General features: G+C 63.5%; 51 protein-coding genes (1 of these 51 only partly in view). 25 read left to right on the top strand and 26 right to left on the bottom strand.

The features are described 5' to 3' along the window. Positions 1-217 carry the 3' portion of an MFS transporter gene (locus tag L858_RS0112420; RefSeq protein WP_152639818.1) on the top strand. The gene continues 1256 nt to the left of window position 1, outside the view, so the window shows 217 of its 1473 coding nt (coding positions 1257-1473); its start codon lies beyond the left edge, outside the window; the stop codon is at positions 215-217. Between the two features lie 345 nt (positions 218-562). Here L858_RS0112420 and L858_RS0112415 read toward each other — a convergent pair whose 3' ends face one another. Continuing rightward, positions 563-1669, bottom strand: a complete 1107-nt coding sequence (locus tag L858_RS0112415; RefSeq protein WP_022683474.1) for a Gfo/Idh/MocA family protein — start codon at positions 1667-1669, stop codon at positions 563-565. 121 nt (positions 1670-1790) lie between these two features. Further along, positions 1791-4295 carry a TonB-dependent receptor gene (locus L858_RS0112410; RefSeq protein ID WP_022683473.1) on the bottom strand — a complete coding sequence of 835 codons (2505 nt, stop codon included), beginning with the start codon at positions 4293-4295 and terminating at the stop codon, positions 1791-1793. A 252-nt stretch (positions 4296-4547) separates the two neighbouring features. On the opposite strand from L858_RS0112410, the gene L858_RS0112405 reads away from it, so the two are divergent. Then, entirely contained in the window at positions 4548-5072 is a 525-nt protein-coding gene (locus tag L858_RS0112405; protein ID WP_022683472.1) for a glycine cleavage system transcriptional repressor, read from the top strand. 120 nt (positions 5073-5192) lie between these two features. Here the strand turns inward: L858_RS0112405 and L858_RS0112400 are convergent, their stop codons facing one another. Continuing rightward, positions 5193-6515: an Hsp70 family protein gene (locus tag L858_RS0112400; protein WP_022683471.1), complete on the bottom strand. Its 1323-nt coding sequence runs from the start codon at positions 6513-6515 to the stop codon at positions 5193-5195. A gap of 444 nt (positions 6516-6959) precedes the next feature. Between L858_RS0112400 and L858_RS0112390 the strand changes: the two genes are divergently transcribed. The 3 genes from L858_RS0112390 to L858_RS0112380 all read left to right on the top strand — a co-directional run bounded on the left by L858_RS0112390 (position 6960) and on the right by L858_RS0112380 (position 9781). After that, entirely contained in the window at positions 6960-7838 is an 879-nt protein-coding gene (locus tag L858_RS0112390; RefSeq protein WP_022683469.1) for a Rossmann-like and DUF2520 domain-containing protein, read from the top strand. Continuing rightward, a complete protein-coding gene (locus L858_RS0112385) occupies positions 7835-8497 on the top strand; it encodes a Rossmann-fold NAD(P)-binding domain-containing protein (protein ID WP_022683468.1) in 663 nt (220 codons plus the stop codon). Before L858_RS0112390 ends, L858_RS0112385 begins: the two co-directional genes overlap by 4 nt. 807 nt (positions 8498-9304) lie before the next feature. Continuing rightward, on the top strand, positions 9305-9781 hold the full coding sequence (locus L858_RS0112380; RefSeq protein ID WP_274518607.1) for a S8 family serine peptidase: 477 nt from the start codon (positions 9305-9307) through the stop codon (positions 9779-9781). A gap of 181 nt (positions 9782-9962) precedes the next feature. On the opposite strand, the gene L858_RS0112375 is transcribed toward L858_RS0112380, so the two are convergent. Continuing rightward, entirely contained in the window at positions 9963-10298 is a 336-nt protein-coding gene (locus tag L858_RS0112375; protein WP_022683466.1) for a UrcA family protein, read from the bottom strand. Between the two features lie 26 nt (positions 10299-10324). Beyond that, on the bottom strand, positions 10325-10549 hold the full coding sequence (locus L858_RS0112370) for a tautomerase family protein (protein WP_022683465.1): 225 nt from the start codon (positions 10547-10549) through the stop codon (positions 10325-10327). A 134-nt stretch (positions 10550-10683) separates the two neighbouring features. Here L858_RS0112370 and L858_RS0112365 point away from each other — a divergent pair, with 134 nt between their 5' ends. Further along, on the top strand, positions 10684-12234 hold the full coding sequence (locus L858_RS0112365) for a winged helix-turn-helix domain-containing tetratricopeptide repeat protein (protein WP_022683464.1): 1551 nt from the start codon (positions 10684-10686) through the stop codon (positions 12232-12234). An 89-nt stretch (positions 12235-12323) separates the two neighbouring features. Here the strand turns inward: L858_RS0112365 and L858_RS0112360 are convergent, their stop codons facing one another. After that, positions 12324-14102: a tetratricopeptide repeat protein gene (locus L858_RS0112360; protein ID WP_022683463.1), complete on the bottom strand. Its 1779-nt coding sequence runs from the start codon at positions 14100-14102 to the stop codon at positions 12324-12326. A gap of 528 nt (positions 14103-14630) precedes the next feature. Here L858_RS0112360 and L858_RS21685 point away from each other — a divergent pair. The 3 genes from L858_RS21685 to L858_RS0112345 all read left to right on the top strand — a co-directional run bounded on the left by L858_RS21685 (position 14631) and on the right by L858_RS0112345 (position 17554). Continuing rightward, positions 14631-15110, top strand: a complete 480-nt coding sequence (locus tag L858_RS21685) for a hypothetical protein (protein ID WP_022683462.1) — start codon at positions 14631-14633, stop codon at positions 15108-15110. 631 nt (positions 15111-15741) lie between these two features. Further along, on the top strand, positions 15742-16482 hold the full coding sequence (locus L858_RS0112350) for a 3-oxoacyl-ACP reductase family protein (protein ID WP_022683461.1): 741 nt from the start codon (positions 15742-15744) through the stop codon (positions 16480-16482). A gap of 31 nt (positions 16483-16513) precedes the next feature. Then, entirely contained in the window at positions 16514-17554 is a 1041-nt protein-coding gene (locus L858_RS0112345) for an aldo/keto reductase (protein WP_022683460.1), read from the top strand. A gap of 377 nt (positions 17555-17931) precedes the next feature. Here the strand turns inward: L858_RS0112345 and L858_RS0112340 are convergent, their stop codons facing one another. Further along, a complete protein-coding gene (locus tag L858_RS0112340) occupies positions 17932-19203 on the bottom strand; it encodes an MFS transporter (protein ID WP_022683459.1) in 1272 nt (423 codons plus the stop codon). 277 nt (positions 19204-19480) lie between these two features. After that, complete coding sequence (locus L858_RS22270) at positions 19481-20872, bottom strand: sugar transferase (protein ID WP_028056071.1); 1392 nt, start codon at positions 20870-20872, stop codon at positions 19481-19483. A 220-nt stretch (positions 20873-21092) separates the two neighbouring features. Between L858_RS22270 and L858_RS0112330 the strand changes: the two genes are divergently transcribed. Further along, positions 21093-21473, top strand: a complete 381-nt coding sequence (locus L858_RS0112330) for a hypothetical protein (protein ID WP_152639816.1) — start codon at positions 21093-21095, stop codon at positions 21471-21473. Here L858_RS0112330 and L858_RS0112325 read toward each other — a convergent pair. The 12 genes from L858_RS0112325 to L858_RS0112270 form a co-directional block, all read right to left on the bottom strand. Then, positions 21460-21789 (bottom strand): PleD family two-component system response regulator, encoded by a 330-nt coding sequence (locus L858_RS0112325; RefSeq protein WP_022683456.1) that lies wholly within the window; start codon positions 21787-21789, stop codon positions 21460-21462. The two genes, L858_RS0112330 and L858_RS0112325, sit on opposite strands and share 14 nt — an antisense overlap. Positions 21790-21836: 47 nt before the next feature. After that, a complete protein-coding gene (locus L858_RS0112320) occupies positions 21837-22466 on the bottom strand; it encodes a response regulator transcription factor (protein ID WP_022683455.1) in 630 nt (209 codons plus the stop codon). A 2-nt stretch (positions 22467-22468) separates the two neighbouring features. Further along, the gene (locus L858_RS0112315; protein WP_022683454.1) at positions 22469-24379 is read right to left on the bottom strand and encodes a PAS domain-containing sensor histidine kinase; all 1911 of its coding nucleotides are present in this window, start codon (positions 24377-24379) and stop codon (positions 22469-22471) included. A 342-nt stretch (positions 24380-24721) separates the two neighbouring features. Further along, positions 24722-25252: an acyltransferase gene (locus L858_RS0112310; RefSeq protein ID WP_022683453.1), complete on the bottom strand. Its 531-nt coding sequence runs from the start codon at positions 25250-25252 to the stop codon at positions 24722-24724. Continuing rightward, entirely contained in the window at positions 25249-25491 is a 243-nt protein-coding gene (locus tag L858_RS0112305) for an acyl carrier protein (RefSeq protein ID WP_022683452.1), read from the bottom strand. Before L858_RS0112305 ends, L858_RS0112310 begins: the two co-directional genes overlap by 4 nt. Next, on the bottom strand, positions 25488-27284 hold the full coding sequence (locus tag L858_RS0112300; RefSeq protein WP_022683451.1) for an HAD-IIIC family phosphatase: 1797 nt from the start codon (positions 27282-27284) through the stop codon (positions 25488-25490). Before L858_RS0112300 ends, L858_RS0112305 begins: the two co-directional genes overlap by 4 nt. Before the next feature lie 3 nt (positions 27285-27287). Next, positions 27288-28514 (bottom strand): lipopolysaccharide biosynthesis protein, encoded by a 1227-nt coding sequence (locus L858_RS0112295; RefSeq protein WP_022683450.1) that lies wholly within the window; start codon positions 28512-28514, stop codon positions 27288-27290. Beyond that, entirely contained in the window at positions 28511-29704 is a 1194-nt protein-coding gene (locus L858_RS0112290; protein ID WP_022683449.1) for a glycosyltransferase family 4 protein, read from the bottom strand. Before L858_RS0112290 ends, L858_RS0112295 begins: the two co-directional genes overlap by 4 nt. Further along, positions 29701-30435, bottom strand: a complete 735-nt coding sequence (locus L858_RS0112285) for a hypothetical protein (protein ID WP_022683448.1) — start codon at positions 30433-30435, stop codon at positions 29701-29703. Before L858_RS0112285 ends, L858_RS0112290 begins: the two co-directional genes overlap by 4 nt. Continuing rightward, complete coding sequence (locus L858_RS20020; protein WP_238564966.1) at positions 30428-31609, bottom strand: FAD-dependent oxidoreductase; 1182 nt, start codon at positions 31607-31609, stop codon at positions 30428-30430. The genes L858_RS0112285 and L858_RS20020 overlap by 8 nt, the downstream gene beginning before the upstream one ends. Then, positions 31590-32567, bottom strand: coding sequence for a glycosyltransferase (locus tag L858_RS0112275; protein WP_022683446.1), 978 nt, complete (start codon positions 32565-32567; stop codon positions 31590-31592). Before L858_RS0112275 ends, L858_RS20020 begins: the two co-directional genes overlap by 20 nt. Further along, complete coding sequence (locus tag L858_RS0112270) at positions 32564-33508, bottom strand: glycosyltransferase family 2 protein (protein WP_022683445.1); 945 nt, start codon at positions 33506-33508, stop codon at positions 32564-32566. Before L858_RS0112270 ends, L858_RS0112275 begins: the two co-directional genes overlap by 4 nt. 241 nt (positions 33509-33749) lie before the next feature. Here L858_RS0112270 and L858_RS0112265 point away from each other — a divergent pair, with 241 nt between their 5' ends. From L858_RS0112265 to L858_RS0112255, 3 genes are read left to right on the top strand one after another with little or no spacing between them, the layout of a single operon-like run. Then, positions 33750-35501 (top strand): hypothetical protein, encoded by a 1752-nt coding sequence (locus tag L858_RS0112265; protein WP_028056069.1) that lies wholly within the window; start codon positions 33750-33752, stop codon positions 35499-35501. Next, positions 35498-36220 carry a class I SAM-dependent methyltransferase gene (locus L858_RS0112260; RefSeq protein WP_022683443.1) on the top strand — a complete coding sequence of 241 codons (723 nt, stop codon included), beginning with the start codon at positions 35498-35500 and terminating at the stop codon, positions 36218-36220. Before L858_RS0112265 ends, L858_RS0112260 begins: the two co-directional genes overlap by 4 nt. Continuing rightward, on the top strand, positions 36217-37215 hold the full coding sequence (locus L858_RS0112255; protein ID WP_022683442.1) for an NAD-dependent epimerase/dehydratase family protein: 999 nt from the start codon (positions 36217-36219) through the stop codon (positions 37213-37215). The genes L858_RS0112260 and L858_RS0112255 overlap by 4 nt, the downstream gene beginning before the upstream one ends. 5 nt (positions 37216-37220) lie before the next feature. On the opposite strand, the gene L858_RS20015 is transcribed toward L858_RS0112255, so the two are convergent. Further along, positions 37221-37844 carry a hypothetical protein gene (locus tag L858_RS20015; protein WP_022683441.1) on the bottom strand — a complete coding sequence of 208 codons (624 nt, stop codon included), beginning with the start codon at positions 37842-37844 and terminating at the stop codon, positions 37221-37223. A gap of 17 nt (positions 37845-37861) precedes the next feature. Here L858_RS20015 and L858_RS0112245 point away from each other — a divergent pair, with 17 nt between their 5' ends. Genes L858_RS0112245 through L858_RS0112215 form a run of 7 tightly spaced genes read left to right on the top strand, consistent with a single transcriptional unit; the run spans position 37862 to position 46219 of the window. Continuing rightward, complete coding sequence (locus L858_RS0112245) at positions 37862-38887, top strand: glycoside hydrolase family 5 protein (protein ID WP_022683440.1); 1026 nt, start codon at positions 37862-37864, stop codon at positions 38885-38887. Beyond that, positions 38884-40071 (top strand): outer membrane beta-barrel protein, encoded by a 1188-nt coding sequence (locus L858_RS0112240; RefSeq protein WP_022683439.1) that lies wholly within the window; start codon positions 38884-38886, stop codon positions 40069-40071. Before L858_RS0112245 ends, L858_RS0112240 begins: the two co-directional genes overlap by 4 nt. An 11-nt stretch (positions 40072-40082) precedes the next feature. After that, positions 40083-40880, top strand: coding sequence for a polysaccharide biosynthesis/export family protein (locus L858_RS0112235; protein WP_022683438.1), 798 nt, complete (start codon positions 40083-40085; stop codon positions 40878-40880). A gap of 30 nt (positions 40881-40910) precedes the next feature. Next, on the top strand, positions 40911-42215 hold the full coding sequence (locus L858_RS0112230; protein WP_022683437.1) for an AAA family ATPase: 1305 nt from the start codon (positions 40911-40913) through the stop codon (positions 42213-42215). A gap of 11 nt (positions 42216-42226) precedes the next feature. Next, positions 42227-43600, top strand: coding sequence for a Wzz/FepE/Etk N-terminal domain-containing protein (locus L858_RS0112225; RefSeq protein ID WP_022683436.1), 1374 nt, complete (start codon positions 42227-42229; stop codon positions 43598-43600). After that, entirely contained in the window at positions 43597-44307 is a 711-nt protein-coding gene (locus tag L858_RS0112220; protein ID WP_022683435.1) for a P-loop NTPase family protein, read from the top strand. The genes L858_RS0112225 and L858_RS0112220 overlap by 4 nt, the downstream gene beginning before the upstream one ends. A 25-nt stretch (positions 44308-44332) precedes the next feature. Further along, the gene (locus tag L858_RS0112215) at positions 44333-46219 is read left to right on the top strand and encodes a WecB/TagA/CpsF family glycosyltransferase (RefSeq protein ID WP_022683434.1); all 1887 of its coding nucleotides are present in this window, start codon (positions 44333-44335) and stop codon (positions 46217-46219) included. 17 nt (positions 46220-46236) lie between these two features. Here the strand turns inward: L858_RS0112215 and L858_RS0112210 are convergent, their stop codons facing one another. Further along, positions 46237-47220: a glycosyltransferase gene (locus L858_RS0112210; RefSeq protein WP_022683433.1), complete on the bottom strand. Its 984-nt coding sequence runs from the start codon at positions 47218-47220 to the stop codon at positions 46237-46239. 173 nt (positions 47221-47393) lie between these two features. Between L858_RS0112210 and L858_RS0112205 the strand changes: the two genes are divergently transcribed. The 4 genes from L858_RS0112205 to L858_RS20010 are packed head-to-tail and all read left to right on the top strand — an operon-like array spanning position 47394 to position 51946. Beyond that, complete coding sequence (locus L858_RS0112205; RefSeq protein WP_022683432.1) at positions 47394-48443, top strand: glycosyltransferase; 1050 nt, start codon at positions 47394-47396, stop codon at positions 48441-48443. Next, on the top strand, positions 48440-49564 hold the full coding sequence (locus L858_RS0112200) for a GumK N-terminal domain-containing glycosyltransferase (RefSeq protein WP_022683431.1): 1125 nt from the start codon (positions 48440-48442) through the stop codon (positions 49562-49564). The genes L858_RS0112205 and L858_RS0112200 overlap by 4 nt, the downstream gene beginning before the upstream one ends. Continuing rightward, positions 49557-50840: a polysaccharide biosynthesis protein GumE gene (locus tag L858_RS0112195; protein ID WP_238564965.1), complete on the top strand. Its 1284-nt coding sequence runs from the start codon at positions 49557-49559 to the stop codon at positions 50838-50840. Before L858_RS0112200 ends, L858_RS0112195 begins: the two co-directional genes overlap by 8 nt. Further along, complete coding sequence (locus tag L858_RS20010; protein ID WP_022683429.1) at positions 50837-51946, top strand: acyltransferase family protein; 1110 nt, start codon at positions 50837-50839, stop codon at positions 51944-51946. Before L858_RS0112195 ends, L858_RS20010 begins: the two co-directional genes overlap by 4 nt. Here the strand turns inward: L858_RS20010 and L858_RS0112185 are convergent. From L858_RS0112185 to L858_RS19995, 4 genes are read right to left on the bottom strand one after another with little or no spacing between them, the layout of a single operon-like run. Then, complete coding sequence (locus L858_RS0112185) at positions 51941-52330, bottom strand: hypothetical protein (RefSeq protein ID WP_022683428.1); 390 nt, start codon at positions 52328-52330, stop codon at positions 51941-51943. The genes L858_RS20010 and L858_RS0112185 overlap by 6 nt on opposite strands. Beyond that, positions 52279-53322, bottom strand: coding sequence for a polysaccharide pyruvyl transferase family protein (locus tag L858_RS20005; protein WP_022683427.1), 1044 nt, complete (start codon positions 53320-53322; stop codon positions 52279-52281). Before L858_RS20005 ends, L858_RS0112185 begins: the two co-directional genes overlap by 52 nt. Further along, positions 53312-54121: a glycosyltransferase family 25 protein gene (locus L858_RS20000; protein ID WP_022683426.1), complete on the bottom strand. Its 810-nt coding sequence runs from the start codon at positions 54119-54121 to the stop codon at positions 53312-53314. Before L858_RS20000 ends, L858_RS20005 begins: the two co-directional genes overlap by 11 nt. Continuing rightward, entirely contained in the window at positions 54118-55617 is a 1500-nt protein-coding gene (locus tag L858_RS19995; protein ID WP_274518608.1) for a lipopolysaccharide biosynthesis protein, read from the bottom strand. The genes L858_RS20000 and L858_RS19995 overlap by 4 nt, the downstream gene beginning before the upstream one ends. Positions 55618-55886: 269 nt before the next feature. On the opposite strand from L858_RS19995, the gene L858_RS0112165 reads away from it, so the two are divergent. Further along, positions 55887-57086, top strand: a complete 1200-nt coding sequence (locus tag L858_RS0112165) for a hypothetical protein (protein ID WP_152639814.1) — start codon at positions 55887-55889, stop codon at positions 57084-57086. Positions 57087-57135 lie beyond the last annotated feature (49 nt).

The following is a 57135-nucleotide window of genomic DNA, read 5'->3' as shown; positions in this document are numbered from 1 at the left end:
AATCGGCGCCATGTTGATAACCATCTTGCTGGCGACCGACGTCGTCCTGGACCCAGCCAGCAAGGCACTCTATCCCTCGGCGGCCGCGTTCGAGCTGACATTCTTAGTCATCATTGTCCTCAACATATGCGCGACCTTGTCTGCCTTTACTTTGCCGGCCAGGTCCAAGGAAACCGTCTTTGTTGAAAAGGGTGCCACCGGCTCGCTTGCGAAATAATGTTTCGCTGCAATGGCAGGCAATCGCCTGGCGCCCGTAGCCTCGGTCGGGAGGATTGGAAGGAAGGCGAGCATCAGTAGGTCTGCACGCTCAGCGTCACCGTCATACCCCTGTCGGCATTTCGCGCTACGGCACCCGGCACGCAGCACATGAATCGTCCCATTGGGAAATCACCGATTGTCGTGGGCAGCCCGCGAACTTGCGCCCCGCTCGGCAGGCCGCAGCGTCTCGAGCCCCCATTCCCCGCCCGTCAGATCACCAGGCGCACTGCCGCTCCCCGCGATGGGCAGCTTTGAAGCGATGATCAGCCGGTTTGGGAAGCCACTTTGTCGACACGAGCTAGGTTCAGCCGCCGGTCTGCACATCCCAGCCATCAAGCGCGTCCCAAACGCCGCATTCCGAGGCGAAAGTCGCGAACCTGCCAATTCCGCCATCAATTGCCTGCGCCGCATCGACAAGTTCCGCGGCAACGAGCGAGCTCATATAGCGGGCCATCCCGTCGCTGGGGACAATCTCGGGAGGGGTGGGAATTGTGCTCAGGCTTTCACCGGCGCGCGCGCCCTGGATCTTCCCGTTCCAGAGGCCGGTGATTTCATCGCCTGACTGGTAGACCAACACCCCCTCATCGCCCTGGATCAGCCAGTTCGATCCCGTTGAGACCGGCACGGACCAGGTCGCGACAATCGATGCCGGAGCGCCGTTCGGCAGCCGCCCGCTCAGCACGATGGAGTCGTCCGCATCGACGGCCTTCTTGGGTCCTTCGCTGAAAACTCGCACGCCGTCGGCGCCGACCGTGTCGATGCGTTCGGGCTTCTCCTTGAGCATCGTCGCGGCATAACCGCCGCGCGGCTCGATCCCGCCGAGCAAGTAGACGTAGAGATCGATGAAATGATTCAGATAAGCATGAAGGATGCCGCCCGCGCCAGAGCGCATTGATCCAGTGCCCCAGTAATAGGCCGACGTGAACAGCGGGTTCCTCGCATAATCCGAGATCACTGTCGTCGACGCGACGACGGGCTGGCCGATATACCCAGCCGAGATGCGCTCTTTCATCTCGAGATATATCGACGAATAGCGCATCTCGTGGTCGATCACGTTCACCAGTCCGGCCTTGGCCGCTAGGTCCGCAAGGTAACGCGCGTCCGAACTGTTCGTAGTAAAGGGCTTTTCGCACACGATGTTGCGCTTCGCCGCGATCACCTGCTCCACCAGTTCCTTATGCCCGGGAGGCCGCGTGGCGACATAGACCAGGTCAAGGTCGCGCCGCTGGATCAGTTCCGAGGCCGACGCGCAGACAACCCCCTCGGGCAACGTGGCGGCGACGTCAGCTATCGCTTCTGGGACTTCATCGTAAACGGCGGCCAGTTCCACCTCCGGCGTCATATGCGTGGCCGGGATGATCGTACCTTTCGCAAACGCGCCTAAACCGACGAGGCCCATCTTCATCGCCATTCTTCACTCCTCTTGCAATGCGGTCAACCGCGCTCGCCGTTCCCATGCCGCCGAAGCGAGCGTCCGGCCGGCCGCAGTTGCCGTGGCGGCCCTACCGCGGCCGCCACGGCTCACCCGCCCCTCAATCGTTCCCGAAGCGCTTGGTGAACGAAATTCCGTACGTCCGCGGCGTGCCGGGATAGCCGAGGGTGAAGCCCAGCGCGGAGGAAGCGGAATCAACCGAGAAGGCGTTGATGTAGTATTTCTGGTTCAGCAGGTTGGTGCCGAACAACGCGATATTCGCGTCCAAAGCTTCGAAGTTTAGCTGCAAGCGGCCGCCGAGCAGGCCATACCCATCCTGCGTGGCGGACCTGCGGTCGACTGCCTGGTCAGTGAGGACCCGGTCGGAGATCATGTCATAGCTGATGCGGGCGAAGGCGCTGCCGAACTGGGTCGGCAATGTATATTTGGCGGCAACACCGAGCGTGATCTCGGGAACGGCGAACGGCGTGTCGGAAACGTCAAGGCGTGGGCCGGTGGGATTCGCCTGATTGACGACCAGATAATCATCGTACCCCGCGTTGAGATAGCCAAGCTGACCGCTGAATTCCCAACGGTCGGAGGGGCGCAAGATGAAGTCGGCCTCGATCCCCCAGATCGTCGCCGCCGCAGCATTGGTCACAGCGGTGGCAACTGCCGTCGAGCCATCGGGGTTGGTAACGGCGACGATCGAATTGCGCTGGATATCTTTGTACTTGTCGTAGAATACTGCAAGGTTGAGCTGCACAGCCCGGCCCTCGCTGACAAATTTGGCGCCGGCTTCATACTCGTTGACGAGTTCGGGTGCGAACGGCGCTGCTTCGTTGGCGTTCGTCGCGCGGAAGTTTACGCCGCCGCCGCGGAAGCCGCGCGCCGCCTTGACGTAGAGCAGCAAGGGCTCGATCGGCTTGTAGTCTAGACTCGCGAGCCACGAGATATCGTCGAACTTGCCCTCGACGGTCGCCGAGCAGCCCGGCGCCGGAACCTGGTTGAAACTCGCGGCAAGGCGGCAAGAGACCACCCCGGTGTTGCGATTAGTGCGGGAATTCTGAAGGTTGGCCCGCTTGCGCTCCTTCGAATAGCGGATGCCGGCGGTCACCTTGAGGTTGTCGGCAAGTTCGTAGTCAGCCTGCCCGAAAACGCCCCAAGTCACGTAGCGGTAATCGATTATGTTGCTGTTCGTAACGGCGTTGATCGCATTGAGGCTCCGCGAGATCGAATCGTCATCGCCCTCCTCAACGCTGTAGTAGCCTCCGACGATGACGTTGAGCCGACTGCCGGCATAGGCGAGCTGGAGTTCCTGACTCTTGAACTCAGTGCTTTGCGCGGCCTTTTCGTTCTCAAGGATGCTGATAGCAGTGCCATCGAGTTCAGTTATAGCGTCACGATTGGCCTTCTGATAACCCGATATCGAAGTCACTGACAGTTGGTCGGTGATATCAAGGGAAAGATTCAGCGCACCGCCCAGGCGGTCGGCACTCAAGGGCTGGCGCAGGGTGGTGTTGTTATCCCAAAAGCCGCCAGTGAAAGTTCCCCCTGTAGGACGGCCGGGCAGAAGGCCCTGCCGAATGGCGGCCAGGCCCAGCGGGAGGGCCGCCGCGATACGCGTCCTTGCGGCGGCGATCTGCGCTGGGGTGGCGCCTGTGGGGTTGCCGGTGGCGGTGGTCGCGAGATCCGCCGGGCTGAGTGCACCGATCTGTACCGCCGCCGCGGTCGAGATGGTTGCTGCCGACGCCTGCCCGGGAAGATTGCCGCTCAATCCGACCAGGTTTAGCATTGACGTTGGATTGTTCGTGCCTTCGATCCTGGCGTAATCCACCATGAGCGAGGCCTTGAACGGACCGCCATTGTCGAACCGCAGCTTGCCCCGATAATATTGCTGCTTGAGTTGCCCGAGCCGCTCGACCGCGCTGCGGCCAAAACCATCGCTATCGCCGTAGCTGGCGGTGATGCGCCCGGCAAGCGCTTCCGGCACGATGGGAACGTTCACCGCCCCTGTCAGCTTCCAAGTGTTGAACCGGCCGTACTCGCCGCTGACGAAGCCACTGAACTGATCAAGATTTGGCGTGCGGGAATAGACCGATACCGCGCCACCGGTGGTATTGCGGCCATACAGCGTGCCCTGCGGCCCGCGCAGCACCTCCACGCGGTCGAGATCGATCAACGCGGGGCTGAACGCAATGGCGCGGGGCACAGCAACGCCGTCATAATAAACCCCGATCGGCTGGTCGAATGAAGCCCCTGAACTCTCCTGCAACTGGCCGCGCAGCGAAAAGGTTGCTACGGCTGCCGCTGAATTGGACGACGATGACACCGTCAAATTTGGCACAGCGGACTGAAGGCCGTATGCGTCCTTGATGTTCGCTTCTGCCAGTCTTTCGGAGCCAAGCGCCGTAATGGCGATCGGGACGTCGGTCACTGCCTCGGCGCGCTTGCGCGCAGTGACGATGATCACGTCCGTGAAGCTATTCACCCCCGCTTGTGGTGTATTTTCCGGATCCTGGCCCCGCGCCGCTGCAACGGCCTGATCGCCGGCCGGCTGCGCCAATGCGCCGGCCGGTACTAGCGTCGCCCATGCCACAGTTGAATAGAGTGTAATGCGCATCATGCCTATGCTCCTCCCTCGTGGCGCCTCGCCTCTGCAAGTGCTCGGTCGCGCGATGTGCAGCCCTTCTATGTGACTTATGTAGCGACTTGCGCTAGAATGGCTGGAAAAGTCAATCCCTGTTTTATACGGCGAATAATCCGGCCGACGCCGTCCAAATGGTGCTGACCAGCTGCTTCTTAGGCAAACCCTCTTCAAATCGTCCAAAATACACTATCTGCGTGTATTGACGAGCATGACGCGGGAAGGTGAAGCATGGATCAAACGGTAATTCTGACGGTGGTCGGCAGCGACCGGTCAGGTCTTACGCAAGCGATCGCCGATGCGGTATACGGCGCGGGCGGCAACTGGTTGGAAAGCCACCTTACGCGGCTCGGCGGGAAATATGTCGGATCGGTGTTGGTCGAACTGCCCGAAGAACGGCTTGAAGAGCTTGAGCAGGCGGCTCGCAGCATTGATGCGATTGGTCTCAAGGTTGATATCATCCTATCCGCTAAAGTGGACGAGCGCAGCGGCGAGCCGTTGACGATAGAAATCGTCGGGCAGGATCGACCCGGGATCGTCCGGGAAGTGACCACAGTGCTCGCAAGGCTCGACGTTAACATCGAAGACTTCTTCACTGCGGTCGAAGGCGGCGCATGGTCAGGTGTGCCATTGTTCCGGGCACGCGCAAAAATACTGGTTCCCGCTACTCTCTCCACCGATGAGGTGCGCCAGGCTCTGGAAGACATATCGGGAGAGGTGATGGTCGATTTCGATGTCGAGCCCGCGCCGAGCTGACAATCCGGGGCTGCAGCCGCCACACACCCCTACCGGCCGTTCATGAGCGTGAATGAGGTCCCGGCAGTAGCAGCGTTCGATTGAAGCGGATTCCCCCTGTTTGCGATCCAGGGTCACGGTTCAACCCTGCTCCGTTTCATCCTCGCTGCTCGCCGTCCATTCCGCGATGCGGGCCTCCTGACCGATCAGCGCGAGACCGTGGGCGATGGAGGTCAGTTCATTTCCGCCCGCAATCCGGCTGGCGGAGAAGCGTTCCTCGAACAAGCCGCGGACAGCGGGGATCAACGAGGAACCCCCGGTCAAGAAAACATGGTCAATCGCATCCGCGCCGATCCTGGCGCGGTCGAGCGCCACATCCACCGTCGCGCCGATGCGAGCGAGGTCGGGTGCGATCCAGCTTTCGAAATCAGCCCGGCTGACATCCGCCTCCACCTGCACCCCAGCGCTGTCGAAATGGAAATGCGCGCGATCTTCGGTGGAGAGCGTCCGCTTCAACTGCCCGACTGCGTCATAGAGCGGATAGCCAAGCTCATTTTCTACCACGGCGATCATGCGGCCAATCGCGGCCGGATCGCTCGCCGCCCGCTTCAGCTTGTTCAACTCGGCCAGCGTGCGCCGGTTGTGCATCAGCGCCAAGCGGGCCCAGTCGCCGAAATCGGCAAAATGGCCCGCCGGTATCTCCAGCTTCTTGCCCAGCGATGCATAGGTACCGCCCTTGCCCAACATCGGCAGGACGAGCTTGTCCATGATGCGATAGTCGAAGCGATCCCCAGCTATCCCGATGCCGGCGGAGCCAAGCGGCGTGCAGCGCTGCGCTGTCCCCGCCGCCTCGATCCGCACGACGGAAAAGTCGCTGGTCCCGCCGCCGAAATCCGCGACCAGCAGGGTGACCGGATCGGTCAGGCGCGAAGCGAAGCTGAAGGCTGCGCCCAACGGTTCATAGACATAATGCACCTCCCGCCCGAGGGCCGCGAACATGAGATCATATCGCTGGCGGGCAAGCGCGCTGTCCGGCCGCCGCCCTGCATAGCGGACCGGCCGCCCGACGATGATGCGGGCCGGCAGGTCCATAAGCGCGCCGGCGGCATGTGCCCGCAGCCGGTCCAGAAAGACATGGCCCAGTTCTTCGAAGCGCAGCCGCTTGTCAAAGATGGTGGCATGTTCAAAGGCCTTGCTCGCTGCGACGGATTTAAACGATTGCAGGAAGCGGCTGCCTTGGGGAAATTCCAGAAATTCGGCGATCGCCCACGGTCCCGCTTCCCGGGCGACACCGCCAGGCACGCCATGATCTTCCCAGAAACAGAGAGCAGAACGGAAGATCGCACCGGTGTTGCCCGGCGCAGGATAGTCCACCATCCTCGCTTCGCCGTGTGCGCCGCCCAGCGCGACAACCGAATTTGTCGTGCCGAAGTCGATACCGAGCGAGCGAGCCGGAGGAGTCATGGATGCGGTCCATTTGATGGGCGAGATGGAGAGGCGGGGTGGCGCCTATCGCAGGCATGAGCCAGCAGCGCAACCGGTCGTCCGTCTGGTTGGTTTCCGCTCCATCTCGCCACCGCGTCAAGAAAACGGAAGAGGAGGCTGAGGCGCACCGGCATCAACCTGAGCGAGTAGGAGCCTGATCTTGCAAGCTGCTCGCGAGGAATGGAGGATAATCGCGGCATGATCACGCTAAATAGAGCGCAGTCATTTCCGCGTCCTTCCCCTTCGGACAAGGACGAGCATCATGGCGAAGGAAACGGCAGCGGCAATGATGACCCGCGCCTTTAAGGGCGATGTGTCGGAGCTGCAACGGGATCCGGCACGGGGAGCCGAGGGGCAATCGCCGATGCGCGCGCTTTTATCAGCCGGCTGGACAGGCGGATGCACTGCGTCGTAAGTTGAAAAATGGACACCTTTCCACCTTATCGCCGGATCGGCATCATCGGCACGGGCCGGGTCGCCTCCGCGATCGGGCTGAGCCTTGCCGGTCACTCGATTGAGCCGCTGGTTCTATGGGGCCGCACGCCGGCAAATTCCGCTGCCACGAGCGCGGCTATCGGCCGCGCCCGCCCGATGCCACGAATTGTGGACATCGCCGCCACCTGCGATCTCATCGTCCTGGCGGTGGCGGATGACGCACTCAAAGCGTGCATCCACGAGCTGAGCGCCGCGCCCACCCCGACAAGTCCGCTCGTCTTCCATGTCAGCGGCCAGAGCGGCGCAGCCATTCTTTCGCCCCTGACCGCTCTGGGATGGCTCACTGCGGCTATCCATCCGGCCATGACATTCACCGGCGATCCGCAGGCGGAGGTCCAGAGCATGGTTGGCGCGCGCTTCGGCGTGACTGGCTCGACGCCACAGGCCAATGCTGCCGCCCGGGCGATCGTCTCCCGCCTGGGCGGCGTCCCCGTCGAGGTTTCGGAGGAGTCTAGACCGCTCTATCACGCCGCCCTGTGCCATGGCGCCAATCATCTCGTCACGCTGATAGCGGGCGCCTGCGAGGCCCTGACTGCGGCAGGCGTGGACGATCCCGCCGCACTGCTGGCTCCACTGGTTCGCACCGCCCTGGAGAACAGCCTGAGCAAGGGCATGATGGGGCTGTCAGGCCCCCTGCTGCGTGGTGATGAGGAGACGATTGGCGGCCACCTCTCTGCCCTGCGCAAGGACTGCCCGCCCCTTTTTCCGCCCTATCAGGCGATGGCGCTTGCCACGCTCGATGCGCTTGAGCGGTCGAACGGAACGGCACAGTCGGCGTGCCGGTCCATGTTGGGGGAGGCGCGATGACCAGGCTACTGCTGGCGGGTGCGACCGGGTTGGTGGGTGGCGAGGCATTGGCGCTGGCTCTGCGGGACGAGCGGGTCACGCATGTCGTCGCACCGACGCGCCGACCGCTTGCACCCCACTCCAAGCTCCTGAACCCGATCGTGGATCCCGGCAACCTGCCGCTCGATGCCGATTGGTGGACCGCGGACGGCGGCCTTTGTGCGATCGGGACGACACGGGCCAAGACGCCATCGGCCGCAGCCTATCGCGCCATCGACTTCGACTATGCTCTCGCCATCGCCACGCGGATACGGGAGGGCGGTGCACCCCGCTTCGCGTTGACGTCCTCCATGGGCGCGAATGCGCAATCACGCTTCTTCTACACGCGGATCAAGGGCGAGTTGGAGGAAGCGGTAGCGCAGCTCGATTTCCCATCGCTCACCATCATTCGCCCCGGCTTTATCGGCGGAAACCGGAAGGAGAGTCGGCCAATCGAGCAATTTATGAACCGCTTTCTGCGCATTGCCGACCCTCTCATGCCGGCCGTGGCGCGGATCAGCCCGTCCTCGACGATCTCGGCCTTGCTCATCGATGCCGCGATAGCCGGCACCCTCGGCAACCATCGCATAAACTCGGCCGCGATCGCACGATCAAGCCGGACCGCAGCCGTTAGCGAGTGATGGGTGAGCAGATGGCTTCACGACCCTTCTTTGTCGTACGCAGCTATCCAATCGATGCAGCTCATGGCTGGTTACGGAACGACCGCTCAGGATGAACTGCGCAGGCAAGCGGACACAAGACACCGCCTCGACATTAGTTCCAAACTGATTCAGCTGGCGGCGCCCTAATGATCCGCTGGAGCGGCCCTTCTAAGGCCGCACCTGATCCGGTCAGTTGGAGCAATCTTGATATTCCTTTACAATCATGTCTCCCGTCCCATCGGCATAATCGCCGTTCGTCTTAACGGCGACATCCATGATGGGGTACCAGCGAAAGCCGGCGAACGGATTGACCGCTTGATAAGTCTCCCTGCCGTCTACGAACCAGGTGATGTAATCGGTTGGATATCTACGGCAAAGCTATGAAAGCCCTTGGTGAAGCTCCCGATTCCGTAAACTTCGTCTGTGTTCATGAATATGCCTTGCTGGAAGGTGCGGGTAATGTTGGCCCCGCCATGCAGCGTGTTCGCAGTATAGCGATCGAGATCCCACCAGCTCTCGAAGCCAAAACCCTCGTACAGCGGCCATTTGGCAGCTTGGTTGCCCAGGCCTTGTCATGGCCTGCATCGGACCATTTCAATGTTTCGCGGCTCATCCTCCACTGTAGCGTCTCACTAGGCGTGAACGTGCGAGGCTCCAGCCCTGCTGTGTGCGCTGGCGTGGGCTCCTTTTGAAAGTCGCACTGCACATAGGCGCGATCAGTGCCCATCTTTCCGCCCAAGGGGCCTCCACGACCGAACTGTAAAATCGGGCTGTGGGATGCCAAGGATGATGGGGACTTCGACGGTCTTCTTGAGTGGATCACCGGGGAAAAACCACCCTGGCGACGTCATCAATCTCAGCCTCATAATGACGGGATTGCCGGAACTGGATCAAGCAGTGATTGCTGCCGCCAACGCGGGCTATTACGCGGCAATTGCCGCTGGAAACTCATCGGCAGATGCAGCCAACTATTCTCCAGCCCGCGTGAATGCGCAGCGCGTCTACACTTGTTCTGCCATCGACAACAAGGACGTGTTCGCCCGATACTCGAACTGGGGCAATCCGCCGATCGACTTCGCCGAGCCGGGCAGTTCCATATTATCGACCTACAAAGGCGGAACTTACGCCACCCTTTCGGGCACCTCCATGGCCGCGCCCCATCTTGCTGGGATACTGCTCCTCCATGGGGGCGGTGCGCCGCACAAGAGCGGAACCGCCCTGCCAGATCCGGACGGTACCGCAGACCCCATCGGTAGCAAGTAGAGCAGGTGCTTGACCGACTAACCGGTCAGCTCCTCGGCGCGTTATTCGCAGGATCCTAGCCACTCAGCTCAGACCCCTTATCGCCATTCAGCGGAGGAGTTTGCCCGTCCAGCAGCGGACGGCCTGCTCCCGTGGATATCCAAGAAGCCCCATCTCAGCCAGGCGGGGACGGGGCTTAGGCTTAACGCGTCGCAGCCGTGGCGAGGCGGCTTTGGGTTAGACTTCGCCGATCGACCGCGAGCGCCACGGCGCGCTCGATTTGCGCCTGCGCCTTCACCATCGCAGCTCGGCGGCAAAGGATTTCTGCGGGGCTCGCCAGCACTCCCTGACGCGGCTGCGTACAGAGACTGCGGATCGCCTTTCCTGCCCGCGCCCGCAGGCGACGGGCATCCGCCTGTTTCGACAAATCCAAATCGGCGTAGCTGACGGCCGTGCTGGCCCCATGCTCCATCGCGGCTGCAAGGTCCGGGCTTGCCAGGCCCACCGCCAGCGGCAGTGCCGTTCGCCATCCCTTCATGTCGGCCTCCTCTCCCTGTTTCCCGTTCAGGCTGGAACCTTGCCGGCCATGGCGTGCACATCGGCGGCGCGCAGCAACTGGCCGCCAATGCCCCAGTCGCCCTGTTCCACCTCTTTGATGCGGACCCATGTCACCTGGCGCATGGCTTCGCCCTCCACTTCGATCAGGGCTTCGGTCACATTGGTGATCAGCCGGCGCTTTTCCTCGGGGGTGAAAACGTCCTTGATGACGTCGATCGTAACGAGCGGCATTTTCCTCTCCTTCATGCTAAAAGATCAGGCCGCTTCGACCTGATGTTGCGACAATAGGCCAGGCGCCAAGGCGAAGCTTGAAGGCGGGATGGAGAATTCATGAAGATCGCCGGGATTCTTGCGGCAGACGGGGCATGATTTACCGCTTCGATCCGTTCGAGCTGGACGTCGCGCGTTTCGAACTGCGAAGGGGCGGCACGCCAGTCCCGGTCGAACCGCAAGTCCTGTCTTTGCTCGCCCTGCTCGTCGCCAACCGCGACCGAATGGTGAGCAAGGACGAGATAATCGAGAAGATCTGGAACAACCGCGTCGTGTCCGAAGCCGCGATAGCCTCCCGCATCAAGTCCGCGCGCAAGGCGATCGGCGACAACGGCCTGCAGCAGCGGCTGGTCCGGACCATCCATGGCCGAGGCTTCCGCTTTGTGGGGGCAGTGATTTTCCCCGCTCAACCCTCCGCCCCTGCCGCCCCGTCCGATGCCTTGAAGGAGAACGCATTGGCGGACCGACCTTCGATCGCCGTCTTGCCTTTGCGTTTGCTGGGCGATGCGGGGCCTGCCGCCTTCCTGGCCGACGCTCTTGCCGATGAGTTGATCGCCGACCTTTCCCGCTTGCGGTGGTTATTCGTAATCGCCCGCGGATCATCCTTCCGATTTCGCGAGGGGCCCATCGACCATCAGCACATCGGGCAGGCACTGGGCGTGCGCTATTGCCTCACCGGCAGCGTCGCCTTGTCGGACGAGGGGATTTTCTGCGCCATCGACTTGGTAGAGACAGCCAGTGGCGGCGTGATCTGGGCGGAACGATATGAGGACCGGGTGACGAATGTTCATGCGATGCGCCGCGACATCGCGGCCAATGTCGTTGCCGCGCTGGAAACCAGCATCTCGCTCCACGAATCCCAGCTCGCGCGCAGTAGGGACATCAGTCAGCTCAGCGCCTGGTCAGCCTATCATGCCGGGCTGGACCATATGTTCCGCTTCAACCGTGCCGACAACCAGATGGCGGCGCGCCTGTTCGATCGGGCGATGCAGGCTGATCCCCAGTTCGCCCGCGCCTGCGCCGGCAAGTCCTTCACCCATTTCCAAAATGCCTTTCTGGGTTATGATCATGATCATGCCGGGCAGGTCGATGCCGCCCACCGGCTGGCGGAAAGAGCCGTGCAGATCGATCGGCTCGACCCATTCTGCCATTTCAACATGGGCCGCTCGCTCTGGTTGAACGGCGACCTGGCCGGCAGCCTGGACTGGTTGGAACAGGCGACGCGGATCAGCCCCAGCTATGCGCAGGGCATCTATAGCAAGGCATGGGCGCGGACGCTCTCAGGTGCGCCGGAACAAGGGGAAAGCGACGCCCTGCTCGCGCTTCGGCTCAGCCCACTGGATCCCCTGCGCTATGCGATGATCGCCACCTGCGCGCTCAGCCATGTCCTGCGCGGTGATCATGGAGAGGCCGCGATATTGGCGGAGCGGGCGGCGCGGTCGCCCGGCGCGCACAAGCACATCGCGGTCATCGCCGCCATCGCGACCCATCTTGCCGGTCGAAGCGATCATTGCTTGCGATGGCTGGCGGCGATCCGCCAGAGCGAACCACATTACAGCGGGCGCGACTTCTTGCGATCCTTCCCCTTTGCGCCCGGGGTCGCGCGGGAGACGATCGAGCGGGCGCTGGTCGATATCGGCCTGTGACAATGGTCGAACCAACCCACTCACCGCTGCGCGTAGCGCCAAGCCGGGGTAAGGGCTTCATCCCCCTGTCACGCCGCTGGCGATATTCATTATAGCCGATCCATTCTCAACCACGTTGGATCGCCAGCCCAAACCCGCTTGAAGGCAGCCTGGGCGGCAGCGGCATGCGCCCACCTGCCGAGCGCGCGTTGCGAAAAGGCTATGCCGTAGAGAGCCCACCCATTATTCGGCGAACGCGCGAGCGCTGCGGTGAAAGCGGCGATCGCCTCATCGTACCGTGCTTGGCGGTACAGCACGCCCCCAAGGGATTGTTGGACGGGATAATACCAGTAGGGCGGTTCCATATAGGGGATCTTCTCCTCGATCCTGACCGCCTTCCGATAGTGTTTCTCCGCCTCGTGATAGCGACCGCCGGCCTGCGCCCAGCGCGCGAGCGCAACCGTCGCGGCAAGCTGCAGGAGATCGCGGGCGGGGACCCCTTGGTCGATCATCGGCTGCAAGGCTTCGCTGCGGCGCAAGGCGCTCAGATTCGCCAATTCCTCTTCAAATCCCACGCGGTTTCGCCGCTGCGCATGAGCCAATGCACGCGCATAATGCCGCATCGCCACCGCATAAGGGAGGCGATCGTCAGGCGGTCGCATGGAAAGAATCTGCTCGGGCGTCGCAAATTGCGCCGCGGCGAAATAAGGTGCTGCATGGATCGCCTGGACCCATGCGATCTTCGCGCTCGTGCCAGTGTCGAGAATCGTTTCGAGCCGCTGCGCCTCGCGAATTGCGGTCGCCATGTCTCCGGCCATCTGCGCCGAAGTCACGATGAAATGGACATTGTGGGGATAGTAGCCGTAGCGGACCAGCCCCCTGTCTCCGCTCGACCTGATCCATTCCTCGTCGGCGCGTGCGGCGGCGATGTTGACCCGCATGGAATCTTTCCATCGACCCAGGCGATAATAGATATGCGCCGGCATATGGACGAGATGGCCCGATTTTGCCGCCAACGGTCTGGCCAGTCGATCGGCCGCTGCCTCGGCCCGCCTGGGATCAGGCCCATTCTCCATCAGATGAATATAGAGATGCAGCGCTTGAGGATGGTCCGGGTTGCGCGCAAGCACCGTTTCCACCAGGCGTACGGCCTCGCCCAATCGGGGCTGCGGCGTCCGCCCATCAGCGAGCCAATAATCCCACGGCCGCGTGTCCATCGCCGCCTCGGCCGCGAGCAGCGCAATGTCATCATGGGCCGGTTGCGCCATTGCCGCGGCCAGCATGGCGTCGGCATAGGCTGCGTCCAGTCCGGCCCGTTCAGCTTTGGGATCGGCCGAATAGCGTTTGATCATGGCAGCCGTCAGCTGCTGCTCGGCGGGGCTCCCATTGCGGGCCAGCCACTGGGCGTAGCGCGCGAGGCCGAGTGCCCGCGCATTGGTCGCTGGGTTCATCGGTGCGTTGATATTAGGGCCATGGGCAAGCGCCTCACCCCAGAAGCACATCGCGCAAGCGGGATCAAGCCGCTGTGCTTCGCGGAAGGAGGCGATCGCGCCTGCATGATTGAAGCCGTAGGCGAAAGCCAATCCCTGGTCGAAGAAACGCTGCGCCAACGAATTGCTCGCCGTGATGGGAAGGCGGACCTCCCCCAGACCGTCGTACAGGGGCGCTCGCATGTTGGATTGGGTTTGAACAACGGCCGCTGCGAGGGAGAGCATCGCGCGCATCGGCTGGCCAGTGCCGTCCTGACGGCCGCAAAGATTGCGTGCCGTGGCGCCTGGGTCGAGACGCGCGAGCAGATTGGCGGGAAAGCTGTCATGCGGGACCGGGGCCACGCTCATCAGCATGACCGCCGCTGTCATGAGGGACAGTGAACCTGCGGTCTTGTCCATCGCCATCACCTGGAATTGAGAGCGGGTCGATGGTCGGCTGCTATATCATAAACTAGCCAATCCTTCAGGCGATTCTTTCACGCAACCCCAGAGAAGTCGCCACGACTGGCAAGGATTGCTGCGCTGATGATAGCGCAGCATCGAGCCCTGACTCGGGGCATTCGCACCCCTAAGTTCGTCGGAAGGCGCCATCCGGCGCCTTCCCCACCTGCCCTCGCGACCCCCTGACGCTTAGCTCAACGCGCCCGCGGCCCCACGCACCGAAAACCTCGGCATGATCGAAATGGCGCTTTTGATGGTCGCGATGTGATCCGCTCCGACGCCAAGAGCCCTACCGGAGTATCGAACGCGCGATCTATTGCTCACAGCAACCCTTTGTGATCGTTCAGGCGCCGATCTTTCGTTCTCAGCTGCGGACTGACCGCTTATCTTTTCGGGCACTCCAGATTGGCCGATACTTGTCGCTCGGGTCGTGCCCATTGCGCGTGAAGGCCTGGCTTTCGGGCCGTTCAGCAGCAGCTCGGTCCAATGGCCGTCATATTCGATTTCGTGGAACCATTTCTGGCCTTCCGCGGGTCACGACCAGCGTCGGCTGCATCGTTGACGCTAGGCGCGAATGAGTGGTCGGCTGTGCCAGCATTAATCCATGATCCCTGCCGATCCAGTCGGCTTCGTCAGGGAGAAGGCAAGAAAAAGGGCCACCCGCGAGGGCGGCCCCCTTTCTGCGCTCATCTCAGATCAGCGCTGCTGTCCGCCCTGGTCGTCGCGGCGTTCCTGTTTGCCGCCGCCCTGCTGCCGCCGCTGCTCATCCTGCTGATTTTGCTGGCCCGGGTTCCGGTCCTGCTGGCCGCCTTGTTGCCGCCCGCCTTGTCCGCCTCCGGTATCCTGCTGCTGCTGTCCAGGATTTGGGTTCTGACGTCCGCCCTGCTGGCTGCCCATCTGATTACCTTGATCTTGATTCGCCATTTTGACGATCCTCTCATGTGCCGGGATGGCTGCCCTTCATAACCTATGATTGGGCAGTGGACTGCTTCGTAGCGGCGAGGTGAGGCGCGACTGGGCTGAGCCACTCATTAGTTGAGGCGTCGTCGATACCGGTTGCGTGCGCCTTTGCGACCGCCCTCCCCTGAACAGCACGCGCAGCTTGCGCTGGTTCTGGTTCAGGGCGCGGCCCATGCGCTCCAACGTGAACGGCTCCGGCGATGGCCACCGATTGAAGGCGATCATGGGGAGGGCCAGGCGGGGAGTTCATGGAGAGACACCGCGGGCTATCTCGGTCACGACCCGCTTAGCGGCGTCGGTGAAAAACTCCCCCGATGGCGACGGCGGATATATCACAGCGGCCCGTCCGGAGCCGCTACCTGATATAACTGCCGAGATCGGCTGTCAGAATCGGTCCCCGTTGTTCCTTGAATTCGTGCTCGGTCAGAGGCGGTGACCTGCTTATCCCAGAAATTGAGAACGCTTCCCACATGGCTGAAAACCTCGCCGCCGGCAGCGGCGCGCTGTGCGAGGCACGCGAGCAGATCACAGCGTGGTGATATGATCGATAGATTGGGGCGTTAGAAGCAGGGTATACGAGGCTCGACGAACTGGATGTTGCCCCGCGGGCGGAGAAAGGCGAAATGGCCGCGAAAGGATGCAGGTGATCGACAGTTTGATTGACAGGATCGCTTTGGTCACGGGCGCCTCCCGAGACATCCGCCGCGACATCGCGCTTCGACTTGCAGAGGCGGGCGCCCATGTCGCCATCGGGTATCGCAAGGGATCCGACGAAGCTGCCAAGGTCGTGAAGGAGATTGAGGCGCTGGGGCGTCGCGCCGCCGCCTTTTCAGCCGGTCTATCCGATTCACGGGAAGCGGAGGCTGCCGTAAAAAGGACGACGGATGCACTTGGGACCATATCCATCCTTGTCAATAATGCCGGCATCAACCCATCAAAGCCGCTTGATCAGATCGACGCATCCGACTGGGACCAGACCATCAGGGTAAATCTGAGCTCCGTCTTCTACGTAACTCAGGCACTTCTGCCAGCGATGCGCGCCCAGGCAAGAGGACGACTTATCATGCTTTCTTCAGTCGCCGCGCAGCTTGGCGGCGTCATCGGGCACCATTACGCTGCCAGCAAGGCCGGCATCCTGGGCCTCGTTCACAGCTATGCCAGCCTGCTCGCCAAAGAGGGTATCACGTGCAACGCGATCGCCCCGGCCCTGGTCGAAACGGACATGCTTAAGGGCAACGACAAGATCAAACCCGACCTCATACCGGTCGGCCGCTTTGGGCAGGCTGATGAGATATCGTCCATTGCACTTCTGCTCGCGCAGAATGGCTATATCACTGGACAAACCATCAACGCCAACGGCGGCTGGTATATGAACTAAGATTGCGAAATTGGTGAGAAGGACGAGTATTATGGAGTATCGGCGACTGGGTGCCTCCGGATTGCGTGTTCCCGCCTTGAGTTTCGGGACGGCGACCTTCGGCGGAAGCGGGGATTTCTTCAAGGCGTGGGGATCAACCGACGCGAATGGGGCGTCTCGCCTCATCGACATTTGCCTTGATCACGGCGTTTCCATGTTCGATAGCGCCGACGTCTATTCCGACGGCCTTGCAGAAACGATCTTGGGCGAGGCGATCAAAGGCAAGCGCGATCGGCTGCTGATTTCGACCAAGGTCACTTTTCCGACTGGAGATGGCCCTAACGATTATGGCTCTTCCCGCAAGCATCTGATTAACGCCGTCGAAGCTTCGCTCAAGCGGCTGGGCGCCAATCATATCGATCTGCTGCAGCTTCACGGGCAGGATTATAATACTCCGGTAGAGGAGACGCTTTCGACGCTCGACCAACTCGTGCGCGAGGGCAAAATTCGCTACATAGGGGCTTCCAATTTCTCCGGCTGGCACCTGATGAAGTCGCAGGCCGTTTCCGATCGCTACGGCTATGCACGGCACGTCTCCCACCAGGTCTATTATTCGCTGCTCAATCGCGATTATGAGTGGGAACTGATGCCGCTGGGCCGGGATCAGGGCATAGGCGCGACCATTTGGAGCCCGCTCGGATGGGGCAAGCTGACCGGCAAGATTCGCCGGGGCCAGCCCGCGCAGCCCGGAACCCGTGCGCACGACATTGCCGGAACCGGTCCGGCCTATCCTGAAGAGCGGCTGTTCGCGATTGTCGACGTGCTGGACGATCTGGCTGAGGAAACCGGCAAGACCATTCCGCAGATTGCGCTTAACTGGCTGCTGCGCAAGCCGACAGTCGCTAACGTCATAATCGGCGCGAGAAATGAGGAGCAGCTCGTATCGAATATCGGCGCGGTGGGATGGGCGTTGTCGGCCGAGCAGGTTGCGCGCCTCGACATCGCGAGCGAGACCCCCTCCTCCTATCCGGTCTGGCATCAGCGTAGTTTCCCGATGCTCAACGAACACAGCCAAGGGGAGGAATCATCTTGACGCCTTCCCACTTCCTTTTCTTCGCTACGGCTCTTATCGCCAGCACCACGGCCCGTGCCGGCCCGATCGCCTTTACGGTGCGACGCTCATAGATGGAAGCGGGAATGGGGATGCCGTGAAGCGATCGAATGCTTGACCTTCCAGATACTCAGGCCTCGTCCGGCCTTTTCGGCCGGTCGTTGATCGTCGCCGTCGCCGCCTCATGCTCAGCTTCTGCAAACATGCGATGGAGGCGGCTGTAATAGTCCGGGAGACCGATACCGACACTGTCTTCTACTATCGCTTCAACCCCGAAGCGATGGACCCCCGGACCCTCGACCTTCTGCTCGACACGCTCGCCGAGAATCTTCGCAGCTTCAATACGAACGTGACGGCGGTTACGGCCCCTCCCGCTGGACCGGCATCGTCTCGGGCAGCGCGATCAGCACCGGCAAGACTGCCAGGGCCACGAGCGCAATCATCACTCCGGGAGCCGCAGGCGAGTCCGTCCTGCTGGTCAGGATCTGCGCTAGCCACGGGGTGAGGCCGCCGAACAGCGCAGTGGCCGTCGTGGCGCCCACAGCAAGCCCGCTGAGGCGTCCCTTGGCTGGGAGTTGCTCGGCGGTCGCCACCGCCCCGACCGCACTGATCCCGCCAGCCAGAGCGGCAAGACACACCGCGCCCAACAGGATGCCCATGGGAGCCGCTGACGCGAGCAGTCGAAACAGCATGTAAGGCAGCGCCGCCGCCAGGATGGCGAGCCCAATCAACACGGGCCTTCGGCCAAGGCGATCGGAAAGCAATCCGGTGAGCGGGGTCGCGGCAATGACTGCGATCGCCGGCACCGTTGCAAGCTGTAGCGCCTGCGCTTCGCTCTGTCCCGCCGTCGATGTTAAATAGACCGGCAGATAGGTGATGCCGGTATAATAGGTGATCGATCCCAAAGCCGAGATGACGAAGCCGCGCATGACCCCGCGCCGACACCGCCTCAAGACATGAGCAAGAGGCTGTCGGACGAGCGCCCCGGCAGCGCGGTCCGCCTCGAACGCTGGCGACTCTCGCATGGCGGCGCGTGCAATAAGGACTGCGCCTGCCAGTGCTGCGCCGAACAGGAAGGGCATCCGCCACCCCCAGTTAGCAAGCGCGTCAGCCGGCAGGAGGTTGACGGTCAATGCCGACACGCCGGCGGCGAGAAGAGCGCCAACCTCGCTGGTGGCAGCTGCCATGGAAGTAACGAGCCCTCGCCTGTGCGGAGCGGCGCGTTCAAGCAGATAGGCCACGACCCCGGTATATTCGCCACCCACCGCAAATTCCATGACGCATCGCAGGAGAAGCAGCAGAATCCCGGCGAGCGGGCCGATCTGCGCCAGGGTCGGCAGCATCGCGCTTAGGAGCATGGCGACGGTCATCACCCCCATGGAAGTCAGCAGGGCCGCCCGGCGTCCGTAACGGTCGCCGAAATGCCCAAAAGCGATCGCGCCGAGCGGGCGCATGAGATAGGCGATGGCGAACCCCCCGAGCGTCGTCAGGACCGCGCCTTCACCAACGAAGAAGAGGCGAGCGAGCACCGTCGCCAGATAGAGGAAGAGCGTGAAGTCATACCATTCGACCACAGTGGAGATCGCCGCCAGGGCGAGCGAGCGCCGGTCCAGTAGGTGCAGCGAAGACATGGACCGACCTTATCTGGTCCGCGAAAATGTGCCAATGGCACTGGACCCAGATGCATCAGCTCTGATTTGATGATTGTCAGCTACGCTGACAAACGGTTTTGGAAGACGTTCATCGCCTATTGCGGGCACCCCGTTGCCGGCGTTTCCGTTTCCCGGAGGCCGTGGGTATACCCCTATCCAGAAGCTGAACGGAGGGAAGCAGCTCGCTGGCCTGCCCGCACTAGAGCGCGAGGGTCCAGGCTTCACATGTTTCGATCAAAGGTCAGGATGTCGCGTATCAAAACGCCCTGTCGTGCAACAGAACACCGAACGTCCTGAATAAGATCATGACGTCCTTCGCCAGCGTCCAGCCCTCCATATATTCCAGGTCCGCCTTCACCCGTTCCATCACGTCGCGCTTCGATTCGGTCGCACCCCGCAGTCCCCTGATCTGAGCCAAGCCGGTAATCCCAGGCTTCAAGGCGTGCCGGTGCCAATATTGGCGATCCACCTGCCAGAACAACGCGTCTTCCGCCTTGGAGCCCAACGCGTGCGGGCGGGGTCCCACAAGGCTCATTTCGCCCAGCAGGACATTGATGAACTGTGGCAGCTCATCCATGCTGGTGCGTCGGATCAGCCGACCGACCCGCGTCACCCGGTCGTCGTCGCGGCAGGCCGAGCGGATACCGGCTTCGTCGGCCATGTCGCACCGCATACTACGAAATTTGAGGATGGTGAACATTCGGTTGCCGCGGCCTACCCGCTGCTGCCGGAACAATATGGGGCCGGGCGATTCGATCTTGATGGCGGCAGCGATCAGGAGCAGCAGCGGCGTAATGGCGATCAGCACCAGCACCGCCAGCGCGATGTCCAACATCCGCTTCGCAGCGCGATCGGCCAGGTTCAGCGGGCCGCGCGAGACGATCAGGGTGGAAGCGCCGCGCCATTCGCCGATCGCCAGCGGCGCCAGCCCCTCGATCTTCGGCACGATGATTTCGCCCAGGATGCTGCTACCCTTGAGCACGTCGGACCAAGCCGTCTTTCGCTCCTCTGGGCAATGGATCACCACCCGGTCATAGTCGCACAGCAACATGCCGAGGCGGTGCAGCATGAAAGGATCGTCCAGATCGGGTTGGAGCCCCGCCGCTTCTGCGCGCACCACCGCGGCACGCCCCGGCTCGTTGGGCAGCACGACCTGATCGACAATGACCAGTTCCGCGAGCAGCTGGTCGCCTAAATACTGCGCTATAAGACGGGCGATCAGGAAGCGCTGGAGCAGCAGCAGCCCGGCGGTGCAGAACAGCACGGAAAAGAAGGACGAGGGCGACAATGTCCGCGCCACGTTCAACGCGAAGAAGACCAGCGAAAACATCAACAAGGTGGTCGCGATGCCGCGTGCGCCGTTGCGACAACTTATATAGGCGCTCGACAGGCAGTGGCGAGTATAGCCCTTGTTCTGAAAGGTTATGAAGACGAACAGAAACATGCCCGCGGCGAGCGACGCACTATTTTCTGCCCACGACCCGCCTCCCAGGTTCACTCCCCCGCCCAGCCTCGAACCGATCAGCAGCGCGAGCAGATCTGCCAGCAGCAGGATCAGGCACAGGCTGAGACGGATGTTCCGGCTCATCACTGACGGTGGGCCGGGAAGGCCTATTTCCTCCGGCACCGCAACGTCTATGCGGGACATCCCATCACCCTTCCAGCAGGTTAAAACGACATTGCAGATCTCGTTAAATCACCCGCAGAGCCCATTTGAGCAATTCAGGAACATTACTTGGACGCCCTCACCTTCTTTATAGTAAGAGCATTGCGTAATCGCGCTTAATGACGCGGGCGGGATCCATGGTAGAAATGTGGATGGAGAGAATCGTCCGGCCGCACTCATCGTGGCCGGCCAGGGGTGGGATGTGGAAATGGTTGCCATAGCTCTCGGTATTGCGACCCTGACTTGCGTTTGGTTGATCGGCTCTTGGCATTTCTGGCGCCTGCAAAGCGCATCCAGGGCAGTGTCCAAGGTCGGCCCGCTCGATCGCGTCATCGCGATTTTCTGGCTCCCTGTCGGCCTGTGCTTCCTCCTGCTGGCGCTGCCGTTCTTGTTCCGCACCCTGCTGGCATCCCGGCACCGGCGCGAGAAGCTGCGCCTCGATCGGGAACGCGTGGCCGCTGCCGCCCGATGCAGCGCGCATCCGCACGTCGTCCGCCTGGGCGGCAGCGAGCAGGTGGACGGCCTGTCGCCGTGCTGCGAAGCACACGGCACCAAGCGAGCCGACAAGGTCAGTCGAGCATAGGCCGTAGCTGCTCTGCCGTGATCGGCTTGACGATATGATCGACGTGATTCGTCGCCTCATCCGACATCAGGAGAATTCTTTTGGTCCTGCCCAAATTTTCCAACGACTGGCGCACGTCCGTTCCGGTCACGCCGTCCCCCAGATCAGCGGCGATCAACGCCAGGTCCAGTAATTGCTCACCATGCCCTACCATCAATGCCGCTTCCGCACTGGAAGCAGCGAAAACCCTGAAGCCCAGCCCCTCCAGCACCGCGCGACAATGCCGCAGATGCTCGCTGTCCACATCGACGATCAGAACGCCCGCGCGGTCCGCCATGGCGACACCATCCTTTCGATAAAAAGCGGGGAAGGGACGGGCAAAGGTTAATCCATCTGCCTTCCCACCCCGGCGGAAAAGGCGACGCGCAAGGCGTCAGACAGGCTACGCGTCTGCAGCTTCGACATCAGGTTCGCGCGATGGATTTCTACCGTGCGCGGGCTGATCCCGAGCTGCAAGGCGATGTGCTTGTTCGGCAGGCCCATGGTCAGTCCAGACAGGACATCCTTTTCTCGCGGCGTCAGCTTCTGCACCAGGGCGCCGGCCCTGACCGCCCGCTGCCGGCGAGCGCCACCGTCGTTGAACAGGGACCAGCTATTCTCCACCGCCGTCAGCAGCGTCTCGCGCTCGAAGGGCTTTACGAGGAAGTCCACCGCGCCGTTCTTCATGGCGGCGACCGTCGTGCCGATGTCGCCGTGGCCGGTGAGCATGATGATCGGGAAATATAGTTCCGCTTCGTGCAGCCGACGCTGCACTTCCAGCCCGTCCATTTCCGGCATCCGCAGGTCCATGATGACGCAGCCCAGCGGCTCGTCTGCCGCGGCTGCGAGAAAATGCGTCCCACGCTGCCAGGTGCGGACGGAATAGCCCTCCATCTCCAACAAGAAGGAGGCCGCGGCGCGCACTGAATCCTCGTCATCGACAATGTGCACAACCGTATTTTTCTGTTCTTCCATTGTTACACTCCCTTTTGACGCTTGAGACTGAAGCCGAAGCAACTTCCCGTGGCATCGGTGGACACCCAGATATGCCCGCCATGCGCCTCGACGATCGTCCGGCAGATGGACAGGCCGACGCCCGTCCCGGTCGGCTTATGACTTACAAAAGCATCGAATATCCGGTCCTGGATCTCGGGGGGCACGCCTGGGCCCGTATCCCTGATCAGGATGTTGGTCGTCATCTCGTCCACCTGCCTGGCCTGGAGGGTCAGCAGGCGCTCGGGCGAATCGCGCATGGCGTCTATGGCGTTGCGGCAGAGATTGCCGATCACCTGTTGGATCTGGATCGGATCGGCGAAGATCGGTCCGGCATCCTCGCCGACATCCACGGCAATATAGACACCCGCGGCTTCCGCTGCGGCGCTCACCAGCCCCACGCTGGATTCGACGATCTCTTCAATGTCGTGCACTTCCAGCTGGGCCTCTCCGTCGCTGACGAAGCTCCGCAGGCGCCGCATGATCGCACCCGCCCGAACCGCCTCCGCAGCGGCCGCGCGGAAGGCGCGCTCCAGTTTGGGCCGATCCATCTTCTCCCGCTTGAGCAGGATCGCGCTCCCCTCCATATAGGCGGCGACCGCAGTCAATGGCTGGTTCAGTTCGTGCGACAGCATCGAGGCCATGGCCCCCATGGCGCTGTAGCGCGTGCCGTGCAGCATCTCCGCCCGCAACTGCTCCAGCCGCGCCTTGGTCGCTTCCTGTTCAGTGAGGTCGCGGATGAAGGCGGTGCTGTGGACCTTGCGCATCCGCTCCACCTTCACGAAAGTCATTTCGATCGGGAAATTCGATCCGTCGGCGCGGCGTCCGATCAGCCTTCGGGCTGTGGAATGAGTCTCGCCATCCTCCATCAACCGCTGCTGGCGCTGCCGCGCTGGCTGGCTGGCGCTGAGCAGGATATTGAAATCCTTGCCCCGCAGGTCCGCCGGATGATAGCCGAAAACGCGCTCGGCGGTTTCGTTGACATAATCGATGCGCCCGCTTTCATCGATGCCGAGCACCGCGTCGGGCACCGCGCCCAGGATCGAGCCAAGCTCCGCCTCGCGCTCCTGCGACCGATGCTCCCGTTCCCGATCCTGCGTCACGTCACGCGCGAGATTGGAAAAGCCCCGAAGACCGCCGTCTTCGTCGTGCAGTGCCGTCACCACGCAGTTCTGCACGAAGCTGGTGCCGTTCCGTCGGGTAAACTCGCAATCGAACTCGCACCCGCCATGCTCCGCAGCCAGGGCGAATGTGCGTTCCAGAAGGTCCGCCATTTCAGGCCGCCCGTCGTAAAGCGCAGTAATGTGCCGGTCGATCACCTCTGCTTCCCGACGGCCGGTATATCGCTCCGCGCCGTGGTTCCAATGGACGATGCGGCCCGCCGGGTCGGTCATGTAAAGCGCATAATGCATGGTGCCGTCGGTAATCAGCTTCAGCTGTTCGGCCAGACGGATGGCATGCGACGTTCCCTGTTCGGCGCGGACGCGCCAGAAGGTGGAGCGAAGCGCAACTCCATTGGCCAGCACGAGCGCGCAGAGGACCGCAATGAAATCATTCGTGGCCGTTCCGTTCATGTCCATGTCGACGATCGCGCTGCCCGTCACCATCAGGCCCGAAATCGCCAACATGCTTGGACCTGCGCCCAAAATGGCGGTCGTCGTCACGCCGATCATCAGCAGGAAGATCTCGTGGCACAGCAGTCGCGCGGATGGGTCCATCAAAAGGAGCCATGAGGTGGACAGGGCAAGCACAAGCAGCGCGAGCAGATAGCGCCGCACTATGCTCCTGCGGCTTTCCCGCTCCGGGTGCGCGAGATGTTTTACAAGACCGTCGATGCAAAGGCGCAGGGACGCCATCGCATCGATCGACCATGTTCCACTATCGCTCGCGAGCATAACCTTCTACTCCGCGCCATAAGGCCAGATCCGATGTTATTCTTGCGACCGCGCCTCTTTTTAGAGGCTTCAATATCAGGCGTGAAATGACGGGTTATTCAGCCTAGTCCACTGCCGCCGCGCATCACCAAGTGTTGCGCTGCAGCATGACTATATCCAAAAGATACGGGCCTGCTAGTAGGTATATTCGCATATATCGCCGGGATGCTTAACGTGGATTATCTTCGACCAGGCAATTCTACGGAAAATGCGATCTCGGCGGCGAACTGCTGATGGTTATGCAAAAGCTGTGCCGAAGACGGCAGCCAAGAAGGCGGTCGCATCTGCAAAGCGTCATGGACATCATCGGCGCACGAAGATGACCTTAGCCGGGTTGCCCGAGGCGATCGCAAGGGGCGGGATCGGGCCGGACACGACAGAGTTGGGGCTGATGATGGCTCCATCCCCGATCCGGCAATTGTCCAATATCACCGCCCCGGCACCGATCCAGACATTGTTGCCGATCTGGACCGGTCCCTCGGACTTGACGCCCTGCTCCCGGATGATGGCGTCAGCGCGATCGTAGCGATAATTGACACCTATGATCGAGACATTGGGGCTTATCAGGCAATCATCGCCGATCTCGACGCCATGTTGGTGCCCGGCGATGAAGGCGCCGCAGCCGATGTCCGTGCGGGCGCCGATCACCACGGGGCCGTTGCTAGCCTTGATCTTCACGAAGGAGCTGATCTGCGATCGCCGCCCGATCTTGAGCAGCCTGCTCCATTCGACCTCCGCGCGCGGGCTGACCATCACGCGGTTGCGCACCAGATGATAGATTGTATGGAAGATGCCCGGGATCAGCAGTCGACGGAGCGCAACGGTCAGTTTCACGGTCTCACCGGCTCTGTCAGGGCGCGACCCAGATCCTCCACGGTCCTGACCGCAACAATCTGTTCCATGGTCAGTCGGACATGGCACCGCTCCTCCAGCGCCGTGACAATGCTAAGATGCGCGAGCGAATCCCAGCCGGGCACATCGTCCCGATCGCTGCAGACGTCGATCCTGGTGGGATCAAGCTCGATCACGTCACCGACCAGCGCGAGCAGTTCGTTCATCGTGATAGGCATCATTCATTCTCCACTTTGATCATGTTGCACGGCTTCAACCGGACGTCGGTCCTGCCGAGTCTATAGGCGAGACACCCGGTTTGCGGCGCTCGCTCAAAGCCCTGCTGCTCATAAAAGCCGCTCACCACGCTGTTCTTGGGCGTGGGCACGTAGAGCCCCTGGATCAGGGGCACATCATCCATCGCCAGGAAGCGCTGCTTGATGTCGTTCATCAGCGCGTCTTCCAGCCCCCGACCCATGGCCCGGCAACTCATCATCAGATGGTCTATCGTCAGGACATGCCCGTTCCGGCGCAGAACATAGAGGGCGACAGTGCCCAGATTGCCGAATTTGTCGCGCAACTCAGCGACCCCGACCTGATGCGCATCATCCTGGAGCAAGGCCTCGATCTCGCCCAGCCCCAGACGCTTTGCGGTCAAATTGAACTGGTTCGTCTTGGCGAACAGCTGATGCAGGCGCAGCAAGTCGGCGGAATCGGCCTCCCTGATCACGGCACGCATCTCCAGCAGGCGTAGATAATCTTCGGGATCGCGCTCCACCTTCAGGGCATCGCGCCGGACGGCGATCGCATATTGTTCCGCCTTGCCGCTATCCTCGGCGGTCAATCGGCCCTTCTCAAACCAGGGAAGCTCATCCAGCGCATCCACATAATAGGCCGGTTCGGCGGGCAGGAGGACGCTCTGCACCTGCGGCAGATGGGCGCGGACGGCGGCGATCTCGGCCGGGTTGTCGTCCAGGAACACCAGCGCGTCGAGGCCGATGTTCAGCGTGCGCGCGATCTGCTCCAGCCCTTCATGCTTGGGCTGCCAGCCGACCGCCGTCGCCGCCATGTCGGACAGCTTGAGCGGCATGTCGCCGCGCTCCCGAAAAATCTCCTCCACATCGGCGGGATTATTCTTGCTGCACAGGGCGAGCAGGATGCCTCGCTCCTTGAGCGCCCTGACACGCAGCTGGAACGAGTGGAAGGCTTCCCCCACCATGTCCCCCGGCCCGATATGGACGCCGTGCGGGCCATCCTCGCCCACCACGCCGCCCCAGAGGGTGTTGTCGAGATCAAGCACCAGGCATTTGCGGGCAAGGCCCCTGCTGCCCACGACTGCATGGGCAAAGGCTTGCCCGACTTCCCGAATCATCGGCTGCGTCCACGAGAGTTTGGCGAGGTGCTGCAGCCGCGCGTCGATCGCCTGGCGCGTGCCGACCCGCGCTGCTGCGGCCGCGACATCAAGAATAAGAGCGCGTGGCTGTCCTCGCACGGTGCGGATCAGCGCGTGATTGAGGTCGAGGTAAAATTCCTGTTCACCATATTCGCTCGCAAGGTCGGCAAGGCCGCCGGCACTTCGCGGACTGGGGAAATTGGCGATCATCAGCGTCGCGGCAGTGCGGCTGATCGCCGCGGCCATCCACTCCTCTATCTCCGCGATGATGCCGTCGCGCAGCGCCTGCCGCTCCTCCACCGTCATCGCCTGAAAGCGCGCGAAGCCATCGGGGCGCATGACGTCAGGCGACAGCGCCAGCAGGAGGATGTCGGGACGGAAGCTCGCCAGGGCTTCGTCATGGAGATGCTGCATGTGCTGGCCGAAAGGCGCTGCCTGGAATTCTGCCACCTGGCCCACGCTGGCGGCCGCGACTCGCAGGCAAGGTATCAGCAGGTCCAGCGTCATGTTGCCCATCATCGCTACGCGAAGATCGGCCGGCATCTCGATCTCCCGCAGCATCCGGCTCGCCTTGCGGTAATCAACGGCGGGCTCGTTCCTCAGCAGGTCAAATATGTCGGCAAAACAGGTCTGTGCAGTCATTGGTCACCCCTTGCCCAGGCGATCCCAGGCCAGGTTGAAGGAAAAGATGGTGGGGACGATGCTCGCCAGGCTGGCGCCCAGAATGAGCCCGGCAAGGCCATAATGTGCACCGACCAGCGCCCCGCAAAAGGTCAGCACCAGCCAGATCACGCCCCAGCCATTGACCAGCAGCAGGTCGGACGCGCTACCCGACACTTTGAGCATGGCGGAGGGGAAGGCCATCGCGACCTTGCTGGCTCCGTTCAGGCAAGCGGCCAGCACGAGCAGCCGGTCCAACTTGTAGATGCCATCGGTTAGCAGCGCCGCGCCCCAGGGCGCCAACAGGATGAGCAGCAGACTGGCAGGCACGAAAATCAGCATCAATTGCATGATTTCCCGCCTGACTGCACCACGGCGCTCACTGGCGCAGCTTGCGACCAGCAGCCGGGGCGGCAGGGAAAGGCTGACGCCGGCGGCGAGCAATCTGAAAGGGAAAATCGCTACCGACGCCAGGACCCCGAAGCGCGCTAGATCCTCCAGCGTCAGGGGGATCGGGATGATGATACGCTCAATCTGGAGGGACAAGGTGCCGAGCGCCACCAGCCCGAGCATCGGCAGGGCTTCGCGCCAGACGATCGGGTCGGGGCGGCCGGTCGCGTCCTGCCGCATCCCCGCCAGCATCCACCAGCCCGCAATGGCGGAGAGGCAGTTGCCGGTCGCAAAGATCGCCAGCGGCACGATCGTGTCTGTCAGCCCGAGCGCCAGCGCCATCGTGCCCGCCAGCAGCAGCGCAAAGCTGGCAGAGATGACCAGCAGCATCGATGCCGCGGGCTTCCCGGCAATGCGTAACCCTATGCTCGCGGTCGCAACGACGCCCCCCGCGATGATCGCGAGGCCCGTCAACAGGCTTTCCATCGGCCGCAGCCCGCCTGCATGGTGCATCGCTGCAGCCATAAGCGCCGACATGGCGGTGCCGGATCCAAGCAGCAGCGCAAGTAGCCGGCCGTCGATCGCGATCCGTCGGCGCAGGAGCAACTGGTCCACACCAAGTGGCGTCAGCAGTCCGAGTATGTTGAAGACCGCCACCGCAAGGGTCAGCCGTCCATAGGCGTCCATCGGCAACATCCGGGCGAGCATGAGCGAGCCAAGCGTGAACGCCGCACCCGACAGGCCGAAGCCCAGGGCGGTCGTAAGGCTGGAAAGGCTCCTGCTCTTGGCGGCCACCGGCACGGAGGACGCGCCGACCTTCACAGCCGAACCTTCAAAGCGGGAGCGGCGGGCGGGTTCAGACCGTCTGGCGCGATCATCGCATAGGCGCGGCGGAGGCGCCCCTCGAAGGCGGCATGACTATAGTCCCGCAATGCCTTGGCTCGCGCGGCATCGCCGAGGCGAGCGCGGCAGGCAGGATCATGTTTCAGCCGTTGGAGGCCGGCCGCCATGCCTGCGGCATCAGGCGTCACGAGCATCGCGCATTCCGCGTCCAGCACCTGCCGATGGCTTTCGATGTCCGTGGCCAGGATCGCGCGGCCCGACGCCATGTAGGAAAAGATCTTCATCGGCGTGTTTCGCCCCTTGATGCGAGGGGAACAGAGAATATCGGCCATGGGCAGGTAAGCACCGAGCGCGCTCAACGGCCGCACGCCGAGCAGCTGGACGTCGGCCGCGATATCCAGTCCTTCCGCAAGCAGGCGATGCCGTTCCACCGCCGCCTCGTCGCCGCCGATGACGACCAGCAGCGGCCGGTCGCCGGGGGGCAGCATCGCCATGGCTTGCAGGAGGAGCGGAACGCCCTGATAGGCTTCCAGATTGCCGACATAGAGCGCCACCTCGCGCCCCTCCGCTTCCGCACGCAGATCCTCCTCCACAGGTGGCGGCGCGCCCTCTCCCATGACCGCGTCGGGCAGAAGATGCACCCTGGCCGCCGGCGCGGCCCTGCTGGCGGCATCCCGGACGGCGGGGCAAACCGCGACGACCAGATCGCTTCGGCGATAGGCCAGCCGCTCGACCCAGGCGACCAGGCCAGCCAGCGGCGCAACCTTGGGCCATTTCTCGACAATTTGTTCGCTCAGGATTGAGTCCGCGTCATAGACCAGTTTCGCGCGGCCGAGCGCGGCGAGCGGCAGCGCGAAGAAAGCGGCCTCCTCCACGGCATGGAGCACGTCATAGCGCTGGTGCAGCATCATGCGGGCGGCCTTGCCCAGCATGTAGAGGTCGCAGACCACCTTCTTGAACGAAAAGCCGATCGGCACGTGGCGGATGCCGGGCGGCGGTGCGATGCGGTGATGTCGCACCCCGGGCATCGGGATCGAGCGGCCGAGATGGAAACTCAGCAGATCGACCTCATGCCCCTGGGCGGCAAGAGCCTCTGCAGCCAGCCGCACCGCGATGGGCGTGCCACGCTCCTCGTAAAAGGGCTGGGGCGCCAGCATCAATATCCTCATGCGGCGATCCTCATACGTAGCTGGTGGCTGACAAAGCGGAGGGACGATACGTGCCGGCCAAAGCCCGGCGGTGGCTGCCGGAGCGCGCGAAGCAGCGCACGCAGGTCGGCGGCCGGGCGCTCGCGAGACAGCGCGCCCTCCAGCATAGAACCAAAGCTGCCGATCCGCGCATCTTCGCCGGCGAGCGGCAACGGGTCGGAGCCGCGCAGCACAGGTCGCGCCATCAGCCTTGGTTCACGCCACCAGGCAGGGCGTCCGCCATTGTCGCCCAACAGCAGCGCGCCTTCCAGGTCCGCCGCCAGGAGCCTGTCGAGAAGCCGGCCTCTGCGCCCCAGCCATTTGCCGGCGCCCCAAGGCAGGGTGATGATCGCGCCGGCCGCTGTCATCGCCTCCAGCAGTTGCTCGGCCGGTTCTCCGTCGGAAAATTGCGCCGCGGTTGCCTGCGCCAATATCTCCAGGCCTTCAGCGCTGACCACCTGCCGCCCGGCAAGGATCAGCAGCGGACTTATGGACGCATTATCCAGCCACAGGCTTTCCGCCTCGCGCGTGGGATGCGCCCTCGCGCGAAGGCTTTCGAACGCGTTGCAGCCCTGCTGCTCCGCCAGCAACACGACCGGCAGGCAAACTCCGGCCGCCATCTCCGCCATTCGCTTGCGTCCCTCCCGCAATGCCCTGATGGGCGGCTTGCCGGGATGCAGGTGAACATGGGCGTCGAGCATGATCCTAGGCATGGCGGGGCAACAATCCGCTCTGCATGGCGCCTTTTGCCGGGGGCAAGATCCTGGCCGCCACACGCTCGCTGAGGAGTGGCGCGGTCGTGAGCTTGCCGCCCAGAAGAATATGGTAGCCCCGCGGCCCCGGCCGCAGATGCCGGTCGGCAGAGAGCAGCGTGCGCCCGCTGCCGTCGCGATCGGGCAGCAGCCCCGCACGAACCGACCGCACCATGTCCCGCTCGACCGGCATGTCGGGCAGGCACAGGCGGATCTGGCGCAGGGCCGCAAGAATATCCTGCTCGGTCGGCTCGCGGGCCGCTCCCACCGGAGCTGGGCGGTAGAAAGTCCCGACCAGCGTGGCGCCGGCGTGATGACGGAAGAAATAGCTACGCCCCTTGCCGGCAACCGGCGACAGCGCGAACGCATCGCCGCCGGCCGGGAACGGCAGATCGACGAGCAGGTTGAAGGCGAGCATAGCGGCGCTCGGCAGCGCGCTCTTCGCCCCACCTTGCAGGCACTGCCCCGCCGATGCGCCGCCGCAATCGAATATCTGCGATGCTGCGATCCGCCGTTCGGCACCGTTCGTTCGGTCGCGGACATACAGGCCGCGCACCCTGCCCTCTCCGATGTCGAGCGCAACTGCCTCCGTCGAGCGCAGCAGCACGCCGCCGCGATCCTCCACCTCTGCCAGCATTTCGCGTAGCAGGGCATGGGGGTCACGAATGTGGGCGTCGTGCCACACCGCGCCGCCGACCAGGCCGGACGAGGGCACGGGATAGCCAGCCAATATTTCTTCCCTCCCGCAGCCATGGTCGGCCGGCAAGGGCACCTGCCGCTGCACCGTCGTGCGCAGCGCTCGATCCAATGTCCGCGCCCCGCCGAACAGCGCGGGCGAACGCAGCCTGCCACGGTAGAGCGGCATGACGCAGCGTAAGGGGTGCACATGATGGGGATAGCGGTCGATATACCAGAGCTGGGCGCGGCGGCTCTCGCGCCAGCGGGGTAGATCGAGCCGCTGGAGATAGCGCAGGCCGCCATGCACGATGCCATAGCTGTTGACGCTGGCGCCCGACGGCTCCGCGTCGCGGTCGATGACCAAGGGCCGAAGCCCCCGCGCGACAGCCGCCAGGGCCAGCGTCGCGCCCTGGATGCCCGCACCGATGATGACCGGGTCAGGCATCGCCCGAGACATGCTCGACAACCTTCTCGACGCGATAATGTTGTTTGCCATCACCGCGCGTGAAGATGATGATTTCGGCGATCAGGCCAATCGCGGCGATCTGTATGCCCAGCACCATCAGCAGCACGACCAGCACCAGCATCGGCCGGTCGGCGAGTGGCACATTGCTGACCTCTCGCTGGAACATCAGGTAGCCCATCAGCACCAGGCTGCACAAGACCGCCACCGCGCCGCACGACCCGAAGAAGCGAAACGGGCGCTGCATGAATCGCAGCAGGAAGCCGACCGCCATCAGGTCCATCATCACGTCGGCATAGACGCCAGGCCGATGCTGCGGACGGGCGGCATCGCTGACCGCTTGCGGCAGCGTCAGTTGCATCACCTTGAAACCGTGGACTTCGGCCAGCAGCGGCAGGAAACGCTGCTTGTCGTCCTGGATCGGGATCTCATCGAACACGCTGCGGTGGACGGCGCGCACCATGCAGCCGGGATCGTCGTAACGCGCGCCGGCGAAACGGGTCAGCCGCTCGAAACCCCAACCGCGCACTCGGTTGAACATCGCATCCGCCCGCCGATTGCGCCGAGCCGCGACAACGTCGGCATCGTCCAGATGGCCGATCAGATCGGCGATGGCGTCCGGCGCGACTTGTGCATAGGCGGGTAGGAACAGCAGGTGCCGCCCGCTCGCCCGACTCACGCCCTCGCGCAGGCAAGCGGCCTCGCCGAATTCGCGATTGAAACGGACGATCTCGATCGGCTCGCCAGACGAAGCAAGCCGCTCCAGTCCGGCAAGTGGGACATCCTGGCCACCGTCGATTACGAAGATATACTCGCATCTCTTACCGGTGGTATCCAGGCTGTGCCGATAATCTTCGTAAAGTATTGCGAGATCATCAAACCGCTTCAGGACAGGCACGACCACCGTTAGGTCGACAATTTCGACCAGATCCAGCTTTGCACTGGCAATCATCTTTCTTCCCCTTCATGCCGGATCGCGTTGGAGAGCTTAGCTCCCAAAATAGCGAAAGATGAAACATTGTCGGACAGTGACGCGAGCATCTGTCCGATGACTGCCCAGCCGAGCAGAAACAGGCCGAGCGACAGCAGCAGCGACCCGATCGCCAGCATCGGCAGCGCGATGCCGCCATTCACGACAGCGGCGATGACGGCGGCAATGCCCAGCGCCGTGACCAGCGCGATCAGCAGCCGGGGCCAGGCCATTGGGCGCCGCACATAGCTGAGGAGAACGCGGATCGAGATGATGTCCAGCATCACCTTGTAGATGCGCGAGAAACCATATTTGGACACGCCGAACTGCCGGGGATGGTGGCGCACCTCCACTTGCGCGAGCCGCGCGCCGGCCAGACGGGACAGCGCGGGAATGAAGCGGTGCATTTCCCCATACATGGGCAGTTGCTTGATGAGTATGCTGCGAAACGCCTTGAGCGAGCAGCCGCTGTCGCGCACAGCGACACCCATCAATCGGGCCATGATGCGGTTGGCGACCTTGGACACGAAAACGCGCATGCCGCCATCCTGGCGCTTCTTGCGCCATCCCACGACGATGTCATGTCCCTCGTCGATCAGCCGGATCATGTCGGGTATGTCCAGGGGATCATTTTGAAGATCGCCGTCCATGGTGACGATGATGTCCCCGCGCGCTTCCCGAATGCCGGCCGCCATTGCCGCCGTCTGGCCGTAATTGCCGCGGAACTTCACCACCCGCACGCGCGGGTCCCGGCGGACCAGCGCAACCGCCGCGTCGAAAGTCGCGTCCTTGCTGCCATCATCCACCAGAACCACTTCATAGACGCGGGGAAAATCGGCAAGCGCGCCGCTTATCGCGGCGTGAAGCAGAGGAACATTATCCTCTTCATTATAGAGCGGGACGACTATGGACAGGTCGGTCATGGTCCAGATCCTAAAAACCTGACAAAGATATTTTTGATCAGTTACATCATTTATACATCAATTCGTCTTTGTTCTGAATTGATCTACGACCTTATGACAGCCATTCTGCACACATTTCAGAAATAATCCATTATGTAGTTGCACGTACCGATAAGTATTGCTCCCTATGTTGACTTGGCGGGAGCTCGCATATGACAATCGCATCATGTCATCGAAGGCGGTGTCGAGATGCGGAGCAGCCATGACAGGCAGGTCTGAAGCCCTCACTATCGAGAACCCGATCGCGGGGCCGTTGCCCTTCGGGCGGGGTGCCGCGGGCCGGGTGAAGGCCACAGCACCCGCGATCCTGGTGGGGCTTTCCGCCTGCCTGCTCTATGCCCTCACGATCCAGACGCGCGAGGCGCATGTCGACGAATATTATCATCTGATCGCCGGACGCAGCTGGATCGAGAATGGCAGCTTCGCCATTCTCGAGGGCAGTTATCAGCGGGCGCGCCTGTTCACCATCATCACCGCCTGGTCGATGGACTTGTTCAATCGCGCCGACCTGGTGACGGCGCGTATCCCCTCGGTGATCCTGACGGCGGCCACCGTCGCGGTCATCTTCGCCTGGCTCCGTCAGGCTGGAGCACGCTGGGGCGCCATGGTCGGCGGGGCGCTTTTCGGGCTGGCCGGTTATACGCTCGACATCGCCCATTTCGCGCGCTTCTATGCGCTGCACACGGCGATGATCGTCTGTGCCGTGGCGGCGCTGTTCATCGCTACCCGTCCGCAGGCGACCTCGCGCCCGGCTTGGCTGGCGGCGGCAGCTCTTTGCCTCGCCATCGCCGCGCATGTCCAGCCGGTGACCGCGATAGCGCTGGTGGGCGCGGGCACCTGGCTGCTCTGCGATCAGCGCGCGCCGATGATGCACCTTTTTGCGCGCGAAGGCCGCATCGCGTTGCCCGCGCTGCTCCTGATCGGGCTGGCAGGCGCGGCCTTCATCGGGCTGTTCGGCGCACAGGCATGGTCGCAATTTCGCCATGTCGAACGCTGGGCAGCGGCATCACAGGACGAACCTCTTTATTATGTGCGCGAATATTTCACCCAGGCGCCGCTAATGCTGCTGCTATGGCCGGTCGCCGTGCTGACGGGATGGCGCCGCAACCCTTCGCTGGCGGCGCTCTGCGTCATCATGACCGGACTGTGCCTGCTGCTCCACTCCTTCGCCGGGATGAAGGCGTGGCGCTATGCCTTCTACAGCTTTCCCTTCCTCTGCATGAGCTATGGCCTGGCGTTCGACGCCATCCTCGCCCGCGGCGCCACGACGCCTCCCAAGGCGTGGGCGATCGCCGCCGCCCTCTTCGCGCTGCTGCTCATCGGCAACCCGCTTTATAGATACAGCGCGAAGCTGGTCCTGCCGCATCTTGCCAGAGTGGCGAAGAATCCCGCGCTGGTCGCCGCTCCGGTGCCGGACGGGGGGTGGAACCAGGCCAGCGGTGCGCTGCATCGGCTGGCCGCCAACGAACCGCTGCTGGTCACCGGCGATGACCTCCGGATGCTGGCGCATGTCGGCCGCTTCGACATCTATATCAGCCATAGCCGCCTGGGCGAGCTCGACTCCCCGCGCGATTTCAGCCGTGACTTCCGGACTGGTCGCCCCCTGGTCGACAGCAGCGCAGGGATGAGCGCCATCATCGACTGCAACGATCGCGGTCTCGTCATCGTGTCCGACAGCCAGTGGGGCAACGAAATGGGCGTGTCGCCGCAGGTCGCGCAGCTGATCGCGCGCCGCACCGCCGCGGTGCGGGCGCCAAGGGGGTTTCACCTCTTCCGCTGGCAACACAAGGCGCCGCGCCGCACCTGCCCCTATGCCCGGCACGCCGCAAGCAAGACGCCTGGCCCGCGACCGGTCCTAGCCTCGACTTCCCCCCGTTGGCAGCCCGGGCTGCCACACCAGTCATGCCCATCTGCGACCCTTGGCATTGCAGCAAGATCTGCAGGTGCGGCATGACTGGACCACTTCCCCCTGATCTGGAGACCGGCTCCGCCCGCTATGCTCGCCGCTTTGCCGGACCAGCAGGCAGCTATCTGCTCTCGGTCCAGGATCGCGCGCTCGGCGATCTGGTGCGGGCCGCGCCCGACGGACTTGCCACGGCGGTCGACGTCGGCGGCGGCCACGGCCAATTGGTCGGTCGTCTGCTCGACCTGGGCTTCGAAACCACAGTGCTGGGTTCGCGCGCCGATTGCGCGGAACAACTGATGGGCGGGCCCCATGCGGGCCGGATCAGCTATCGGGTGGGCAGCCTTCTCGACCTGCCCTTCGCCGATCGCAGCTTCGACCTCGTCACCAGCATCCGCCTGCTCGCCCATATCGAGGACGCGGACAGGCTGATCGACGAACTGTGTCGCGTTGCGGGCCATTCCGTGATCGTCGATTATCCGACGCTGGTCGGGGCCAATGCGCTCGCCTCGGCCGCCTTCCCGATCAAGCGCCTGATCGAAAAGGATACGCGAACCTATCAGAGCTTCTGGCCCACGACGGTGCGTCGCGCCTTCGCGCGCAATGGCTTCCACCCGGTGCGCAGCGTCAAGCAGTTCACAGCGCCCATGGGGCTGCACCGCATGGGCGGGCGCCCGGTCCAGCTGATGGAGGAAGGGCTTCGCCGCATCGGCGTGACGCGACTGGTCGGCAATCCGGTGCTCCAGCGTTTCGACAGGAGGGCCGCATGACGCAGACTGCCGCCTTGCCGATCGTGGCGGTCACGGGGGCGACGGGCTTCACCGGCGGCGCGCTCGCGCGGGAACTGGTGGCGCAGGGTTACCGCGTCCGGGCGCTGGCCCGCCGGCAACCGACGCAAGCGGAACGGGACGGCGGCATAGAGTGGATCGTCGGGTCGATGACGGACGCCGCCGTGCTGGACCAGTTGGTGGAAGGTGCGCGCTGTTGCTTCCATGTCGCCGCCATGTATCGGACGGAGGGAAGCCGCGACGAGTTTCTGGAGGCGAATCGCGAGAGCACGCGGCTGCTGCTGGCCGCATCCCGCGCGGCGGGGCTCGGGCGCTTCATCTACTGCTCCTCGATCGGGGTGCACGGCCATGTCGCCCAGACGCCGGCCGATGAGGATGCGCCCTTCGACCCACGCGATCCCTATCAGGAAAGCAAGCTGCTGGCCGAGGCCATCTGCCGCGAGGAAATGGAGCGTCCCGGGCTCGACATCGTCATCATCCGTCCCTGCGCCATTTATGGTCCGGGCGACACGCGGATGCTCAAGATGTTCCGCATGGTGCAGAAGCGCCGCTTTTTCTTCGTGGGGGCGGGCCAGCCCAATTTTCACCCGGTCTATATCGACGATCTGGTGCAGGGCTTCCTGCTCGCCATGACCAGCCCGGACGCGCCCGGCAAGGCGTTCATCATCGGCGGCAATGGCTATTTGCCGCTGCGCGACTATGTCGCGACCGCCGCTGACATATTGCAGGTGCCGCGGCCGCGCGTGACGGTTCCCTATAGCCTCGCCAACGCGGCGGCGCACGGCTGTGAACTGCTGTGCGCGCCGCTCGGAGTTCAGCCGCCGCTCCATCGTCGCCGACTGACCTTCTTTAAGCATAACCGCGCCTTTTCCATCGCCCGGGCGCAGCGGACGCTCGGTTTCACCCCGGCCGTCGATCTGGCCGAAGGGTTCAGGCGCACGGTCCGCTGGTATCGCGATCAGGGGATGTTGAAATGACAGCCTTACTCCACCAGCTTGTCCAGCATTGCGCGGTCACGGCGGTCGCGGCGATGCAGCCCGATCGACATGCCGAGCGCCGCAAGCGCTGCCGCGCCGGTCAGGGGGAAGGCAATGCCCATGACCGCCGCTGCCCCCGCCAGCGATCCCAGCCCCGCGCTCCAGCAGATGAAACGGCTGGCGCCGACGCCATAGGTCCGCAGCAGCGCCCGGGCGTCCTCCACCTCCATCCACGGCCGGTCCGCGGCCGCGCGCACCGCAACAGGTTCCACCCGACCGTCGGGCAGGGTCAGCGACTTGACGAGCACGAGATCGCCGACGCTTACCTGATGCGGCGCTGCCAGGCGGAAAGGCAATTCCGCGCCCGAGGAACGCTGATAATGGCAGAGGCTGCTCCGCCCGTCCTGCTTTGCCTCCACCCGACAGATGACGCCGCAGTCATGCAGCAGTCCGATGGTGCCCATATGCGTGGTGACAGCCAGCTTGCGCGGCTCCGGGTCAGCGGCCTGCGCGCTGCGGACGGTGGCAGCGCTGCCTCCTTCGTCCATCGCGGCCTGATTGTGCCCGCTGGTCATCGTCACTCCCATGCTGTCGGTCGAATTGTAGCGCTTGCCATTCCACGAGGTCAATTCTCGGGGGTGCCGGCATGACAGCGACGCGCGCTATACTGATCGCCTGTCTCGGCGCGGCCCTGCTGGCCCCGACGCAGGTCCCTGCCGCCCCGCCCCTTTCCGGCATCAATCTCGCTGGCGGGGAATTCAACGCCAGCCGGCGGCCGGGCGTCTATGCCAAGGACTATGTCTATCCCGACGCCCGGGTCGCCAAGCCGTTCATCGACATGGGGATGAAGATCGTCCGCGTCCCGGTGCTCTGGGAAAGGCTCCAGCCCGTTGCGCTGCAACCGTTGTCCGACGCCGAACTCCACCGTTTCGACAAGGCGCTGGAGGGACTGCGCGCTTTCGACGTCATCATCATCGACATCCACAATTATGGCAAATGGCAGGGCCGCCGGCTGGATCAGATCGATGGCGGCGAACGCTATCTTGCCGACCTGTGGCGACGCCTTGCCGAACGCTACAAAGGCGACCGGAAGATCGCCTTCGGCCTCATGAACGAGCCGAACGGCATGAGCCCCGCCGCCTGGTTCCGTGTCGCCCAGCCCAGCGTCATCGCGATCCGCAAGGCGGGTGCGACCAACCTGATCCTGGTGCCCGGTTCCAAATGGACGGGGGCACACAGCTGGACCACGGGCCGGGGCGGACAGAGCAATGCCGCGAGCTTCGCCGGCTTTCGCGACCCTGCCAGCAACTACGCCGTCGAGATGCACCAGTATCTGGACCAGGATAGCTCGGGCACGAAGATGAACTGCCTCAGCCCTGATGTCGCCCGCCAACGGCTGGAGGCCGCGACGGCCTGGCTGCGCGCCAATGGTCATCGCGGCTTTCTCGGCGAGTTCGGCGTGGGCGCGGACGAACAGTGCCTCAAGAGCCTCAACGCGCTGCTGGATTACCTGCACACCAATGCGGACGCCTGGATGGGATGGACCTATTGGGCAGGCGGCGGCTGGTGGGGCACCAATTACCCAATGAGCGCGCAGCCGGTGAAAGGCGCGGCACGGCCCCAATCCGCCATTCTCGCACGCTATTCCGGAAAGGGAGCAACACGTCGGTGAAGTCGATCCTTCCCCTAACTGCCCTTTGCACGGCAATCCTGCCCCAGATGGCGCGCGCGCAGGTCGATGTGCCCCCCGATGGACTGCGCGTCTCTCCCACCGTGCGGCTGCTCTACGACACCAACATGCTGCGCCAGAACGACGATCTGGTCACCGGCGATACGGACGACCTGCGCATCACCCCCACCGTCGACCTGACCTTCCGTCGGCAGATCGGCATGCACCTGCTGACCGTCGTCGGATCGGCCGGCTATGATTTTCACCAGCGCTATAAATTCCTCGATCGCGAACGGGTCACCCTGCTTGCCGACGGCGACCTGTCCGTCACCGGCTATTGCCACGCCAGACCGCGGGTCAGGCTCAACTTGGCCCAAGCCAATCTTGAGGACCAGGGCGTGATCGTCGGCAACACGCAGCGAACGCAGGACTATCGACTGCGGGTTGATTGCGATCGGCCATATGGCTTCTACCCCGTCGCGACAGTTGGCTATCTCAAGACGACCAACAGCGCCGATGCGCGCCGCAAATTCAACATTTCGACGGTCCTGGGGGCGGTGGGCATCGGCTATTCGAAGGAAAGCCTGGGCGATGTCGAACTCAACTTCAGTTACGAACGCTTCCGCCGCCCCCATGTCGACGAAGCGATCCCGACGCTGCGCGACGGGGCGGAAAACTACGCCGCTGGCATCCTGTTCCGGCGCGCCGTCGCGCCGCGCCTTAGCTGGCAGGTGAACGCCAACTACATCAGGACCAAGCCACGCGCGGACGGCCTGCCCAGCTATTCAGGCCTGGGCTATGGCGCGCAGGCGAATTGGCGGCCATCGCCACGCTTCTCGCTGTTGCTGGACGTCGATCGCAGTTCCCGCAACCAGAGCAGCAGCGGCGCGACCTACATCATCCAGACCGATGTCGGCCTGCGTGCCAACCTGAAGGCCGGGGCGCGGTCCACCATCACGGCGGGCGCCAGTTGGAGCCACCGCAACTACAAGGGCGAACTTATGCTCGACCCGGGCGAAGCACGCGACCGCGACACGACCAGGGCCGTGACCGCCGGCTATCGCTACACCCTGCGCGATCGCCTGCAGGCCGGGCTGGAGCTGCGCCACGAGCGCCGTTCCACACCCGTCGAAAGCTACCGTTACCATTATTCGTCCGCGATGCTGTTCGTCGGACTTGATCTGTGAGGAGATGGATCATGAGGAACCGCCCGGCCCTCGCTCTTGCCTGGCTCAGTTGTTCGCTGATGGCGCCGCCGGCCTTGGCCCTGGCCGACAATGCCGCGCCTGTCGCCGCCGCTTCCAGCTACATATTGGGCGCCAATGATGAAATCCGCGTCTCCGTCTTCGGCGCCTATCCGTTCGACGTCAAGACGCGCATCAAGGAGGACGGGTCGATCACGCTGCCCAGCATCGGCGATGTCATGGCGCAGGGACAGACCACCAATGGCTTTGCGACCAAGGTGCGGGATCAGTTGAAGGCGGGCGGCTATTTTGTCGACCCGATCGTCAATGTGGAGGTGGTGAGCTATGTCAGCCGCGCCGTCACCGTGTTCGGCAACCTGCAAAATCCTGGCATCTACCCGCTCGATCGGCCGCAGACGCTGGCGATGATGCTGGCCCGCACCGGCGGCGCGCGCGCGGATGCTGCCGACTATGCTATTCTCCAGCGGCAGGGCGAAGCGGATCGGAAGATCCCCTTGAGCAACCTTGATCCCGTGACGGGCAGCGGGCTGATGTTGCGGCCCGGCGATTCCCTGTTCGTGCCCAAGGCGGAGGATGTCTTCATCTATGGTCAGGTGAACAAGCCGGGCCGGCTGACCTTTGAATCCGGCATGACTCTGCGGCAGATGCTGGCTCAAGCCGGTGGCCCGACGCTGGGTGGATCGGAAAAGAAGATCACGCTCAATCGCGGCAAGCAGAAAATCAAGCGCGCCGATCTCGAGATGCTGGTGGAGCCGGGCGACGTCTTCACCGTCAGGGAGCGGATATTCTGACATGCCGACCCTGCCGGAAAGGAACCGCCGATGAGCTTCTTGTCCATCATTGGCCGCTGGCTGAGGCCGCGCCGGAAGCGCGCCCAGAGCGGCAATCTCTCGCAGCGGCTCGCCGAGGTCCGCGTGCGCTCCGGGTCACCCGACCAGAGGGAAGCGCCGGTCACCTCCGCCGCACAGGTCCATCCGCTGGTGCAGGCCGACCTCGCCCGCTCAGCCATCCGCAAAGGCTTTAATTCGACCCAGCCCGTCACCAGCGCCCGCCACCTCCAGGGCAGGCAGGAGGAGTTGGAACAACTGGTCGACGGCGTTCTGGACCGTTGCAACCACGCCATGATCTACGGCCCGCGCGGCTCGGGCAAAACGTCCCTCGCGCGCGTCTTCGCCAACATGGCCGACGATCGCGGGCTGATCGTTCTCTATTCGGCATGCGAACCCGACCAGAGCCTGCACCAATTGATCAGCCCCTATCTGGCGGCCACCCTGCCGGCCGACCGGCAGCACGAGGTTGCGGCCGGCCCGCCGCTGGCGACGCGCGAGATGGTGGACCTGCTCGCCGCACATGTCGGACGCCGCTTCATCTTCATCCTGGATGAATTCGACCGCGTCACCAACGTGACCGTGCAGCATGAACTGGCACGGATGATGAAGATGCTGTCGGACGCCGCAATCCCGGTCAACATCGTCGCGGTGGGCATCGGCTCCAGCGTCGCCGCCATGATCGAAGGGCATGCCTCGCTGCGCCGGCACATGATCCCTGTCGCCGTCGCCGGCATCGAATCCGACGCGGTCGTCGCGCTGATCGACCGTGGCGCCGCGGCGACCGGCCTGCCCTTCACCGATGCCGCGCGTGAGATGATTGCGCTCCTCTCCTGCGGATCGCCCTATCATGTGCGGCTATTCTGCGCTCTCGCTTCGCTGGAGGCCCTGCGGCGACAGCACCGCACGGTGGAAGTCGGGGCAGCGGTCGCCGGCATCTCGCGCGCCGTCAACGACTGGTCACGAACCAATGCCGGCCAAGCCGCGCTGTTTCGCAAGGCGGTCGCGCTCGGCCCCGCGCATTGGGACCTGATCGAGCATGTCGCCCGCGATGCGGCGATCCATGGGTCGGTCCCCTTTTCCGATGTCCAGAAGGAGCATGGCGCCATGCTGGAGCCCTTGATCCTGCTGCGTGACGCGCTGGAGCCAGCGAACGAAAGCGGCGACCGTTTCGCCTTTCACGACAGCCTGGCGCCGCAATTCCTGCTGGCGATGCTCTTCGCCACCCGAAACAGCGACAAAGCCGACCATAAGATCGTCAACTTCGTCGATCCCATGCGCCAGCCCATGGTGCACTGAAGGATATCGCCATGCTCATGTTCGACATCATCCGCGCCATCTTCCAGCGCTGGAAAATGGTCCTGGCCATCTTCACTGGCGTCATGCTGCTGACGGCGCTGTGGATAGCGCTGACGCCGCGCGAATATCGTGCCGCCGCCACCCTGCTGTTCGACTCCCGCGCCCCCGACCCCTTGCCCAGCAAGAATGGCTCTTCGGCCGCAGACCAGTCGGCGATGCTGGCGACCGAGGCCCAGATTTTGAAGAGCGAGGTAATCGCGCTCAAGGTCGCGGACCAGCTGGGCATGACCAAGGACCCGGCGATACGACAACAATGGTCGGAGCAGGCGCAAAGCGGCCAAAGCTTCAACGGCTGGCTGGCGGCACGCGTGAAATCCGGCTTGGAAGTAGCTCCCAGCGCCACCGGCAACACGATCGAGATCGGCTATCTCAGCGCCTCGGCCGAAAAGTCGGCTGAAATGGCGAACGGCTTCGCACGGGCGTTCAACGACGCCCGCCTGGCGATGAGCAGCGACTTTGCCCGCCAATATACCGGCTGGTTCCAGAAGCGGATCGCGGAATCCCGCGCCCGCGTCGAAGAGGCGCAGGACGCTCTCGCGCGGTTCCAGCGTCTGCGCGGCATCGTCGCGACCGGTGCCATCGATGCTGAAGGCACGCGCCTTAGTGAATTGTCGTCGAAGCTCGCCAGCGCCGAAGCGGGCGCAGCCGACGCGGGCGCACGGGCTGCGGCAGGCGCCAACATGCCCGAAGTGCAGTCGAGCGGCGTCGTCCAGGGCCTGCGTTCGCAGATCGCGGCCAAGGCCGCGGAAATCCGCCAGATGGCGGCCGAACTTGGCCCCAATCACGCGCTGATGCAGGCCGCGCAGGCCCAGCTGGGACAATTGCAGGCGGCACTGGCGTCGGAGACCGGCAAGGCCGCCGCGACGCTCGCCGCCGCCAGCAGCGCGGCGTCGGCCAACCGCGGATCGATGCAGTCGCTGCTCGACCAGCATCGCGGCCGGATGCTCTCGCTGGCCTCCGATCGGGGCAAGATCAGCGTGCTGGAAAGCAATGTCGACTCCGCACGCAAGGAATATGAGACCGAAACCCAGCAACTGGCAGAACTGAAGGCGAAAAGCACTGTTCCGTCGCTGAACGTTGTGCGGCTCAACACGGCCGAGCCGCCGCTGCTGCCCAACGCACCCAATATTCCGGTGCGCGTGCTGATGATGACCATCCTCGCCATCTTGCTGGCGGTCGGATCGGCGATAGCGGCGGAATGGCTGACGCCCCGCATCCGCAGTCGCGACGCGATCACCTATCTCACCGGCGTTCCCGTGCTGGGCCAGGCCGATCTGCGCCAGATTGGGCATCAACTTCGTATCGAAGGAGCAAAGCGGTCATGAGGTTGCGTTCCACCGAGTTGGCGCAGGCGCCATTTCCCACCCTCCCTCATCAGGACGCCCACGGCATCGATCCGCCGTTCTCGCACGAAAGCCCGGACGTCGATCCGCTGGTCGCTGTCATCACCGATCCCTATGCGCCGGTCGCCATCCAGGCGCGGGACATCCGATCCACTTTGTCAGCGCTTCGGTTGCCGGACGGGTCGCAGCCAAGTTCGATCGCGCTGATCGGCGTGGACGCAGATGACGAGACGGCAGTGCTGACGGCCAATGTCGCCGCTTCCGCTGCACTCAGCGGCCTGCGCACGTTGCTGGTTGACATGCCGCAGTCCGGCTTCATCCAGCATCGCCTGCTGCGCACGCAGCCGCTCGCCTTCCGGGCGGACGATGTGGAGGATCTCTACCGCATCGCCCAGCCGAGCACAGTCCCCTCGCTCTCGCTGATGGCCATGCCCGCCGTGGAGGAGATCAAGGGCGACAAGCAGACGATCTGCTCCTTCGCCCAGCGCATAGCGCCACTGTCGGCCCATTTCGACCTGTGCCTGGTCGATGCCAGCCATGCCGGCGACCTCGCGCTCGCCGCATCCAGCGCGGAAGCGGCGATCCTGGCCATTCGCCGCGACGGCACGATGACCGCCAGTCTCAAGGCGACCATGCACAAGCTATCAATATTGAAGATGCCGATCATGGGCACGGTGATGTTCGTCTGAGGGCGGGGGCCAACAGGGAGTCGCCATGAAGATCGTTCACGTTTGCCGCCAGTATCATCCCGGCGTGGGTGGCCTGGAAAGCTTCACCCGCAATTTGTGCGAGCAACAGGCAAAGGCCGGACATCAAGTACGGATGATCACGCTCGACCGGATTTTCGACGGCGACGGCAGCGCCCTCCTCCCGCATGAGGAAATCGGCGGCGTCGAGGTGATCCGCGTGCCGTTTCGCGGCGGGCGCCGCTACCCCCTGGCGCCGGCCATATTGCGTCACATTGACGAGAGCGACATCGTCCACGTTCATGCAGTCGATTTCTTCGTCGACTTTCTCGCCGCGACCCATATGCTCCACGGCAAGCCGATGGTGCTGAGCACGCATGGCGGCTTCTTCCACACGCCCTATGCCCAGCGGCTGAAACGGGCCTATTTCAATAGCATTTCCCGTCTTTCGCTGAGCCGGTTCAAGGCGGTCATCGCCTGTAGCCATGCCGATCATGAAACCTTTGCCCGCATTTGCAGCCGCAGCCTGACACTGGTGGAAAATGGCGTCGACGTCGACAAATTCGCCGGCCTTGCCCAGCCCGACGCGCGCACGATCATCTATTTCGGCCGCATTGCGCCCAACAAGCGCGTCGATCGGCTGATCCGCTGGTTCGCCGGGCTGCACAAGCTCGACCCGTCCTGGTCCCTCATCGTCGCCGGCAAGCCGATGGGCGTCACCCTGGCCGACCTTCAGGCCGTCATCGACGAGGAAGGGCTGGGCGGGTCGGTAGAACTGCACGAAAGCCCCAGCGACGAGGCGCTGCGCTCGCTGATCGCACGCAGCAGCATCTTCGCCTCCGCCAGCGCTTATGAGGGCTTCGGCATTTCCTTCATCGAAGCCGTATCGGCCGGGCTTTACCCCGTGATCAGCGACATTCCCGCCCACCGGCGATCCTGGGAGAAGCTGGGGATCGGCAGCCTTATCGACTTTACCGGTCCCTTCTCGCCAGCGCGCATCCTCCAGGACTTCCGCGCCGCCCGAAGCCGCAATGCACTCGCGTCGGCGCAGCAAGCGCTGGGCTCCTACGGGTGGCCGCAGGTGGCGGAGCGCATCCTGCACATTTACGAACAGCTGCTCGGCCATCGCTCCCGCAGGATTGGCACGATCAATGTCGCCGTTCGCTCCCGCGACGAGGCGCTGGAGGAGGTGACAGCCCTCATCCACCAGCGCGCGCCCGTCGTGATCGCCTTTTGCAACGCCCATACCGCCAATCTCGGGCGGCGCGATCCGCAACTGGCTGCGTCGCTGGAGAAGGCGCTGGTGCTGAATGACGGCATCGGCGTCAACTTGGCCAGCCGCCTCCGCTATGGCCGCGCCTTTCCGGAAAATCTGAACGGAACCGACTTCATCCCAAAGCTGATGGACGCATATGCTGATCGACTGCGCCTGTTCCTCGTCGGCGCAGCGCCTGGCATCGGTGTTCGCGCGGCATCCACGCTCGAACGCGGCTTCCCCAATGTGAAGGTGGTCGGCGTGCAGCACGGCTTCTTCGATCCGGCGGAAGAAGCTGCTATCGCGCAACGGATCGCCGAGAGCGAGGCCGATCTGGTGATCGCCTGCATGGGCAATCCGCGGCAGGAAATCTGGGCGGCGCGATGGGCGGCCGAGTTCCAGCGGCCGGTCGTCTGCGGCGGCGCATTTCTGGACTTCGCCGCCGGGCAGATCCGCCGCGCGCCGGCCTGGCTGCGCCAGATGCGGCTGGAATGGGTCTACCGTCTGCTCAAGGAGCCGACGCGGCTTTCGGAACGCTATCTGAAGGGCAATATCGACTTCATGGCCCATGCCATCCGCGACGCCTGGGAAGGGCAGCGCTGGGAGGACAGCGCGCCGCCCACCTCACCTTTGCGGGCAAAGGGCGCAAGCGCGGCGTGATCCGCCCGCGCGTTGCGCTATGACTGCGCCAGCGCCCGATTGCGATGCCGCCGCACCAGGTGACGCACAAGCATCGGTCCATTGCGCCAATCGCGGAACATTTCCTTCAGCAGCGCGATCGGCCGCCGTGCGCGCAAATGGGGATAGGCCCGGCTCCAGATCAACTGGTCCCGAATCGCGTCGGCTCTCTTCGCCAGCAGCCGGGACAGGGTGGCGTCACGCCGAACGCGCGGGCGGACGAGCAGCGACAAGGCATGGTCGCGCATCGCCTCCAGATTGACCATGGTGCGTGACTGGCCCGAGCTGACGGCCGAAGCCGTCCCGATCCGCTGCGTGAAGAGGTAGAGCGCTTCCCCGATCAGCAGCAGGCGCGCACCCCCGAGCAGGCAGTCGAGCACGAGCGCGAAATCCTCGCCATGGCGCAGTTCGGGTGGGTAGCGCAGGCAGCGCGACGCCAGGAACTGACGCCGGAACAAGGGCTTGAGTTGCCCATAGTCGAAGCGGGACCGCCCTGTCATGGATTCTCTGACGAAATCATCGACACTGACGCGCCGCGCCGCCTCGGCGGCCAGCGGCAGCGCATGGCCGGTGACCTTGCCGGCCACCCAGTCATAACAGGCCAGATTGTCACAGACGATGTCGACGCAGTGGCGCTCTCCCACCAAGGTCATGCGCTGCAGCCGATCGGGGAGAAAGGCGTCGTCGGCATCCAATATGGCGATCCAGTCGCCATTGGCGGCGGCGATCCCCAGATTGCGCGCTGTCGAAGGCCCACCATTGGCCGGCGATTCGATCAGCCGCACGCGGCTGTCCTGCGCGGCAAGCCGGCCCACCCGTTCCCGCGTGCCGTCAGTCGAAGCGTCGTCGACCACGATCACCTCCACGGGCACGGACTGAGCCAATGCCGATTCCACCGCCCGCCCGACGCTCTGCTCGCCATTATAGGCGGCGATGACAACCGATACGTACGGCCTGCCGCCGGGAAGCTCGCTGCCTTGCATAGGTGTTATGCCTTACTCGAAATCTTTGACATTGTTGAATATACCGATTGGAGCAGCATCAGCGAATTGAGGGAATACCCCTAGTGGCGACTGCCAATAAACCAACGGTCGCAATATACAGGCGTGGCTTCCTGCCACTATCCGAGACATTCATTGCAGATCACATCCGGTCATTGGGGCGATACAACCCGCTGGTGATTGCGGATAATCTTGTTTCAGGTCATGATCCTCAGCGTTACAACCCGCACCTTCTTCACAAGTCCTCCTCCGGCCGGTTGCGACGATTATGTGGACGGCTCACCGGCAATTATGCGTTGCAGCCACCCGGATCACCCTCCCTCATCCACGCGCATTTCCTCCAGGACGGAGCGGGCATCCTGTCCTATGCCCTGCGGCGACGCCTGCCCCTGATCGTGACCGCCCATGGCTATGACGCGACCGTCTCCGCGCGCGAACATGCGCGGCGGACCGAGGGGATGTGGTATCTCGCGCTCAAGCCGTTCCTCATCCGCTACGTGGAAGGCATCGTCTGCGTGTCCAACTGGATCAAGCATTGCCTGATGGAGCGGGGCTATCCTGAAGAAAAGCTGCGCGTCATACGCTTAGGGATAGATGCCGACGGACTGCCGCAGGCACGATCCGCCTATCACCGGCGCGGAGCCCTGTTCGTCGGCCGCCTGGTCGAAAAGAAGGGCGTCCGTCATCTTCTCGACGCCTGGGCGAAACTGCCCCCCGCGCTTCAGGAGGAGCCGCTGACGATCATCGGCGATGGCCCGCTGATGCCGGAACTCCGCGCGCAGGCAGAGCGGCTGGGGATCAAGCCGCACTTCCTGGGACCGCGCCCTCGTGAACAGGTGTTCGACGCGATGGCTCGCCACCGCATCTTCGCCATGCCCAGCATGCGCGCCGCCAACGGCGATTCCGAAGGCCTGCCGATCGTCCTGATGGAAGCGCAGGCGATGGGCATGCCTGTCATCGTGTTTGACGAGGGACCGATGCGGGAAGCGATCCTGCCGGGGCAAAGCGGGCTTCTCGCGCGGGCTGGCGACACCGATGACTATGCCAGCCATCTTGGGCTGTTGCTCCGGTCGGGCGACCTGTCCCGCGATCTGGGTGAGGCGGGCCGGACGCATGTGCGCAAGCAGTTCGACGTCGGCGACAATGTGGGCGCGCTGGAGGATTTCTACGACGAAGTGATCGCTCGCCACCAGAGATCGTCATGAGGGCCGGCGTATCCGCCATGCCCTCTCCCCGCGCCGTCAGGCGCGGGCACATCCTCATCATCTCGCGCCACGACTATCGCACCGCGCGCAGGGCGAGCGTCCATTTCCTGGCGCAGAAGATGGCGGAGCAGGGGCACCGCATATCCTTCCTGTCGATCGGCTATAGCTGGCTGTCGCGCCTGCGCGGCGACAGCCGGGCGCACCTGTTCCACCGCGCCAACCGATGGGAGGAAATCGACGGCGTGCGCAGCTTCCTGTGGCGAAGCGCCTGGCACCCCGTCAAGCTGCCGATCCCGGAAGCCGTCACAGGCTGGATGTATAATCTTTGGGCGAACGCGCCCTTTCCCGAACTGGATGAAGTGGCAGGCGAGGCAGACGCGATCATCGTCGAATCCGGCATCGCGCCGGCGCTGTTGCCCCGCCTCCGCACCGCCGCTCCGGGAGCACGCATCCTCTACCGCGCCACCGACCTGCTCTCGACCGCCGGGGTGCCGTCCTGCATCGAGGATATGTTGCAGGACAATGAACATCATGTCGACCGGCTGGTCGTCGTCGCCCGCGCGATGCTGCCCCATTTCGACAGTTTTCAGTGCGCCAAGCTTTTCATCCCCCACGGTGTCGACACAGACGGCCTGATGCGCCGCACCGACAATCCCTATGCGGGGCCGAACAACGCCGTGTCGGTCGGCTCGATGCTGTTCGACGCCGGCGCCGTTCAGGCGCTGGCGCAAGCGATGCCCAACTTCTCCTTCCATCTGATCGGCACGCCCAAGGGCAGTTTCCCGCCCAACGTCCGCCAATATGGCGAGATGTCGTTCGACCGGACGCTGCCCTATATCCAGCATGCCGATGTCGGCGTCGCCGCCTATCTTCCGGCGGAGGGTTGCGGCTATCTGGCGGACTCGAGCCTCAAACTCCGGCAATATGCGGCGATCGGCCTGCCGGCGGTATGCCCGTCCTTCGCGGTGGGCGATCACGCGCTGCGCTTCGGCTATGACCCGATGCAACTGGCTGACACAGGCAGGGCGTTCACGCAGGCCGTCGGCGCGAGGCGAGCTCCGGTCATGATGAAGGACTGGAACGCGATCGCCGAAGAACTGGCGGAGGCGGCCCTTGGCTAGAATAGCGGTATCCGGCTTGTCCCATCCTGCGGCGAGCCCTTCAAGGACCGTCACCCTGCCGCTCGATCGGTCGATGGCCTGGGCGACGCAGCCGGCAGCCGCTGCGCTGCTGGTCGCGGCGGTGACCTTCAACGCGGCGTTCGCCTGGGTCAATGCCCATCTGTTTGCATTGACGCCGTCCATTGTTTCCGCCGCGCAGGGCGCCATCGTCCTCTCCGCCCTTGCCATTGGCGTTTTGCAACCGGCGACCCTGATCGCCCGCTGGTTTATCATGGCCTGGCTGCTGCTGGTCACCGTCGCGCTGACCAGCGCAGTGCGTGGCCAGTTCGAACCCAAGATATTGGGCGACATCCTGCTTCTGCCCGCCTTCATTCTGCTCGGCATGCGCCTGGACGGGCCGACGCTGCGCCGGACCGTCATCGGATTGCAGCTGCTGATCCTTCTTCTTGGCATGTGGGAACTGGCACAGCCGGTCCAATTCGGCGCCTTCTTCCATGTGGTCGACTATTATGTGAACACACGCGGCTATGACGCGAACGCCTTTTGGGCCGGCGGCGACCTGTTCCTGAGTTCCGAACGACCCGGCGGCCGGCTGCTGCTGGCGGGATCGGGCCTTCATCGCGGATCGTCGCTGTTCCTTGAACCGGTGTCGCTGGGCAACTGGGCCGTCGTGGCGGCGCTGTTCACCGCGGCCATGTGGCGCAGCCTCAGCCGGCCCGCCCGCGCCTTCATGATCGGGTCGACCTTCATCCTCCTGGCCATTTGCGATGGGCGTCTGGCGCTCAGCGTCATCCTTCTGTTCTGCCTGTGGTTGCCGCTATGCCGCTGGATCCCCGATCGGTTCAGCATCGCCTATCTGCCGCTGCTGCTGCTGGCGCTTTCCACCGGCGGCGCACTCGGGTTGCTCGACCAGACGGGCGACAATTTCGGTGGCAGGCTCGCGGTCGGGGTGGAGGCGCTAAGCAGCATGGACCTCGATCAAATGCTGGGCATCAGCGCGGAGCGGGTGCGCTTCGACGATGCCGGCTGGGCCGACTTCGTGCAGGCGCAATCGCTGCTCGTATCGGTCGGCCTGTGGCTGTTCCTCGGCCTCACCAGTTTCGGCACGGGTGCGCAGGACCGGATGGCGAAACATGGGATCATGCTGTTCCTTACGCTGTGCATGCCGATCAGCAACTCGCTGCTGTCGATCAAGACTGCGGCGCTGATGTGGGTCATCTACGGCTTCTGCTACGCGCGCAGCCGGAGGATCCCGGGAAAGGAGGGCGCCGCATGACAAGGGACACGCATATCCCCGCCTTGGACGGCATGCGGGGTTTCGCAGCCGTTCTCGTTCTGGTCGCCCACCTGCACGCCCTGCATGTGCCGTCGCCGCTCAACAGCCACGTCGGCGATTATGGCGTGATGCTCTTCTTCGTGCTCAGCGGTTTCCTGATGGGCCATCTCTACCTGCCGCGCACGCCCGACAGAGACGCGATCGTCAGATATGCATCGGCACGCGTTGCCCGCATCATCCCGCTATACACGGCGGTAGCGCTGATCTCCTTCCTCCTCTACTCGCTGGTGGACCGCCAGTTCCCCTATCATGTGGATGCGCTGCAACTGGTGCGGTTATTCACCCTGACCAGTTCGGAAGCGATATTCTGGTCGATAGGCCCGGAGTTCCAATTTTATTTCCTCTTCCCCTTCCTCTGGCTCGCCTTTCACCTGAAGGGACCGACCCGACGGATCGTCTTCAGCCTCATCGCGCTTGCCATCCTTCTCTGCTATATCGTCAGTCCGGCCATGCCAGGCTTCTCGGTCTTCTCGAAGCTGCATATCTTCATCACGGGCATCGCCCTCTCGCTGCTGGTGAACAAGCTGCCCGACCGCTTGGCCGGGGCGTGGAGCATTCCGGTGACGGCGGTCGGCTTCATCTTGCTCACCCTGTTGATCGCCACTCCGCCAGCGCTCGCCGAGCTGCTCTACCCCAGCACGCGGGGCGATCCCAAGCATGTCGGCTATTATGGCGACATGGCCAAGATCCTGGGATGCGCCGCCGTGATCTTCAGCGGCACCATCGCCAACTCCTTCAATCAACGCGTCTGGGGCAACAGCGTCATGCGCTGGCTGGGCGCTTGCAGCTTCTCGCTGTATCTGCTGCACATGCCGGCCTTCTACATCGCCAACCTGCTGCGCGGCTCGCTGAACCCGCCGGCGCTGGTGCATTCGGGCGTGGCGTTTGGCCTGTCTTTCCTGCTGGCAGCCCTATCCCATCGCTATTGCGAGCTGCCGGCAAACAGGATGCTCCGCCGCCGACTGGCGGAAGCATTCAGCGGCAGCGGGCGTATCGGGCAGGACGGCACGCCGGGCGAGGTCGGCGCCAGCCGCTCGCCATTATGACTGCTGGTCAATTCGCTGTAGCACCGCAGGGCCTTCGCCCGTTGCGGTCAGCGCGAAATGGTCGCCCGATTTCGCTGCGTAGATGCTCGCCTTCGCATGCGGCTGGCACTCGATATAATAATGTTTGGCATCGCCGGTCTGAATGGTGATGGCAAAGTCGGGCGCGATCGACTGGTAACCGGACCAGTCGCTATGGTCGCTCCGCACTCGACAGGCCTGGACTTCGCTCGTCCGGTTCACGATGCTGATGCCTTCAGCCCCCTGCTGGCCCCAGGCCGGCACGACGAGCAAGAGGCCGGCCCACGCCAAATGCCGCACAATTCCCAGCGTCATCAGGCCGCTGCCGCTGCCCCGTCCCGTGACGCTGTCTGCAAGTCCAACCATCGTTTCGCCTTCGCCACGGCATCGACCATTTCGGTGGCAACGGCCAGCTCCGCATAGTCGTGCGTCCACGCATCGATATAGGCGCTGATCTTACCATAATTATTGTCCAGCGCGATATGGGGCAAACCCATCAGGGTGCTGAGGATATGGGCATGGAGCCGGTCGGTGATGACCAGCTTGCCGCGTGAGAGCAGGTGCAGCCCGCGCTCGACGCGCCAGTCTGCGAGCCGGTTATAATGGTCGAGCCGCCGCTCATGCTCGGAAAAGCGCAGCCGCAGCGCGGACTGGATCTGCGACCGTCGGAAGGACGCTCTGCTCGACCGACCTTCGATCAGCCAGTCGTCGATCAGGACGTCGGGCAGGCTTTCGAGCGCGTCGACCGATCGCCCGACCCCCTCGCTATCGGTGCGCAGCAGCGCCATCACATCCTTGTCGCCCCCGCCCCGCTGCTGCAACGGCCCCAGGGCGAAGGCGGAATCGGGAGCGAGCATCGGTTCCACGCCCAGCTGGTCCGCTGCGATGGCGTGGCTGTGGGCATCCCGGACCATCAGGTGGAAATTGCCATGGGCGGCGATGCCCTCCGCAGTGGCGCGGACCCACTGGTGATCGTTGAAATGGATCGACTGGGGCAATTGCACCAGCAGCCGGCCCGGGAAATCGGACATCAGTTTCAACCGGAACTCATGATGACGCGGCCAAATATCGCCGAAGTTACCGCCGCCATGGATCAGCACGGGGCCGACCGGCAGGCTGTACCTCAACTCGTCGCGGTCATAGTTTTTGATATCGCAAACATAGTCAGGATCGCGGCCCGTGATCTCTCTTAGCAGCCGCAACTCACCTGCCCAGATCGCGCTATCCCCGACATTGCTATGATTGGGGAAATCGACCAGTGCATAAGGATGCCCAAGATTCAGAAAGCCGCGATACTGTACGGACAACAGCCTCGCCTGCCGCTCAACCACTATGCGATGGCCGATTTCATTGGTCATGGCGGACTCTCCCGTCTTCAAGGCCCATCCTGCCGATTAAATAGTTGCGCTTGATACTCAGCCACTCGATGGCAGCCGCCCGCCAGTAGGCACGCCGCGCGGCTTTCCTGTCGCGGTTGAGGTTTCGCGTGACATGCTCAGGCCGTGGGCCGATACGCTCGAACCGCTTTCTGCCGATGATGGAGGGCACATTCTCCTCCATGATCGGGCAGGGGAAAAGTGCCAGATTGGGTACGCCGTGGACCCAGGAGCGGTCCATCTGGTCGTCGATCGGACGCTCCACATGTCGGCAGGCCTCAACCAGCCGCCGGGCGGCGTCCTTGCTGATGAAATAGCCCTGCGTGCCGTAAGCGCGGCCGTAAAGTTCCATTAGGCTGCAGTCGGCGGTGACAAAGGGAAAGGCGCGTCTGACCGCCGGTACGGGCCGCTTGTAATAGAAGCGGATATAGTCGAACCGTACATCATTCTCGATTTGCCCAGCAAAGGCCTGGACGAAGTTCCAGTCGATGATGACATCATCCTCGAAGATTAGATAATGATCGACACTGTCGTCCAGCAACTGCAGCCACAGCGCGAAATGGCTGGAATAGCAGCCGATCTCGCCGGCCTGGAGCGGCCGACCGTTCACTCGTGTCGCTTTTTCGGGAAGATAATATAGTTGGGGATGCAGCGAGGTGTGAGCATCGACAAATTCCCAGGCCAACGTCGCGCCCTCCGCGCGCTGGCGGAACGCGGCGCGCCGTGCGATCGCCTCCGCCATGCTGATGACGAGGATGCGAACCTTCTGGCTGTCACTCATCTGGGCGTTCCCTGTAGCCGGGGATCATGCGGACGCACCCGATCGACCAGGGCCAGCAGCACGCGCTTCACGTCGGACTCGGGGCCTGGAGGCTGACCGGCGAGGCGCCACAGCAGAACGCTCGTCCCGCAATAGACCAGCGCGCCCAGCGTCACTTGCAGAAGGATCGTCATCAGCAGTTCGGCAAGGCTGTGCCCATCCTCCCACATATGGCGACAGGCGAGCACCGCCAGCGCCATCGCGGCGACCGATAGCAGCGCGCGCCGGTTAGCCGCCACCTGACCACCCAGCGGCAGCGCGATGAGCCCGCGCACCAGCGTCATGTTGAAGATCATGGCGATCAGCCCCGCGACGATCCGTCCTGCGATCAGCCCCGGCAGTCCCGCCGCCGCGATGCCGCCGATGATGATCGGCAGCCTGACGCAGAACATCACTGCGTCACGGTTGAACAGCGATCGCGTCCGGCCGAGCGCCATCGCCAGCGGCTGCGCCAGCGCACCCAGCGTTTGCAGCGCGAAGATCGACGCAAGGCCCTGGATGACCAGTACCGCGCCTTCCCATTTCTGCCCCATCGCCGCGAGCACCAGCGGCCGCGCCAGCAGCGCCATGCCAATGCCCAGTGGCAGGGCCGTCGCCGTCACCAGCGCCTGCGCTGACTGATAGGCAGAACGCAGCCGATCCGGCTCACGAGAAAGCTGCGCGAAGGCAGGATAGAGCGTCTCCGTCAACGGCTGTGTTGCCTCGCGCGTCGGCATAACCGCCAGATTGTCGCCCACCGTATAGAGTCCCAGCGCCGCCGGGCCGATGAACTTGCCGACCAGCAGCTGGTCGAACCGCCAGTTGATGGTGTTGACGACCTGCCCCAGCGTCAGCCAGACCGAGAAGCCGAACAACATTCTTGCGCCCGAGAGGCCGGGACGAGGACGATAGGGCAGGATGGAATAGGAAATGAGCAGGTGAGCCAGTTGGCCGGCGACCACGCCCCAGACCAACGCCCAATAGCTGCGGAAAAGCAGCGCAATCGTCACCGTGACAATCACCGCGGTCAGCTTTTCGCCGACCTTCAGCATGAAATCCTGCCAGAAGATCAGCTTCTTCTGCATCATGACGCGGCGGGGGTTGGCAAGGCCGGTCAGGAAAATGCCCAGGGCCAGCACGGCCATGACCGGCTCCAGGCGCGGCTCTCCGAAGGCGCGCGCCACCCACGGCGCTGCAAGTGCATATACAGCCGCAGCAAGCGCCGATCGCAGCACGCCCAGCGTCCAGACCGTATCGAAATGACGTGGCTGCGGGTCTTCATGCTGGATCAGCGCCTCTGCCAGCGAGAGGTTGGTGACGGCGGCGATGATCAGCTGGAGGACGGTGGCGATCGCAACGATCCCGAAATCGGCGGGCGTCAGCAGCCGGGCGAGAAGTAGGGTCGAGACCAGTCCGAGACAGTTCACCATGGCTCGCGCACCGGTGGCCCAAAGGCTTCCTTCAACAAGCTTGGACAAAATGGTGGACAATGGCGGCCCCGTTTGGATGTCGAGCTACCGGAGCATAGGGGAAAGAATTGCTCTGGTCAGTTATGGAAAACTACGGACCCGCCGGTCCATCCTAATCGGGCCGAAGGGAATAGGTTTTGCCCAGATGCAGGAGGCAGAAATCAGACACTATGAACGACCGTCAATTCTAACGAGTAGGCATTCACCCTGATTGGGCATGTTACCATTTTATGACACGGTGGCGTCATTCTTACTTCATTTATGTGATGGAAGGCATCATGTCCCGAACAGGAACTATTGTTGCCCCTCATCAGAATGACGGGTTGGTCCAATCCCCGCTCACCGGCGCGCTGCCGCTCGTGAAGAGCGCCAACCTGGCGCTGTTGGTCATCCTGCTGATCGGCAGGACCAGCGCCGAGCTCATGGGGTTCAGGGCCCATTCCCTGTTTCATCTGTTCGACCTGGGATCGGAAATGAACCTTGCGGCGTGGTGGTCGGGCTCGTTGATCCTGGCCGCCGGACTGGCTTTTGGCCTATGCGCGACGCAGCGTTGCCTGGATCTTGTCGCGCCCTGGGCTATCCTGTGCACCATCTGCCTGCTTCTTTCCTTCGACGAGATAGGATCGCTGCACGAGCGGCTCACGGATTTCACCGCCGACAGCGGAGCCATCACCTTCCGCGCCATGGCGGCGCTGCTGGTCAGCCTTGCGGCCTATACGGGCCTGCGCCTCCTGCTCCATGCGCAGGCTCGTCGCCTGCTGTTCTTCCTGATCCCGGCAGGCGCGCTCTACGCTTCAGTGGTGTTGCAGGAATATGTGCAGCACCGGGTCGACTGGCCGGCATGGTCGGTGGGCGTTCGTGCGGTGGTGGAGGAAGGCACCGAATTATTGGCCAGTTTCCTGTTGCTGAAGGGCATAGGGCGGCTGCCGATCCGATATGAGATGAAGCGAGCGCTTCCGTCCGGCCTGCTCGGCTGGTTCATGGCCGGGCTTCTGCTCCACATTCTCCTCGTCTACTTCTATGCCGTCACGCTGACAGACATTCCCGGTCGCGGCGACCCGGGCGCATGGTTCCCCTTCGCCATCCTCCTCGTTCTTGGCCTGCGCGTCGGGCTGCAGCAGGATGCGCCCCACAGTCGGACTGCCGCCGCGATACTGATCGCCCTCTCCTCCATGGCTGTGGCGATCTATGGGAAGGTCTGGCCGCTCAACCATGCCCTCCCCGGCCGCGACCTGCCGCTTTACCTGATGCCCCTGCTTCTGCCGCCGCTGATGTGGAGAACGGGTCGGCGGCCCCATTGGGCCATTTGGGCTGGCGTGGGCGGCGTAACCATATTCGCGCTCGCGGCCACTACGCGCAGCACTGGCGGCGTTGCCCTTGGCCTGCTCGCCCTCCTCTATGCCCTTGCCTTCGCTGCTGCCCCTCGGCTCACGACGGCGCCGCGGGGCGCGGCGCAACAGCGCGCGAACAAGGTGTGAGGGATCGGGCGACCGCCCGCAGGCCTAATACCAACATGCATTGATCACG

It is taken from the genome of Sphingobium bisphenolivorans (assembly GCF_000412635.1).
Taxonomy (GTDB): Bacteria; Pseudomonadota; Alphaproteobacteria; order Sphingomonadales; family Sphingomonadaceae; genus Sphingobium; species Sphingobium bisphenolivorans.
The sequence above is the reverse complement of the archived record's forward strand: the minus strand, read 5'-3'. Positions and strand labels throughout refer to the sequence as shown.

Excerpts from the sequence above, each read along its gene's own strand:
- L858_RS0112415 (WP_022683474.1), bottom strand. The coding sequence starts at position 1,669 with ATGGCGATGAAGATGGGCCTCGTCGGTTTAGGCGCGTTTGCGAAAGGT.
- L858_RS0112410 (WP_022683473.1), bottom strand. The coding sequence starts at position 4,295 with ATGATGCGCATTACACTCTATTCAACTGTGGCATGGGCGACGCTAGTA.
- L858_RS0112405 (WP_022683472.1), top strand. The coding sequence starts at position 4,548 with ATGGATCAAACGGTAATTCTGACGGTGGTCGGCAGCGACCGGTCAGGT.
- L858_RS0112400 (WP_022683471.1), bottom strand. The coding sequence starts at position 6,515 with ATGACTCCTCCGGCTCGCTCGCTCGGTATCGACTTCGGCACGACAAAT.
- L858_RS0112390 (WP_022683469.1), top strand. The coding sequence starts at position 6,960 with ATGGACACCTTTCCACCTTATCGCCGGATCGGCATCATCGGCACGGGC.
- L858_RS0112385 (WP_022683468.1), top strand. The coding sequence starts at position 7,835 with ATGACCAGGCTACTGCTGGCGGGTGCGACCGGGTTGGTGGGTGGCGAG.
- L858_RS0112380 (WP_274518607.1), top strand. The coding sequence starts at position 9,305 with ATGATGGGGACTTCGACGGTCTTCTTGAGTGGATCACCGGGGAAAAAC.
- L858_RS0112375 (WP_022683466.1), bottom strand. The coding sequence starts at position 10,298 with ATGAAGGGATGGCGAACGGCACTGCCGCTGGCGGTGGGCCTGGCAAGC.
- L858_RS0112370 (WP_022683465.1), bottom strand. The coding sequence starts at position 10,549 with ATGCCGCTCGTTACGATCGACGTCATCAAGGACGTTTTCACCCCCGAG.
- L858_RS0112365 (WP_022683464.1), top strand. The coding sequence starts at position 10,684 with ATGATTTACCGCTTCGATCCGTTCGAGCTGGACGTCGCGCGTTTCGAA.
- L858_RS0112360 (WP_022683463.1), bottom strand. The coding sequence starts at position 14,102 with ATGGACAAGACCGCAGGTTCACTGTCCCTCATGACAGCGGCGGTCATG.
- L858_RS21685 (WP_022683462.1), top strand. The coding sequence starts at position 14,631 with ATGGCCGTCATATTCGATTTCGTGGAACCATTTCTGGCCTTCCGCGGG.
- L858_RS0112350 (WP_022683461.1), top strand. The coding sequence starts at position 15,742 with ATGCAGGTGATCGACAGTTTGATTGACAGGATCGCTTTGGTCACGGGC.
- L858_RS0112345 (WP_022683460.1), top strand. The coding sequence starts at position 16,514 with ATGGAGTATCGGCGACTGGGTGCCTCCGGATTGCGTGTTCCCGCCTTG.
- L858_RS0112340 (WP_022683459.1), bottom strand. The coding sequence starts at position 19,203 with ATGTCTTCGCTGCACCTACTGGACCGGCGCTCGCTCGCCCTGGCGGCG.
- L858_RS22270 (WP_028056071.1), bottom strand. The coding sequence starts at position 20,872 with ATGTCCCGCATAGACGTTGCGGTGCCGGAGGAAATAGGCCTTCCCGGC.
- L858_RS0112325 (WP_022683456.1), bottom strand. The coding sequence starts at position 21,789 with ATGGCGGACCGCGCGGGCGTTCTGATCGTCGATGTGGACAGCGAGCAT.
- L858_RS0112320 (WP_022683455.1), bottom strand. The coding sequence starts at position 22,466 with ATGGAAGAACAGAAAAATACGGTTGTGCACATTGTCGATGACGAGGAT.
- L858_RS0112315 (WP_022683454.1), bottom strand. The coding sequence starts at position 24,379 with ATGCTCGCGAGCGATAGTGGAACATGGTCGATCGATGCGATGGCGTCC.
- L858_RS0112305 (WP_022683452.1), bottom strand. The coding sequence starts at position 25,491 with ATGATGCCTATCACGATGAACGAACTGCTCGCGCTGGTCGGTGACGTG.
- L858_RS0112300 (WP_022683451.1), bottom strand. The coding sequence starts at position 27,284 with ATGACTGCACAGACCTGTTTTGCCGACATATTTGACCTGCTGAGGAAC.
- L858_RS0112290 (WP_022683449.1), bottom strand. The coding sequence starts at position 29,704 with ATGAGGATATTGATGCTGGCGCCCCAGCCCTTTTACGAGGAGCGTGGC.
- L858_RS0112285 (WP_022683448.1), bottom strand. The coding sequence starts at position 30,435 with ATGCCTAGGATCATGCTCGACGCCCATGTTCACCTGCATCCCGGCAAG.
- L858_RS20020 (WP_238564966.1), bottom strand. The coding sequence starts at position 31,609 with ATGTCTCGGGCGATGCCTGACCCGGTCATCATCGGTGCGGGCATCCAG.
- L858_RS0112275 (WP_022683446.1), bottom strand. The coding sequence starts at position 32,567 with ATGATTGCCAGTGCAAAGCTGGATCTGGTCGAAATTGTCGACCTAACG.
- L858_RS0112270 (WP_022683445.1), bottom strand. The coding sequence starts at position 33,508 with ATGACCGACCTGTCCATAGTCGTCCCGCTCTATAATGAAGAGGATAAT.
- L858_RS0112265 (WP_028056069.1), top strand. The coding sequence starts at position 33,750 with ATGACAGGCAGGTCTGAAGCCCTCACTATCGAGAACCCGATCGCGGGG.
- L858_RS0112260 (WP_022683443.1), top strand. The coding sequence starts at position 35,498 with ATGACTGGACCACTTCCCCCTGATCTGGAGACCGGCTCCGCCCGCTAT.
- L858_RS0112255 (WP_022683442.1), top strand. The coding sequence starts at position 36,217 with ATGACGCAGACTGCCGCCTTGCCGATCGTGGCGGTCACGGGGGCGACG.
- L858_RS0112245 (WP_022683440.1), top strand. The coding sequence starts at position 37,862 with ATGACAGCGACGCGCGCTATACTGATCGCCTGTCTCGGCGCGGCCCTG.
- L858_RS0112235 (WP_022683438.1), top strand. The coding sequence starts at position 40,083 with ATGAGGAACCGCCCGGCCCTCGCTCTTGCCTGGCTCAGTTGTTCGCTG.
- L858_RS0112230 (WP_022683437.1), top strand. The coding sequence starts at position 40,911 with ATGAGCTTCTTGTCCATCATTGGCCGCTGGCTGAGGCCGCGCCGGAAG.
- L858_RS0112225 (WP_022683436.1), top strand. The coding sequence starts at position 42,227 with ATGCTCATGTTCGACATCATCCGCGCCATCTTCCAGCGCTGGAAAATG.
- L858_RS0112220 (WP_022683435.1), top strand. The coding sequence starts at position 43,597 with ATGAGGTTGCGTTCCACCGAGTTGGCGCAGGCGCCATTTCCCACCCTC.
- L858_RS0112215 (WP_022683434.1), top strand. The coding sequence starts at position 44,333 with ATGAAGATCGTTCACGTTTGCCGCCAGTATCATCCCGGCGTGGGTGGC.
- L858_RS0112210 (WP_022683433.1), bottom strand. The coding sequence starts at position 47,220 with ATGCAAGGCAGCGAGCTTCCCGGCGGCAGGCCGTACGTATCGGTTGTC.
- L858_RS0112200 (WP_022683431.1), top strand. The coding sequence starts at position 48,440 with ATGAGGGCCGGCGTATCCGCCATGCCCTCTCCCCGCGCCGTCAGGCGC.
- L858_RS20010 (WP_022683429.1), top strand. The coding sequence starts at position 50,837 with ATGACAAGGGACACGCATATCCCCGCCTTGGACGGCATGCGGGGTTTC.
- L858_RS0112185 (WP_022683428.1), bottom strand. The coding sequence starts at position 52,330 with ATGGTTGGACTTGCAGACAGCGTCACGGGACGGGGCAGCGGCAGCGGC.
- L858_RS20005 (WP_022683427.1), bottom strand. The coding sequence starts at position 53,322 with ATGACCAATGAAATCGGCCATCGCATAGTGGTTGAGCGGCAGGCGAGG.
- L858_RS20000 (WP_022683426.1), bottom strand. The coding sequence starts at position 54,121 with ATGAGTGACAGCCAGAAGGTTCGCATCCTCGTCATCAGCATGGCGGAG.
- L858_RS0112165 (WP_152639814.1), top strand. The coding sequence starts at position 55,887 with ATGTCCCGAACAGGAACTATTGTTGCCCCTCATCAGAATGACGGGTTG.